The 57,671-nt window shown below is 42.0% G+C and carries 57 protein-coding genes, 1 other RNA gene, 2 pseudogenes and 2 riboswitches (2 of these 62 running past the window's edge); of the genes and pseudogenes, 10 read left to right on the forward strand and 50 right to left on the reverse strand.

What is annotated here, in order from left to right; genetic code table 11:
• The 5 genes from ACOAOT_RS09680 to ACOAOT_RS09700 form a co-directional block, all read right to left on the reverse strand.
• On the reverse strand, window positions 1-410 hold the 5' end (the start) of the coding sequence (locus tag ACOAOT_RS09680) for an ABC transporter substrate-binding protein (protein WP_420216803.1). The gene continues 634 nt to the left of window position 1, outside the view; the window shows 410 of its 1,044 coding nt (coding positions 1-410); its start codon is at window positions 408-410; the stop codon falls past the left edge of the window.
• 215 nt (window positions 411-625) lie between these two features.
• Window positions 626-1,489, reverse strand: coding sequence for a YitT family protein (locus tag ACOAOT_RS09685; RefSeq protein WP_420216804.1), 864 nt, complete (start codon window positions 1,487-1,489; stop codon window positions 626-628).
• A gap of 141 nt (window positions 1,490-1,630) precedes the next feature.
• Window positions 1,631-3,148, reverse strand: a complete 1,518-nt coding sequence (gene galT / locus ACOAOT_RS09690) for a UDP-glucose--hexose-1-phosphate uridylyltransferase (protein WP_420216805.1) — start codon at window positions 3,146-3,148, stop codon at window positions 1,631-1,633.
• 89 nt (window positions 3,149-3,237) lie between these two features.
• Window positions 3,238-3,753: a Gx transporter family protein gene (locus ACOAOT_RS09695; protein WP_420216806.1), complete on the reverse strand. Its 516-nt coding sequence runs from the start codon at window positions 3,751-3,753 to the stop codon at window positions 3,238-3,240.
• Between the two features lie 114 nt (window positions 3,754-3,867).
• Window positions 3,868-5,799, reverse strand: a complete 1,932-nt coding sequence (locus tag ACOAOT_RS09700) for an FMN-binding protein (protein ID WP_420216807.1) — start codon at window positions 5,797-5,799, stop codon at window positions 3,868-3,870.
• A 184-nt stretch (window positions 5,800-5,983) separates the two neighbouring features.
• Here ACOAOT_RS09700 and ACOAOT_RS09705 point away from each other — a divergent pair, with 184 nt between their 5' ends.
• Entirely contained in the window at window positions 5,984-6,334 is a 351-nt protein-coding gene (locus ACOAOT_RS09705) for a NusG domain II-containing protein (RefSeq protein WP_420216808.1), read from the forward strand.
• A gap of 4 nt (window positions 6,335-6,338) precedes the next feature.
• Here ACOAOT_RS09705 and ACOAOT_RS09710 read toward each other — a convergent pair whose 3' ends face one another.
• From ACOAOT_RS09710 to ACOAOT_RS09750, 9 genes are all read right to left on the reverse strand, one after another.
• Window positions 6,339-7,226, reverse strand: a complete 888-nt coding sequence (locus ACOAOT_RS09710) for a DegV family protein (RefSeq protein WP_420216809.1) — start codon at window positions 7,224-7,226, stop codon at window positions 6,339-6,341.
• A 32-nt stretch (window positions 7,227-7,258) separates the two neighbouring features.
• A complete protein-coding gene (locus ACOAOT_RS09715; protein ID WP_420216810.1) occupies window positions 7,259-8,662 on the reverse strand; it encodes a sensor histidine kinase in 1,404 nt (467 codons plus the stop codon).
• A 41-nt stretch (window positions 8,663-8,703) separates the two neighbouring features.
• Window positions 8,704-9,393: a response regulator transcription factor gene (locus ACOAOT_RS09720; RefSeq protein WP_420216811.1), complete on the reverse strand. Its 690-nt coding sequence runs from the start codon at window positions 9,391-9,393 to the stop codon at window positions 8,704-8,706.
• Window positions 9,394-9,432: 39 nt separating this feature from the next.
• A complete protein-coding gene (locus ACOAOT_RS09725) occupies window positions 9,433-11,088 on the reverse strand; it encodes a Na/Pi cotransporter family protein (RefSeq protein ID WP_420216812.1) in 1,656 nt (551 codons plus the stop codon).
• A 103-nt stretch (window positions 11,089-11,191) separates the two neighbouring features.
• Window positions 11,192-12,184, reverse strand: a complete 993-nt coding sequence (locus ACOAOT_RS09730) for a dipeptidase (protein ID WP_420216813.1) — start codon at window positions 12,182-12,184, stop codon at window positions 11,192-11,194.
• A gap of 131 nt (window positions 12,185-12,315) precedes the next feature.
• Window positions 12,316-13,494 (reverse strand): ABC transporter permease, encoded by a 1,179-nt coding sequence (locus ACOAOT_RS09735; protein ID WP_420219407.1) that lies wholly within the window; start codon window positions 13,492-13,494, stop codon window positions 12,316-12,318.
• Window positions 13,478-14,137 (reverse strand): ABC transporter ATP-binding protein, encoded by a 660-nt coding sequence (locus ACOAOT_RS09740; protein ID WP_277409767.1) that lies wholly within the window; start codon window positions 14,135-14,137, stop codon window positions 13,478-13,480. Before ACOAOT_RS09740 ends, ACOAOT_RS09735 begins: the two co-directional genes overlap by 17 nt.
• A 64-nt stretch (window positions 14,138-14,201) precedes the next feature.
• Window positions 14,202-15,968 carry an efflux RND transporter periplasmic adaptor subunit gene (locus tag ACOAOT_RS09745; RefSeq protein ID WP_420216814.1) on the reverse strand — a complete coding sequence of 589 codons (1,767 nt, stop codon included), beginning with the start codon at window positions 15,966-15,968 and terminating at the stop codon, window positions 14,202-14,204.
• Between the two features lie 14 nt (window positions 15,969-15,982).
• Window positions 15,983-17,074 (reverse strand): S-layer homology domain-containing protein, encoded by a 1,092-nt coding sequence (locus ACOAOT_RS09750; RefSeq protein WP_420216815.1) that lies wholly within the window; start codon window positions 17,072-17,074, stop codon window positions 15,983-15,985.
• Between the two features lie 219 nt (window positions 17,075-17,293).
• On the opposite strand from ACOAOT_RS09750, the gene ACOAOT_RS09755 reads away from it, so the two are divergent.
• Both ACOAOT_RS09755 and ACOAOT_RS09760 read left to right on the forward strand, forming a co-directional pair.
• Window positions 17,294-17,968, forward strand: a complete 675-nt coding sequence (locus ACOAOT_RS09755; protein ID WP_420216816.1) for a response regulator transcription factor — start codon at window positions 17,294-17,296, stop codon at window positions 17,966-17,968.
• Window positions 17,965-19,221 carry a sensor histidine kinase gene (locus ACOAOT_RS09760; RefSeq protein WP_420216817.1) on the forward strand — a complete coding sequence of 419 codons (1,257 nt, stop codon included), beginning with the start codon at window positions 17,965-17,967 and terminating at the stop codon, window positions 19,219-19,221. The genes ACOAOT_RS09755 and ACOAOT_RS09760 overlap by 4 nt, the downstream gene beginning before the upstream one ends.
• A gap of 67 nt (window positions 19,222-19,288) precedes the next feature.
• Here the strand turns inward: ACOAOT_RS09760 and ACOAOT_RS09765 are convergent, their stop codons facing one another.
• From ACOAOT_RS09765 to ACOAOT_RS09780, 4 genes are all read right to left on the reverse strand, one after another.
• Window positions 19,289-19,999, reverse strand: coding sequence for a GTP pyrophosphokinase (locus ACOAOT_RS09765; protein ID WP_349669668.1), 711 nt, complete (start codon window positions 19,997-19,999; stop codon window positions 19,289-19,291).
• A gap of 26 nt (window positions 20,000-20,025) precedes the next feature.
• Window positions 20,026-20,862, reverse strand: a complete 837-nt coding sequence (locus tag ACOAOT_RS09770; protein WP_420216818.1) for a P-loop NTPase — start codon at window positions 20,860-20,862, stop codon at window positions 20,026-20,028.
• Window positions 20,863-21,048: 186 nt separating this feature from the next.
• Window positions 21,049-21,621, reverse strand: a complete 573-nt coding sequence (locus ACOAOT_RS09775; protein ID WP_420216819.1) for a folate family ECF transporter S component — start codon at window positions 21,619-21,621, stop codon at window positions 21,049-21,051.
• Window positions 21,622-21,682: 61 nt separating this feature from the next.
• A riboswitch (THF riboswitch) is annotated at window positions 21,683-21,780 on the reverse strand.
• 51 nt (window positions 21,781-21,831) lie between these two features.
• Complete coding sequence (locus ACOAOT_RS09780) at window positions 21,832-22,365, reverse strand: phosphatase PAP2 family protein (RefSeq protein WP_420216820.1); 534 nt, start codon at window positions 22,363-22,365, stop codon at window positions 21,832-21,834.
• Between the two features lie 139 nt (window positions 22,366-22,504).
• On the opposite strand from ACOAOT_RS09780, the gene ACOAOT_RS09785 reads away from it, so the two are divergent.
• Both ACOAOT_RS09785 and ACOAOT_RS09790 read left to right on the forward strand, forming a co-directional pair.
• Window positions 22,505-22,888, forward strand: a complete 384-nt coding sequence (locus tag ACOAOT_RS09785; protein WP_349669664.1) for a CidA/LrgA family protein — start codon at window positions 22,505-22,507, stop codon at window positions 22,886-22,888.
• Entirely contained in the window at window positions 22,869-23,561 is a 693-nt protein-coding gene (locus ACOAOT_RS09790) for an LrgB family protein (RefSeq protein WP_420216821.1), read from the forward strand. The genes ACOAOT_RS09785 and ACOAOT_RS09790 overlap by 20 nt, the downstream gene beginning before the upstream one ends.
• 75 nt (window positions 23,562-23,636) lie before the next feature.
• Here the strand turns inward: ACOAOT_RS09790 and fliB are convergent, their stop codons facing one another.
• Both fliB and ACOAOT_RS09800 read right to left on the reverse strand, forming a co-directional pair.
• Window positions 23,637-24,794, reverse strand: coding sequence for a flagellin lysine-N-methylase (fliB, locus tag ACOAOT_RS09795; RefSeq protein ID WP_420216822.1), 1,158 nt, complete (start codon window positions 24,792-24,794; stop codon window positions 23,637-23,639).
• 3 nt (window positions 24,795-24,797) lie between these two features.
• Window positions 24,798-25,139, reverse strand: a complete 342-nt coding sequence (locus tag ACOAOT_RS09800; RefSeq protein WP_420216823.1) for a winged helix-turn-helix transcriptional regulator — start codon at window positions 25,137-25,139, stop codon at window positions 24,798-24,800.
• A gap of 122 nt (window positions 25,140-25,261) precedes the next feature.
• Here ACOAOT_RS09800 and ACOAOT_RS09805 point away from each other — a divergent pair, with 122 nt between their 5' ends.
• Window positions 25,262-25,807 carry a nitroreductase family protein gene (locus ACOAOT_RS09805; protein WP_420216824.1) on the forward strand — a complete coding sequence of 182 codons (546 nt, stop codon included), beginning with the start codon at window positions 25,262-25,264 and terminating at the stop codon, window positions 25,805-25,807.
• A 56-nt stretch (window positions 25,808-25,863) separates the two neighbouring features.
• Here ACOAOT_RS09805 and nagE read toward each other — a convergent pair whose 3' ends face one another.
• The 14 genes and pseudogenes from nagE to ACOAOT_RS09875 form a co-directional block, all read right to left on the reverse strand.
• Window positions 25,864-27,300, reverse strand: a complete 1,437-nt coding sequence (gene nagE / locus ACOAOT_RS09810) for an N-acetylglucosamine-specific PTS transporter subunit IIBC (RefSeq protein ID WP_420216825.1) — start codon at window positions 27,298-27,300, stop codon at window positions 25,864-25,866.
• 72 nt (window positions 27,301-27,372) lie between these two features.
• Window positions 27,373-27,627: an HPr family phosphocarrier protein gene (locus ACOAOT_RS09815; protein WP_420216826.1), complete on the reverse strand. Its 255-nt coding sequence runs from the start codon at window positions 27,625-27,627 to the stop codon at window positions 27,373-27,375.
• Window positions 27,628-27,635: 8 nt separating this feature from the next.
• Window positions 27,636-28,127, reverse strand: a complete 492-nt coding sequence (locus ACOAOT_RS09820) for a PTS sugar transporter subunit IIA (protein ID WP_420216827.1) — start codon at window positions 28,125-28,127, stop codon at window positions 27,636-27,638.
• A 21-nt stretch (window positions 28,128-28,148) separates the two neighbouring features.
• On the reverse strand, window positions 28,149-28,976 hold the full coding sequence (gene licT / locus ACOAOT_RS09825) for a BglG family transcription antiterminator LicT (protein WP_420216828.1): 828 nt from the start codon (window positions 28,974-28,976) through the stop codon (window positions 28,149-28,151).
• Between the two features lie 154 nt (window positions 28,977-29,130).
• Window positions 29,131-29,751 (reverse strand): manganese efflux pump, encoded by a 621-nt coding sequence (locus ACOAOT_RS09830; RefSeq protein ID WP_420216829.1) that lies wholly within the window; start codon window positions 29,749-29,751, stop codon window positions 29,131-29,133.
• A gap of 66 nt (window positions 29,752-29,817) precedes the next feature.
• Entirely contained in the window at window positions 29,818-30,384 is a 567-nt protein-coding gene (lepB, locus tag ACOAOT_RS09835; protein WP_420216830.1) for a signal peptidase I, read from the reverse strand.
• A gap of 151 nt (window positions 30,385-30,535) precedes the next feature.
• Window positions 30,536-31,819, reverse strand: a complete 1,284-nt coding sequence (locus tag ACOAOT_RS09840) for a recombinase family protein (RefSeq protein WP_420216831.1) — start codon at window positions 31,817-31,819, stop codon at window positions 30,536-30,538.
• Entirely contained in the window at window positions 31,816-32,826 is a 1,011-nt protein-coding gene (locus ACOAOT_RS09845) for a recombinase family protein (RefSeq protein ID WP_420216832.1), read from the reverse strand. The genes ACOAOT_RS09840 and ACOAOT_RS09845 overlap by 4 nt, the downstream gene beginning before the upstream one ends.
• Window positions 32,771-34,432: a recombinase family protein gene (locus ACOAOT_RS09850; RefSeq protein ID WP_420216833.1), complete on the reverse strand. Its 1,662-nt coding sequence runs from the start codon at window positions 34,430-34,432 to the stop codon at window positions 32,771-32,773. The genes ACOAOT_RS09845 and ACOAOT_RS09850 overlap by 56 nt, the downstream gene beginning before the upstream one ends.
• A gap of 17 nt (window positions 34,433-34,449) precedes the next feature.
• Window positions 34,450-34,701 carry a DUF6870 family protein gene (locus tag ACOAOT_RS09855; protein ID WP_420216834.1) on the reverse strand — a complete coding sequence of 84 codons (252 nt, stop codon included), beginning with the start codon at window positions 34,699-34,701 and terminating at the stop codon, window positions 34,450-34,452.
• Window positions 34,702-34,847: 146 nt separating this feature from the next.
• Complete coding sequence (locus tag ACOAOT_RS09860) at window positions 34,848-36,635, reverse strand: WD40/YVTN/BNR-like repeat-containing protein (protein WP_420216835.1); 1,788 nt, start codon at window positions 36,633-36,635, stop codon at window positions 34,848-34,850.
• 80 nt (window positions 36,636-36,715) lie between these two features.
• On the reverse strand, window positions 36,716-37,387 hold the full coding sequence (locus tag ACOAOT_RS09865) for a polysaccharide deacetylase family protein (protein WP_420216836.1): 672 nt from the start codon (window positions 37,385-37,387) through the stop codon (window positions 36,716-36,718).
• A 99-nt stretch (window positions 37,388-37,486) separates the two neighbouring features.
• A pseudogene (locus ACOAOT_RS09870) lies at window positions 37,487-37,915 on the reverse strand (sigma factor-like helix-turn-helix DNA-binding protein); the annotation flags it as partial.
• Complete coding sequence (locus ACOAOT_RS09875) at window positions 37,890-39,560, reverse strand: recombinase family protein (RefSeq protein ID WP_420216837.1); 1,671 nt, start codon at window positions 39,558-39,560, stop codon at window positions 37,890-37,892. The gene ACOAOT_RS09875 and the pseudogene ACOAOT_RS09870, both read right to left, overlap by 26 nt.
• Window positions 39,561-39,664: 104 nt before the next feature.
• Here ACOAOT_RS09875 and ACOAOT_RS09880 point away from each other — a divergent pair, with 104 nt between their 5' ends.
• Entirely contained in the window at window positions 39,665-39,832 is a 168-nt protein-coding gene (locus ACOAOT_RS09880) for a hypothetical protein (protein ID WP_420216838.1), read from the forward strand.
• Between the two features lie 4 nt (window positions 39,833-39,836).
• Here the strand turns inward: ACOAOT_RS09880 and ACOAOT_RS09885 are convergent, their stop codons facing one another.
• The 5 genes from ACOAOT_RS09885 to ACOAOT_RS09905 form a co-directional block, all read right to left on the reverse strand.
• Window positions 39,837-41,213, reverse strand: coding sequence for a nickel-dependent hydrogenase large subunit (locus ACOAOT_RS09885; protein ID WP_420216839.1), 1,377 nt, complete (start codon window positions 41,211-41,213; stop codon window positions 39,837-39,839).
• A gap of 1 nt (window position 41,214) precedes the next feature.
• Window positions 41,215-42,111, reverse strand: coding sequence for a hydrogenase small subunit (locus tag ACOAOT_RS09890; RefSeq protein WP_420216840.1), 897 nt, complete (start codon window positions 42,109-42,111; stop codon window positions 41,215-41,217).
• Window positions 42,112-42,126: 15 nt separating this feature from the next.
• Window positions 42,127-42,783: a cytochrome b5 domain-containing protein gene (locus ACOAOT_RS09895; protein WP_420216841.1), complete on the reverse strand. Its 657-nt coding sequence runs from the start codon at window positions 42,781-42,783 to the stop codon at window positions 42,127-42,129.
• A 94-nt stretch (window positions 42,784-42,877) separates the two neighbouring features.
• On the reverse strand, window positions 42,878-43,330 hold the full coding sequence (locus tag ACOAOT_RS09900) for a hydrogenase maturation protease (protein WP_420219408.1): 453 nt from the start codon (window positions 43,328-43,330) through the stop codon (window positions 42,878-42,880).
• Window positions 43,331-43,414: 84 nt separating this feature from the next.
• Window positions 43,415-44,707, reverse strand: a complete 1,293-nt coding sequence (locus tag ACOAOT_RS09905; protein WP_420216842.1) for an alpha-galactosidase — start codon at window positions 44,705-44,707, stop codon at window positions 43,415-43,417.
• A gap of 101 nt (window positions 44,708-44,808) precedes the next feature.
• On the opposite strand from ACOAOT_RS09905, the gene ACOAOT_RS09910 reads away from it, so the two are divergent.
• Entirely contained in the window at window positions 44,809-45,669 is an 861-nt protein-coding gene (locus tag ACOAOT_RS09910; protein ID WP_420216843.1) for a helix-turn-helix domain-containing protein, read from the forward strand.
• On the opposite strand, the pseudogene ACOAOT_RS09915 reads toward ACOAOT_RS09910, so the two are convergent.
• The 6 genes and pseudogenes from ACOAOT_RS09915 to ACOAOT_RS09940 all read right to left on the reverse strand — a co-directional run.
• Window positions 45,670-45,945 (reverse strand): annotated as a pseudogene (locus ACOAOT_RS09915) (sigma-70 family RNA polymerase sigma factor); the annotation flags it as partial.
• A 190-nt stretch (window positions 45,946-46,135) separates the two neighbouring features.
• Entirely contained in the window at window positions 46,136-47,314 is a 1,179-nt protein-coding gene (locus ACOAOT_RS09920) for a phosphoribosylaminoimidazolecarboxamide formyltransferase (RefSeq protein WP_420216844.1), read from the reverse strand.
• 14 nt (window positions 47,315-47,328) lie between these two features.
• Window positions 47,329-48,042 carry an IMP cyclohydrolase gene (locus ACOAOT_RS09925; protein ID WP_420216845.1) on the reverse strand — a complete coding sequence of 238 codons (714 nt, stop codon included), beginning with the start codon at window positions 48,040-48,042 and terminating at the stop codon, window positions 47,329-47,331.
• A gap of 54 nt (window positions 48,043-48,096) precedes the next feature.
• Window positions 48,097-48,179: riboswitch (ZMP/ZTP riboswitch) on the reverse strand.
• Window positions 48,180-48,238: 59 nt separating this feature from the next.
• Window positions 48,239-49,600, reverse strand: coding sequence for an ABC transporter permease (locus ACOAOT_RS09930; protein WP_420216846.1), 1,362 nt, complete (start codon window positions 49,598-49,600; stop codon window positions 48,239-48,241).
• Window positions 49,590-51,425 carry a COG1361 S-layer family protein gene (locus ACOAOT_RS09935; RefSeq protein ID WP_420216847.1) on the reverse strand — a complete coding sequence of 612 codons (1,836 nt, stop codon included), beginning with the start codon at window positions 51,423-51,425 and terminating at the stop codon, window positions 49,590-49,592. Before ACOAOT_RS09935 ends, ACOAOT_RS09930 begins: the two co-directional genes overlap by 11 nt.
• Complete coding sequence (locus tag ACOAOT_RS09940; RefSeq protein WP_420219409.1) at window positions 51,412-52,131, reverse strand: ABC transporter ATP-binding protein; 720 nt, start codon at window positions 52,129-52,131, stop codon at window positions 51,412-51,414. The genes ACOAOT_RS09935 and ACOAOT_RS09940 overlap by 14 nt, the downstream gene beginning before the upstream one ends.
• Before the next feature lie 243 nt (window positions 52,132-52,374).
• Between ACOAOT_RS09940 and pyrB the strand changes: the two genes are divergently transcribed.
• Entirely contained in the window at window positions 52,375-53,298 is a 924-nt protein-coding gene (gene pyrB / locus ACOAOT_RS09945) for an aspartate carbamoyltransferase (protein WP_104437572.1), read from the forward strand.
• Window positions 53,292-53,717 carry an aspartate carbamoyltransferase regulatory subunit gene (locus ACOAOT_RS09950; protein WP_420216848.1) on the forward strand — a complete coding sequence of 142 codons (426 nt, stop codon included), beginning with the start codon at window positions 53,292-53,294 and terminating at the stop codon, window positions 53,715-53,717. Before pyrB ends, ACOAOT_RS09950 begins: the two co-directional genes overlap by 7 nt.
• Window positions 53,718-53,794: 77 nt before the next feature.
• Here ACOAOT_RS09950 and rnpB read toward each other — a convergent pair.
• The 5 genes from rnpB to rpoD all read right to left on the reverse strand — a co-directional run.
• An RNA gene (gene rnpB, locus ACOAOT_RS09955) (RNase P RNA component class A) lies at window positions 53,795-54,140 on the reverse strand.
• Window positions 54,141-54,201: 61 nt separating this feature from the next.
• Window positions 54,202-55,863, reverse strand: coding sequence for a nucleoside kinase (locus tag ACOAOT_RS09960; RefSeq protein ID WP_420216849.1), 1,662 nt, complete (start codon window positions 55,861-55,863; stop codon window positions 54,202-54,204).
• An 11-nt stretch (window positions 55,864-55,874) separates the two neighbouring features.
• Complete coding sequence (locus ACOAOT_RS09965; RefSeq protein ID WP_420216850.1) at window positions 55,875-56,696, reverse strand: Nif3-like dinuclear metal center hexameric protein; 822 nt, start codon at window positions 56,694-56,696, stop codon at window positions 55,875-55,877.
• Window positions 56,674-57,384: a tRNA (adenine(22)-N(1))-methyltransferase gene (locus ACOAOT_RS09970; RefSeq protein WP_420216851.1), complete on the reverse strand. Its 711-nt coding sequence runs from the start codon at window positions 57,382-57,384 to the stop codon at window positions 56,674-56,676. Before ACOAOT_RS09970 ends, ACOAOT_RS09965 begins: the two co-directional genes overlap by 23 nt.
• Window positions 57,385-57,404: 20 nt before the next feature.
• Window positions 57,405-57,671: the 3' portion of an RNA polymerase sigma factor RpoD gene (gene rpoD / locus ACOAOT_RS09975; RefSeq protein WP_349673552.1), read on the reverse strand. Its footprint extends 906 nt past the window's final position; only the last 267 of its 1,173 coding nucleotides appear in the window; its start codon lies beyond the right edge, outside the window — the gene reads right to left on this strand; its stop codon occupies window positions 57,405-57,407.

Raw genomic sequence — 57,671 nt, forward strand, 5'->3', positions numbered from 1 at the left:
GCACCTGCTACAGCCTGAGCTGCCGGAGTTGCTATGGCAAGAATTAAATCATCTCCATCATTCACCAGCTTGCTTGCTATGGTCTGGCAGGTTGGCTGGTCACCGGAAGCATTCTGCTGATCAACGGTATAGTTTAATCCAGCGTCATCAAGGGCTTTAATAAATCCTTTATTAGAAGCATCAAGAGCTGTATGCTGAACCAGCTGAAGAACTCCTATCTTATACTGTTTTCCATCTGCTGTTTTGGCAGCTGCAGTGGTTGTAGCCTCGCTTGCTTTTTCAGAACTCTGTGCTGCGGTTGTGCCAGCCGTTGTCTCCGTTTTTTCCGGCGCCTTACCGGAGCATGCAGCAAGAGATAACATCATAACACTTGCAAGAGCCAGGGATAATGCTTTCGCTTTCTTTTTCATAATTTCTCTCCTCTTCCTTCTAAAACTTGTCCTGTTAAGAACTTAATTTGTATCATACTACAAAAAATAACCTCCGTCAATTTTATTACTTTAAATTTATGTGTTTTTAAAGTGCTAAAGTGCATTTTCGTCATTTTAGACTTATTTTTACCAATATAAGCAGTATTTATTATACAAAAAACCGAAGAACATTGGTCCTTCGGTTTTTTTATCTTTTAACTGGCAAGAAAGCCCTTGCCTATAATTTCACTTGAATTAGAAATGAGCACAAATGCTGACGGTTCCACATTTCGAATATAATTCCTCAGCTTCAGCGCCTGAGAACGCTTCATCGTTGTAAGAATCACCGTCTTTTTATGATGACTGAAAGCACCCTGGGCTTCATATACCGTAGCGCTTCGATTGAGGCCATGAATAATATAATCACAAATGGGTGCAGGATCATCACAGATGATACTGAAGCATTTGCAAAGATTCATATTCTCAATGACATCGTCAATTACCAGTGATTTTGCCATCAGTCCCAGGGAAGAAAACAGTCCTGTCTCTGGTCCAAAAACAAAATAAGCCATAATCACTCCGGTAACATCCACTAATAATAACACTGTCCCGATGTTAAAGCTGGTATATCGTTTTAATATCATGGCAATAATATCGGTTCCTCCGCTGGATGCTCCGATATTAAACAGGATCGCCGTTCCAACGCTTGGCAAAAGTATGGCAAAAATCAGTTCCAGCAGCGGTTCTTTTGTCAGTGGTCCGGTAATCGGGCAAACCTTTTCCAGAATATATAAGAAAACCGACATCAGGACACTGGCATAAACAGTCTTAATACCAAAACCTCTTCCCAAAAACAGAAATCCAAGTACAAGCAGTACTGTGTTGACAATCGTCGTAAACTGACTTGCTGACCAATGGGTTAATGCGCTGATCACAGTCGCAAGCCCGGTCACACCTCCGAAAGCAAAATTATTGGGAAATTTAAAAAAGTAAATCCCCACCACCATAATCCAGATACTGAACGTAATCAGTCCATACTCCGTAAGCGTTCTCAGTGTTTTATTTTCTATCTGCTTCATGACTGTTAATATGTCCCCCTCCGGCTCATCAGTCCGGTTCCGTATTCAGTGAACGGAGATTTTCCATCCGTTCCCACTAGAATATAACTCAAAGGGAAGATAATTACAAACATGATTCTCTCTGATAGTCTCACAGTCTTTCTATTGTGACACGGATTCAAATCCCATACTGGTAAGAAAACGCTTAAATCCGGCTCTTCCTGCCTCATCGTATTTAAACACACCTGCATCTTCAAGCACCCGCTCAAAGACCAGACCAACCTCTTTTTCTAATATCTCGTCCACATTGTCTTTCGTAAAAGACTGGTAGTCTGCACGGAAGGAATCAACCCAGTCAGCATGTTTTTCAATCACTTCATTGCTTCTTATGTCTTTTCCTTCAAGCAGATATTCTGATATGAGATTTAACTCAGCCTTCAGTCTTGATGGAAGCACAGCAAGTCCCATTACTTCAATTAACCCGATGTTTTCTTTCTTAATGTGGTGCAGCTCCTGGTGAGGATGATAAACTCCGTAAGGGAATTCTTCCGTTGTAATATTATTCCTCAGTACCAGATCAAGTTCGTATTCATCTCCACGTTTTCTTGCAATAGGAGTAATGGTGTTATGAGGCTGTCCTTCCGTGTTTGCAAATACAAACAAAGATTCATCGGTATAGGCTCTCCATGCTTCCAGTACTTTTGTTCCAAGTTCTATTAAATCCTCCGGGTTGGTGCTTCTTGTACGTAAAACAGTCATAGGCCATTTCACAATGCCGGCTGTCACATGCTCAAACCCCTTGATGCAAAACAGTTCTTCCTCCTTCGCTTTCGCCATTGCAAAATCATAATTACCTCCCTGGAAATGGTCGTGGGATAAAATGGATCCTCCTACAATGGGAAGGTCTGCATTGGACCCCAGGAAATAATGAGGAAACTGTTTTACAAAATCAAATAATTTTACGAAGGTATCTCTTTCGATCTTCATCGGTGTATGTTTTCCATTGAAAACAATACAGTGTTCATTATAATAAACGTATGGAGAATATTGAAATCCCCACTGACTGTCATTGATCTTTAAACGAATGATTCTGTGATTGTTTCTGGCCGGATGATCTGTTCTCCCTGCATACCCCTCGTTTTCCATACAAAGCTGGCATTTGGGATAACCGCTTTGTTTTGCAAGCTTCGCAGCCGCAATTGCTTTGGGATCTTTTTCCGGCTTTGATAAATTGATGGTGATATCCAGATCGCCATATTTGGAAGCAGTCACCCATCTCATATCCTTCTTAATCCGATACCGCCTGATATAATCAGAATCCTGGCTCAGCTTATAATAATATTCAGTAGCTGCCTGAGGTGACTGATGATTGTATAATCCCCAGAATCTGGTTTCCACTTCACTTGGTCTTGGCATCAGACAGTTCATCAGCTTGGTATCAAACAAATCCCTGTATGTAATGCTGTTTTCAGGAATGATACCAGTTTCAAAGGCATAGTCCAGCAGTTCGGCTAACACCTCCTCCAAATCTATATCCCCTGTTTCTTCCTGGGGTTCTTCATACTCGTCCATCCACAATACGTCGAGAATCTGATTTACTGCATAATAACGGTCATCTTCACTGATCAGCCCTGTATCCAGCCCATAAGTTACCAGTTTCTTAATTGCCTTATCAATCATTCTGCTATTCCTCCTGGATTTCATTCCATCTTTTGTCTCTCCCATTATACCTTTGACAAAGCCTTAACACAATATAATATCTTTTCGATTTAATACAATTTTTTTATAACAATTTTAATTCTGCTGATAATCATAGCCCCCAGTATGCCAATGACAAGCCCTGCTGCCGTACCTGCTATTAACAGCATCGGAAGATAAAAGAATACCCCCGCCTGCTTTACCACAAATGCCGCGACCGTAATCTGTCCGATATTATGACCAATCCCGCCAAGGATACTGATTCCCGAAGTTCCAAACCATTTCTTTTTTTTACAAAGAATCATAATGACAATGCTAAACCCCCAGCCAGCCAGGCTGTAGAGCATGGCAAATAAGTTACCAAATGTAAATCCTGTCAGCACAATTCTAAGAAGAGAAACGACTACGGTCCCTGTGGTTCCCACCGTATAAAGACCCACAACAGTTACCAGATTTGCCAGTCCCAGTTTTACTCCTGGAATGCCCAGGGAAATAGGAATGAGACTTTCAACAAAACTGAGAACAAAGGCAAGGGCAATCAGCATTCCGTAAAGTGCGGCCATGTGTGCCGATTTCTTTTTATTCATTTCAAATCTCCTTTTTTTTACCTGCAGATTTTATCTTATCACACTTGCCCACCTGTGTAAAAAGAAAAATCCCGGAAAAGGGCATTTCCTGCCGGTTTCCGGGATTATACACTTCTACTGTTTTGACGCCTGGGTTAAGCAGTCTTTCACTCCGTTTACAAATCCCATCAAATTGATGCTGACAGATGATACGGAATCGGTATAACCTTTTTCATTCACCAATCCGTCCAGCGACTGGTGCTCTAAAACATAACCCACCACTGCTTCTGCCTGTTCATGCCACTTGGGACCTTTCTCGGTCATTACATACTTTCCGTCCATGGAAAGCTGGCTCTTTTTGGATCCGTCTTCCTTTATGCAGTCCCAGGTAAGTGCTGTAATCGCATTTCCCTTAACGGTCATACTCACCTGATCTTTAAATCCGTTCTTATCAAATTCCGGTGATTCGTATGTATAGGTTCCTTCTTTTAACTCTGATGCCTGGCTCTTTCCTTCACTGGAGGCCTGAGTTAAACAATCCTTTACGCCGTTTACAAAGCCCATTAAGTTAATGCTGACAGAGGATACGGAATCGGTATAACCTTTATCATTCACAAGGCCTTCTAAAGACTGGTGTTCCAGCACATAGCCGACAACCGCCTCTGCCTGTTCATGCCACTTGGGACCTTTCTCTGTCATTACGTACTTTCCGTCCATGGAAAGCTGGCTCTTTTTGGTTCCATCTTCTTTTATGCAGTCCCAGGTAAGGGCTGTAATTGCATTCCCCTTAACGGTCATACTTACCTGATCTTTGAATCCGTTCTCATCAAACTTGGGGGATTCATAAGTATAGGTTCCTTCTTTTAACGCTGATGCCTGGCTCTCACCTGCACCGGCTGCCTGAGATAAGCAGTCTTTTACTCCGTTTACAAATCCCATTAAGTTGATGCTGACAGAGGATACGGAATCGGTATAGCCTTTTTCATTCACCAATCCGTCCAGGGACTGGTGCTCTAAAACATAACCCACCACTGCTTCTGCCTGTTCATGCCACTTGGGACCTTTTTCAGTCATTACATACTTTCCATCCATGGAAAGCTGGCTCTTTTTGGTTCCATCTTCCTTAATGCAGTCCCAGGTAAGGGCTGTAATTTCGTTCCCCTTAACAGTCATACTCACCTGATCTTTGAATCCGTTCTCATCAAACTTGGGTGATTCGTAAGTATAGGTTCCTTCTTTTAACGCCGTTGCCTGGCTCTCACCTTCACCGGCGGCCTGGGTTAAGCAGTCTTTTACTCCGTTTACAAATCCCATTAAGTTAATGCTGACAGAAGATACGGAATCGGTATAGCCTTTTTCATTCACTAATCCATCCAGGGACTGGTGCTCTAAAACATAACCCACCACTGATTCTGCCTGTTCATGCCACTTGGGACCTTTCTCGGTCATCACATACTTTCCATCCATGGAAAGCTGGCTCTTTTTGGTTCCGTCTTCCTTTATGCAGTCCCAGGTAAGGGCTGTAATTGCATTCCCCTTAACGGTCATACTGACCTGATCTTTAAATCCGTTCTCATCAAATTCCGGTGATTCATAAGTATAGGTTCCATCCTTTAAAGAAGCGGAAGTCTCAGATGCCTCTTTCGTTGTCTCCGGCACATCTTCCGGCTTTTCTCCTCTTGCCTTGGCAAGAGCCTGATCCACTGCTTCCTTTATGGCATTGCTGCTAAGCGTTGCTCCTGATACTGCATCCACCTCTGTGGACTGCTTTCCAAGAATGGAATCCGTTAACCCTGGCAATACCATATTGAGCAGAGTTTCCTTCTCTCCATTTACAACAATGGAGTCAATGGTCTTTCCTGATACTGTTACATCTGCGGTGACAATCCCGCCGTAGCCTCTCGCAGTACCTGTATAGGTACCCGGAACATAGATTTCGGGTCTAACACTGTTGTCAATCGCCTTATAAAGTGGATCTGTTCCAAAAACAGTAGCGCCAGCCAGTAAAATCATGGCTCCTAACCCAATATATCCATTTCGTTTAGCATTTGCGTTACTTTTATTCATATCTCCTCCTGCTTTTATAAAGTTTGACTTTATTTTAACACATTCTTAACGATTCCGGCAACGACTTTATGAAATTTTAATTATATTTGGAATGAGTGGGGATTCTGTGTTATAATAAAACAGGGCCTACTATTAAGCCATTCTGTTTATGTATTATAGAAAATAAGTAAGAGGATCTGTTAGAATGGAAATTAAAAAACATAAGAAAGAAGTCATATTAATTGTTATTATTGTAGCAATATCCTGCATTCTCCTCCTTGTAAACAAGATCATTTTTTCAAAGCCTGCCAGATATCTTGAGATCACGGTAGATGGGAATGTTGTTGATAAGCTGGATTTAAACCATGATACAGAGATTTTAGTAAACGGATATCAGAGCGGAACCAACCGCATAGTAATTAAAGGCGGAAAGGTGCACGTCTCCGATGCAACCTGTCCCGACAAAATCTGTATCCATCAGGGCACAATTGAACAGACAGGGGAAAGCATTGTCTGCCTGCCCAATCGTATGATTGCCCAGATTATGGGTAATTAAACAACTAATCAGTTCTTTTATCTCCGAAAAAGAATAGCGCCACCGTTCCAGGACCTGTGTGGGAACCGATTACGCAGCCAATGCTGTTAATAATCACTTTTTCTGACAGCATGGGGAAGCGGCTCTCAATGAGTGCTGCCACTTCTTTTGCATCGGTCTCACAGGCGGAGTGGGCAATCACGCATTTTCCGTTATAGCGGGAACCATTTTGGGCATGGAGTTCCATCATTTTTACCATTTCCTGAATGGCTCTTTTTTTTGTCCTTATTTTCTGTCTCGGAATTAAATGTCCGGTATCATCTATATTCATAAGAGGGCAGATATTCAGAACAGTTCCAAGCATGGCAGAGGTTGCAGATATTCTTCCTCCCCGTTTAAAGCTGGTAAGATCCGTAGAGAAAAACCAATGGTGTACAGAAAGCCGGTTATTCATAACCCATTGTGCCGCTGCCTCTAATGTGGCTCCATTATCCCGTAAATCTGCTGCTGCATCGGTTAAAAGTCCATAACCAGAAGACGCCCCAAGTGTATCCAGTATAATTATAGTCCTTTCCGGATATTTCTGACGCATCTCGCTTCCCGCCACACAGGCGGAATTATAGGTACCGGAAATTCCGGAAGACAGAGTCAGATGCAAAATATCTTTTCCTTCTTTTAAGATCGGTTCAAAAAAATTGCAGTATTCCTCAACATTTACCTGAGAGGTATAAGGTGCTGCCCCTTTGGCAATCCGCTCATAAAATTTTTCAAACGGGATACTCTCCCCCAAATCATCCGGATAAGTTACCCCATCTATTGTGTAATGAAAACAGACATATGGAATATTGCGGCTTTCAAAAAATTCCTTTTTCATGTCTGCCGTAGAACAACAGGTTAAAACAAAATTTCCCATACCCGTACACCTCCTGCCTGAAACGGCTTCTTTTATAGTGTTTTTCCCTGGATCGGAATCTTAACCATAAATTCCGTTCCAACATCAATGGTTGATTCCACCGTAATGGTGCCATGATAAAAGTTTACAATATGTTTTACAATGGAAAGACCAAGACCGGTTCCGCCCTGTTTTTTACTTCTCCCCTTATCAACCCGGTAGAACCGTTCAAATATACGCCCTAACGATTCTTTTGGAATCCCCATCCCATTATCTTTTACCCGGATTATCACATTGCGGTCTTCCTCACGAACTGTGATCCATACCTCTCCGCCTGGTTTATTATATTTTACCGCATTGCTGACCAGATTGCCAATTAATTCCTTCATCTGCTGGCCGTTGGCATAGATACAGACCGGCTTACAGTCCATATGAAGAAGAACTTCGTGAGAAGCTGCAAGGGGTTCTAAGGATTCGATGATATCCTCTACCAGTATGGAAAGGCGTACATCACTTTTTAAAACCTCTGCCTCTTTTGTCTCCAGACGGGATATCATAAGAATATCATTAATCAGGTTATTCATATTTCCCGCTTCTTTTTTAATGCGCTTTATAAAATCTGACTTTTGAGCTTCATCCTGTATAATCCCGCTTTCCAAAAGTTCCGCATAGCCCTGTACCGATGTGATGGGAGTTTTTAATTCATGAGAAGCATTGCTGAAAAATTCCTGGCGGATCTGCTTTTCCCGTTCAATCTGAGTCAGATAATCTTTTACATTCTTTGACATTCTGGTAGTGGTTTCTGCAATGATATTAATTTCCGGATACTGATATCGTTCAAAAGAAAGATCTGTATAATCGCCGTTTACCTTTAACATCTCCTGGGAAATTTCTTTCAGAGGCCGGGTGATTGACTCAGCGAAACTGTCTGCAGAAAAAGCTGAATACATGATAGCAGCAAGAAAGCTAAGCCATACCGCAGGGAGAAGAAGTATTAAATTTTCTTTCATACCGGTATAGGGAATTGCCATTCGCAGAATGTAATCGGATTTGGAAGAGCGTATGGCAACATAAAGCATACTCTCCTTAAGGGTCTTTGAATAGCGTCTGGCAGTTCCTATCCCACCTGCCAGTGCTTCCTTCACCTCTTCCCTGTCTCCGTGATTATCCAAAGAAGCGACCGGTACTTCTCCAGTATCGGCCGCTACGGTTCCATCAAGGCTAATGACGGTGAAACGGCTACGGTTTTCACTTAATGTTGGCTTTAGGTCTCCGATTTCCTTTTCTAAATCTCCGTTGTAATCAAGAACCTCATCCATAGCCTTTAATGTATATTTCATGTCTTTTCTGGAATTTTTAAGCAGAGCACTGCTGGAGGCAATATAAAAGATAGAACTGCTTAACACCAGTACTACAAGAATAATCTGAATAAATTTTAAAAAGATCGCCTGTTTCATAGTGCCTCCCTCTGTCAATTTATACCGCCTGTTCTTTTCCATCATTCTTCGGTTTTAATTAAGCGGTAGCCCACTCCACGAACCGTCTTAATGCAGGAACCGCCGTTTTCTCCCAGCTTCTGCCGCAGCGTACGGATGTGCATGTCAAGAGTCCGGGTTTCTCCATCATAATCATATCCCCAGATGTGATTAAGCAGTTCGTCCCTGGTTACTACTTTATTGTGATTTTCCATAAGATATTGCAGCAATTCAAACTCTTTTAATGTAAGTTCAACCTTTACTCCGTCACAATAAACTTCTCTGGTCTTCTTGTTTAAGTTCAGACAATACTGATCCAGTTCATCCTCAGATCCCTGATTTTTCGTACTCCGGCGCAAAAGACTGCGGATGCGTGCCGCAAGCTCCATGACACCAAAAGGCTTTGTCATATAGTCATCTGCACCGCCATCCAGACCGGCCACTTTGTCAAACTCCCGGTCTTTGGCAGTGAGGACAAGAATGGGAATGTCTTTTAATGAATCATTTTTCCGGATTTTGCGTATAGCCGACAATCCGTCCATACCAGGAAGCATAAGATCAAAGACAGCCAGGGCGGGTTTATCCGTTTCCATACACTTTAAGGCTTCCTCTGCCAGTTCATGTGCAGACACCTCATATCCAAAGCCTTCCAGGGCAATTTTTATTAAGTCCCTGATATTGTCATCATCCTCTACTACATAGATTCGTTCCATACATTCTCCTTTCTGTCTAAAAAAGTTTAAGTATGTTTCTTATATTTCTTCCTTTACGTAACCTGCAATGTTATGGGCGTGGTCAGATATTCTTTCCAGGTTACTTAATGCATCCAAAAAGATAACTCCGTTTTCTGGTTTACAGGCCTGTGCAGATAAACGTTCAATATGACGTTCTCTTAATTCTTCCTCCAGGCTGTCTACATTTTCCTCACTCTGAACGACAGCACGTACTTCTGACATATCAGAAGTTTCTCTTGCTTTCACAGCATGTTCCAGAGAAGACCGGACAGCGTTCAGCATTTCTCTCATTTCGCTTTCTGCTTCCTTGGAAAAGATAATCTTACGATTGGCTTTTTCCGCTGCAAGTTCCGATAAGTTTTCACAGTGATCGCTGACCCGTTCAAAATCACTGACTGTATAGAAGAGATTTTTAACCAGCATATGCTGTTCTTCATTTAATGATTGATTATTGATTTTTATTAAATAATCTGTCAGCAGCTTCTCATAATGATCAATCTTTTGTTCCAGCTTCTCCACCTGCCGGATTTCGGATAAATCGCTGCTCAGCAGCGCGTCTGCTGCCACATCAAAATTTTCAAGTGCAGCATATCCCATATTCACCACTTGTTGATTTACATTTTCAATGGCGAAGGAGGGCGTTTCCAGAATTCTCTCATCTAAGTGACGCTTCATCTCGCTTTCAGGATCAGGCGCTTCTTCTTTTTCTTTACTCCGTATAAAAAATCCAGAGGCTTTAACAAGCAGTCCGGCAAAAGGAAATAAGATAATGGTATTCGATACGTTAAATATGGTATGAAATATGGATATCTCTACGCTGCTAATGGAAGAAGATGCAAGTACCGGATTCAGTTTAAATAAAACGAACATGATAATTCCAAAAATAAAGGCACCCGTTACATTAAAGAGAAGATGGATCACAGCAGCACGTTTGGCTGTCCGGTTTGCTCCCAGGCTGGAAAGCAATGCAGTTACACAGGTACCGATATTCTGCCCCAATGTGATAAAAATAGCTGATTGCCAGTTTACAATCCCATTCAGTGCAAGGGTCTGTAAGATACCGACAGAAGCGGAAGAACTTTGTATAATGCCGGTTACCACAAGACCGGCCAGTATTCCCAGAATGGGATTTTTGCCTAGTACAGAAAATGCCTGTCCGAATATGGGAGCTTCCTTGTAAGGGGTAATGGATAAAGACATAAAACTAAGGCCAATAAACAAAACACCAAAACCAACTAAAATCTGACCGATTTGTTTTTTCTTTTCACTCTTTGAAAATAAACTAAAAAGTGCGCCAACGCCCACAAGTGCAGGCGCAAAAAATTCCGGCTTTAACATTTCTCCCCATTCACTCATGGAGACGATCCAGCTGGTAACAGTAGTTCCAATGTTTGCACCCATAATAATGCCCACTGCCTGCTGAAGATTAATGATACCCGCGTTGACAAATCCAACCACCATTACTGTAGTGGCGGAACTGCTCTGTATGATAGCGGTAATTCCCGTTCCAAGCAAAACACCCATCAGCCGGTTGCTAGTTAATGCTCCAAGCAATTGCTGCATCTTATGTCCTGCAGATTTCTGTAGTCCATCAGCCATGGCATCCATTCCGTAAAGGAACATTCCCAGCCCCCCGATAAACTGAAACAGCATTTGTATATCTGTAATTGACATATCATCCTCCTGTATTTCATGACAAGTCATGTTATGTAAGTATCATATCAAATCTATGTAAAGTATTATGCATGCAATTGTAAAATTTATGTAAAATTTTGTCTTAATGTAAAATTTCTTTATACACACGGAGTACATTGCCATAGAAAACAGCTTCAATTTCAGAATCGCTAAAGCCTTCTTTTTTCATGCATGCTTCTAAAAGGGGCAGATCTTCCGGAGATTTCATCTCCAGTTCTCCTCCGATACCATCAAAATCCGATCCCAGGCCAATGCAGCCAATTCCGCCAATCTTCTTTAAATGCTTTATGTGTGAGACCATATCCTGAATGCGGCTTAACGACTTCTCCCCTTTGTTCCAGTCATGAAGGAAATCTCCGCAAAAATTGATTCCTGTTACTCCGCCCCGCTCTGCAAGCATTTTTATCATCTCATCGGTTAAATTCCTGGGATTGGTTGCTATGGTTCTTGCATTGGAGTGACTTGCCACAAAAGGTTTTTTCGTGTAACGGAACACATCATAAATACCTGCATCAGATAAATGGGATACATCAATAATCATACCCAGCCGCTCCATCTCCTCCACAAAAACAATACCCGTTTCGGTAAGCCCGTGTTCGGTTTCCGGTTCAAAAAATGCTTCCTCTTTCTCAATGCGGATTCGGTTTGGATAAGCCAGTTCATTGATGTGATTCCATGTCAGAGTCATCATACGGACGCCCAGGCGGTAAAAATTACGCAAAAATGCCGTTTCCCCCTGACAGACGCCGCCCTCCTCAATGGTAAGCATGGCAGACATCCGCCCCTCCTTCCGGTTTTTCTCAATATCTTCATATGTCCTGACAATCCCAATCAAATCTCCATACAGTTCCAGTTCGGTATAAAATAAGTCCAGCAGCTGCATGCAGTATTCAAAGGGTCTTTCATGCTTAGTCAGTTCTGTAAACAGGGCAAAATTCTGCAGACAGTAATTCCCTTTTTTCATTCTCTCCAGATCAATATGGCAGTCATTCTTTAAAATAGAGCTTTCTTTTCCCGCCTGTCTTCTGTAATAAAGCTCTGCTATGGTATCACAATGCATATCTGCAACATTCATTTTCTATATCCTTTCCTATCACAAAGATTCTCTTACGCCCGAAAAGGAGTAGCCGTAAAAGAGCTACTCCTTTGGTACCTATGCAAATAGTATCACTCCTATGACACATTTGCAAGAAATTATTCCTTTTATTATTCACTTCGAAGTGCATCAATGGGGCTTAAGTTGGCAGCACGGCTGGCCGGCATGTATCCAAACAAAAGACCGATTCCAACCGATACGCTAAAGGACACAATTACTGCGCCCGGCGTAGGTGTTGCATTGATTCCAATGGCAGCCCCAACCAGGGTGGTTGCTACAGAACCTACTACAATCCCAACCACTCCTCCAAGAGAACTGGTGACAGCCGCTTCAATTACAAACTGCTGCATGATATGTTTCTTTTTTGCTCCCAGAGCCTTCCTGATTCCGATTTCCCTGGTTCGTTCCGATACTGACACCAGCATAATATTCATGACTCCCACACCTGCCACCAGAAGTGAAATTCCGGCAATGCCGCCAAGAACCATGGACATCATGGCAATCATGGAATCCAAAGATTCCAGCATCTCGCTCATGGCAGTAACCCGGTACAGACTGTCATCTTTATAGATTCCCAGTAAAAATGTTTCCAGAGACTCTTTGGCTTTTGCCGTATAGTCTGTATCAGATGTGGAAAACACGTAGTTGCTGATTTTTGCCGTATTGTTCATTTTTGCAGCACTGCTGTATGGAAGATACAAAATATCATCCGTTCCTCCGGCTTCCAGCTCATCGTCATCCTGTCTGGATATGACACCTACAATCCGGTAAGCGCTGCCATTCATTTTAATTGTTTTGTCTATGGCATTATCCACGCTTCCATATAATTTCCAGGCAACGTAATACCCTGCCACACACACCTTCTGTCTGGAAGCAATATCAGAATAGGAAATAAAACGTCCTGCATCAAGAGTCTGATCTTTCATACCCAGATAATCTTCACTGACTCCTGTTACTGTGGTATCTTCCAGAGATTCTGTCCCATATTTTAACTTGGCACTTACCGATACGCTTGGTGTCATATGAGAAAATAAATCCCTGTTGTCGTTATAAAACTGGTACATTTCATCTACATCTGCATATCTGGTTGTTAAGTTGGTTAAACGGACCGTCATCTGATTGGTACCCATACTGGTAAAGCTGTCCTTCATATAAGACATCTGACCGTTTACAATACTGACCAGAATGATTACCGATGCCACGCCTATAATAATACCCAGCATGGTGAGAAAAGAACGCATCTTATTCCCCCAGATACTTTTCAGAGCCATTTTAAAGGATTGCAGAATATTCATTTACGTCTCCATCGAAATTAATCTTACCATCGTGTACCCTTATGACCCGCCGCGCTTCTAAAGCAATGCTGCTGTCATGAGTAATCATTACAATGGTATTGCCCTCATCATTTAGTTCCTTTAAGAAATCCAGTACATCCCGGCTGGTTTTGGAATCCAGGGCACCCGTCGGTTCATCTGCCAGAATCAGAGAGGGATTTCCGGCAAGAGCTCTGGCTATGGATACTCTTTGCTGCTGTCCGCCAGATAGCTGATTTGGGAGATTTCTCCACTTGTCTGCCAGTCCCACCCGTTCCAAAGACGCCATGGCACGTTCTTTTCGTTCCTCATTTCCGGCTCCGGCATAGAGTAGGGGCAGCTCCACATTTTCCAGAAGGTTTAATTTGGGAAGCAGATTGTACTGCTGAAAAATAAAGCCGATCATTTTATTTCGGATCTGTGCCAGCTGATTGTCAGTCATACTTCCCACATCCTCTCCACCCAGGAGATAGGTACCATCGCTTGGAACATCAAGAGCGCCTATAATATTCATAAGAGTGGATTTCCCGCTTCCTGACTTTCCCACAATGGCAACAAATTCTCCCCGATATATGGTCATGGTCACTCCGTCATTTGCGCGTACCTCTTCCTCTCCCATCTGATATACCTTGTAGATCTCCTTTAATTCAATCAAGGGCTCTGCCACATTCCATTCCTCCTCATTATTTTGAACGGGACTGACCGCCGCCGCTGCTGCTTCTGCTATTATTATTTCCTCCCCCGCTTCGTCCACCTTCCATGCCACCGCCCATTCCTCCTGGCGGGCCTCCCATTTCTCCTGGCATGCCGGTAGTTTTGCTGGTACTGCTCACTGTAGTCTGAGCCACATAAACCTCCTGGTTCTCTTCAAGACCTGAAGTTATTTCCACATAATCATCATTAATTAATCCGGTTTTTACTTCAACCTCTTTAAATCCTGCGGGGACAGCTCCATTGGCCTCTTTTACGGTATCATCCTTTATATAAACATTATTACCCCGTATCAGTGCATCGGCCGGAATGGTAAGCACGTCAGAAGCCTCATTTAATACAATGACTCCATCCACATTCATGCCGGGAAGCAGTTCATCCATGCCATCATCTAACGTAATGGTAACCGGATAATTGGTTACTCCATCGGTTGTGGTGCTTTTCAGACTTACATTGGTAACTGTACCGGAAAATGTCTTTCCGCTTACAGCATCAGCGGTAATTTCCACCTTCTGCCCCACTGCCACTGATTTGACATCCAGCTCATCCACACTCATTTCAAAGGTATAATTGGACATGTCATAGATTGTTGCAAGTGTAGTGCTGCCGCTGGAGCTCTTTGTAATCTTATCTCCCACCTTAATGCTTTTTGTGATTACTTTACCTGATATAGGAGCAGTAATCGTATAATTATCGTAGGTTTCCTGGGTGTTATCCAGAGAATTTTTTGCAGATTCCAGAGAGGATTGTGCTTTATCCAGGGCATCCTTATAAGTACGAATGAGGGCTGCCGCACTTTTGCTTTCTATGGTAAAAACGGGAGTCCCTTTGGTTACGTAGTCACCCTCATGTACAAGCAATGCACTTACCTCAACTCCTGACGGAAGATCCGCTTTCATTGTGGTCTCAAGTTTTGCTTCAAATGTCCCCTCCATACTGCATACAAAGCCTCCTGCTGTTGCCGTAGCAGAAATATCCTTTGTCAGACCACCGGGATTTGGAACTTCAATCGTAACATATCGGACAATCCTTCCTCCTGTCAGCGTAACATCCATATTTCCTACAGAAACAACCGTTCCATTTACCTGTTCCCCCGTATCCGAAAGGGTTAAAACAGCTGCGCTTCCAGCCGGTATCTGGGCTGCCTCTCCAGAAAGAAACGGAAGCTTGATTTTCATAATACTGTCATCTACAATAGAGGCTATTTCCGTTTTATCACTGATTTTATCTCCTTCTTTTATGGATAAAGAGCTGATATATCCGGTTTCCGTAGATTTATATGTATTTTGGCTGTAATCTTTTAAGGCATCATTATAATTATCCAATGCCACCTGATAACTTTCCTGTGCCCGTTCAAGAGAATTGTTGGCTGAGGTCAGCTGGGTTTCCGCAGAAGAGCTGTCAATCCGGTATAAAACCTGACCTTTTTGCACTTCATCGCCCTCTTCAAAATTGGCTTCTATCACCTCTCCTTCCGCCAGCGAGGTGATATCATAGGTATCCTTCGGAGAAATGGTTCCGGAAGAAGACAGTTTTGATGAGATGTCTCTTTTTGTAACAACTGCAGTTTTGATCTTTTTTGCCTGGGCATTTGCTTCCTTACTCTTTTTGTATGAAAAAGCAAAAAATATCCCTGCCAATGCAGTAACGATCAGGAGCAGAATAATAAAAATCTTTTTCCGCTTTCCATTTCTTTTTTTCTGATCACTTTTTAAAAACTTCTGGATGATTTTTTTCATTCCGGCCTCTCCCGCTAATCTTCTATATAATCAATGACAGTCCTTGTTTCATCTCCATTACTGTTGGTAGAAAGGGTATAAACAAGATTTACGGTATCTCCGACTCTCAAATCCCCATAAGAAGAAAATGCGAACTGCATCTCGGTGCTGGTAAGAGTATAGGTATTTCCATCATCCAGAATGATGGCACTGGGATTCATTAAATCTGTGGAATTATAAACGATGTTTGTAATTTCACCAAATGCCGCGGACCGCCCGCTTTCATTTTCCGTTCCAACCGTATAAAGCCATACCGTTTTGGACAATGAATGATAATATACCAGTACTCCATCCGAGCTTTCCAGAGCCACAGAAATCGCATCACTGGAATTGGACACTGCCTCCCCATCCAGATACACATTGGCATCTTTGAGTTTAAAGGGCAGATAATTGTTCAGACTGCTCTTGCTTCTAACGACTTTTGGTCCCTTTAAGCTGTTATCCACCATGGTAAACGGATTGATTTCACCATCCTCGGTCAGTTCACAATCTAATATCTTTCCATACATGCTGCCGGAAGTATTATTTGTTTTCAGCAGATTATAAAAAAGGTTGATGCAGTCATCCTTTTTCATTACTTCCAGGGCTTCCTTGTTAATATTTTCATCCAGTTCTAGAAAATGGTATTTGGAAAGTCTGGATCCCGTCTGGTCACCTGTGAAATCAGAATTCTTATATCCCAATAATGCCAGAACCCCTTTTACTGCATCCTGAAGTGTTATGTAATCATCTGGTTTAAATACACCTCCCAGATATCCATTCATCCACCCCTGTTCTGCCGCAATCCGGATCTGAGCCGAATATTCATTATCTCTTGGCACATCCGCAAATACAGAAGTATTGCTTAAACTGCTTACTGTGCTTCGGTAAGAAGAAGCATTTACCAGCATGGCGGCAAATTCTCCGCGTGTGACAGACATCGCTGTATTGGTCGTATTCATAATACCCGATATACCGATGACTTTTTTTCTTAAATCAAAATTGGCTGATGCCTCTGCTCTCATCGGTGTAATCGCCGTCGCAGCCAAAACAACTGCAAGTGAAGCCGCCGCTCTTCGTGCATTCATTTAAGTTTCTCCTCTCCTTTATAAGATTTCTTAATATCTTAACAAATCGTTGTGATGGCTTTGTGATGGTAAACTGAAATTAACCTGAAATTAAAAACTGTCTGTTTTTTAGTATTTCAGCTTATTTTAAGGCAGTACCCTTATAATGAAAAAACAGGCATTTGATTGCTTAAATGAATTTTTAAGGCTATAATAAATAAAGCAAAGGAGAACTTAACAATGAAGCTGTTAATTGTGGAAGATGAAGTCAGACTGGCCGAAGCCATAGGACAGATTATGAAGGAACAGCATTATCAGACTGATCTGGTTTTTAACGGAAAAGATGGTTTATACTGCGGTCTGTCAGGAGAATATGATGTAATAATTCTGGATGTGATGCTCCCTGGTGAGAATGGGTTTCAGATTGTTGAGAAACTTCGGGAAGCCAAAATACAGACTCCCATCCTAATGCTTACAGCCCGTGATAACGTAAGTGATAAAGTAACCGGACTGGATAAAGGTGCCGATGATTATATGACAAAACCATTTATTCCGGAAGAACTTCTGGCACGTATCCGGGCGCTTTCCCGCAGACAGGGGGAAGTGATTGTAGAAGAAATGGAGTTTGGAGATCTAAGATTAAATCTGTCAACCAATGATTTGTGGTGTAAAACCAAATCCATTCATCTGGGCTATAAAGAATTCGAAGTGTTGAGAATCCTTATGAGCAATATCGGAAAAATTATATCAAAGGATACTTTAATCAACCGGGTATGGGGATCTGATTCTGATGCGGAGGATAATAACGTAGAAGCTTATATTTCATTTCTACGTAAAAAGTTTCATTTTCTTGGTTCAAAAGCAGAGATTACCACTGTACGAAAAGTAGGATACCGCCTGGAGGAATCCAAATGATTAAGAAGTTAAGAATCAAGTTTATACTCACTAATATGTGCTTTGTTATCAGTATACTGGCCGTAGTGATGGGTACATTTTACGTCTCAAACCGGAAACGGATCATGAGGGATACCTCTATGACTCTCATCCAGTCCCTGAGTCATGAACGTTTTAAAATGCCGCCAGACAAGGTGGAATTTGGCCGGCGGCCCAAAAAAAATCCGATTCCTCTCATTCCCTCATTTGTAATCACACTGAAATCCGATAATACCATTGAAAAAATTGAGGAAAATAATATTACAGTATCGGATGAATTAGCTTCTTCCTTAATAAAGCTGGTCAATGAAACAGACAGTACGGAAGGAGTTTTAAAAGATTACTCCCTCCGATATATGAAAATGCCTGCAAGGGACGGAATGGAAATCGGATTTGCAGATTTAAGCTATGAACGGGACGCCTTAGAGGTTTTACTGGTCAACTGCATTCTGGTCTTCCTTACAGCTATCATATTATTTTTTATTTTAAGCCTGTTTCTTTCTCATCTGGCTTTAAAACCTGTAAAAAAAGCCTGGGATCAGCAAAATCAGTTTATAGCAGATGCATCTCACGAATTAAAAACTCCTCTTACTGTGATACTGGCAAATTTACAGATTCTCTCTACCCATAAAGAACGCACCATCAAAGAGCAGGAAAAATGGCTGATGAATACGAAGGAGGAAGCGGATCGGATGAAACAGCTGGTGGAAGAACTTCTTTTCCTTGCCCGCTCGGATACGGAATCCGTAGAGGCAGTTCGGATCTCAAAGCTCCCTCTTGATTTCAGTGAACTGGTTTTAAATGGTGTGTTACTCTTTGAATCGGTAGCTTTTGAAAGCAAGGTTACTCTAAATAATGACATTCAGACTGATATTTTTATAGAAGGTATGGAAGCCCAGTTAAAACAGTTAATAACCATTCTTCTGGATAATGCATGCAAGTATGCTGGTACCAATGGCTCTGTATCCGTTTTTCTTAAAAAACAGGCCGGTCACGGAGTACTTACAATTGTCAATACGGGAGAACTCATATCACCAACCGAGCAAGAGCACATATTTGAACGGTTTTACAGAACTGATAAATCCAGAGTCCACAAAGAAGGCGGCTACGGTCTGGGACTCTCTATCGCAAAAACAATTGTGGACCAGCACAAAGGAAAAATAAGTGTTGCCAGCAGTGCGGAAACCGGAACCAGATTTACTGTTACATTACCAGTCATTTCCCATATTCAATGAATTAAGGGTCAGGCTGTTACGGAGATGATAAACCGTAACAGCCTGACCCTTATTATGTTTATTCCATTTATTTCGTCACAGTAATCCCCTGTTCCTCAATCCGCTTTCTGATATTAAGCATCTTCTCATCGGTCTGGGCGATTACATCTGCACATTCCCGCAACTCATCACTGATCTCCTGGGAATATTCCTGCATTTCCTTTTTGTATTTAAGCTGATGATCCAGACTGGCCCAAAAATCCATGGCCATGGTACGAATCTGAACCTCCACCCGCATCCATTTTTTCTGATCTGAGAAAAAAACAGGAATTTCAATGATCATATGGTAACTGCGGTATCCATTGACTTTAGGCTGACTGATATAATCTTTTATGGCTATGATATGGACATCATCCTGCCTTGCAAGCATATCGGCTACTGCATAAATGTCATCTAAAAAGGAACAGATGACTCGAATACCAGCAACATCATCTAAGTTTTCCATCATGGATTCTAAAGAGACAGGAAGGTCTCTGCGCTTTAATTTTTCAACAATGCTAACCGGCTTCTTTACTCTGGATTTTACCAGTTCAATGGGATTTCTGGAGTTACGAACCGACAGTTCATCGTTTAATACTTCCAGCTTTGTCTTAACCTCACGAATGGCACAGGTATACATCATCATAGCTTCCTGAAACTGATACGCCTGCTTCATCAGGGGGTCCGGAACCGAAACCAGATTGGGAACTTTTACAATCGACTGGTTCAGTTCACTGTTAGGGTTCATATTAATATTCATTCTTATACCTCAAAAAGCAGTTCCGGTTAAACCGCCTCTACTGCGTCAACTGCTTCTTTCAGCCATGGCGCCTCTAAATACTCTACGGTTCCTGCATCGACTGAAGCAGCAATCTTGGGATCAATGGGGATTCTGGCAAGCACTTTCACACCGTAATTTTCAGCCACCTCATCGATATGGCTTTCACCAAATACAGCAATCTGCTTTCCGCAGTCGGGACAGCTTAAGTAACTCATATTTTCCACAAGCCCAAGAATGGGGATATTCATCTTCTTCGCCATGTTCACTGCTTTTCCAACAATCATGGAAACCAGCTCCTGGGGAGAGGTTACAATAATAATGCCATCAAGAGGCAGTGACTGAAATACGGTCAGTGGCACATCGCCGGTTCCCGGAGGCATATCCACAAACATATAATCCACATTTTCCCAAAGAGTTTCCTGCCAGAACTGTTTTACAGCACCTGCTATGACCGGTCCTCTCCAGATAACCGGATCCGTCTCCTGGTCCAGAATTAAATTTGCTGACATGACTTCGATTCCTGTTGCGCTGACTGCAGGGATCATCAGTCCGTTTGGTGTCATTCCTACACCGTTATCTGATAAACCGAATGCCTTCGGTATGGAAGGTCCTGTAATATCCGCATCCAGGATCGCCGTTTTATAACCCTTTCCACTCATGCTGACTGCCATCATGGAAGTTACCAGCGATTTTCCCACGCCGCCCTTTCCGCTTACAACTCCAATTACCTTTTTTACTATGCTGGACGGATTAAGCGGCTCTAAGAAACTGGTCTGAGCCTCTTCCCTGCTCCCGCAGCTTTCACCGCAAGTATTGCAATTATGAGTACAACTCTCACTCATGATTCATTCCTCCTGTTAAAACTGTTATTTACAGACATATACCTAAGATTATATTACGAAATTGGTCTTATGTCTATGTATTTTACCAATGCCTGTGTCCATTTATCTGATTCAGGTTACAAATTACGACATTTTTCCCCTGTAAAAAACCCCGGAGCATCACATTGACACTCCGGGGTTTTGTGGTTATTTTGTATGAAGCAGATGTACACTCCGAATAGTTCGGAAAATACCGATGGAATCCATGGTTTTCAGTAAGGTATAAAAAATCATGGAATCGATAGGCCACATAACCAGATTCTTCAGCGCTCTTGCCGGCAGCAACACCATAAACCCTTTTCCATACAGCATGGAGAGGCAGAGGGTGTTTAATATCACGTTGCAGATCAGCATGACCACCAGTTTGGATATGAGAATTCTTCTTAAGGTAATCGGCTTCTTATAATACAGAATGCCGTACAGGACTCCTGCCAGGGCCGTAACCATGGTAAGTCCGGGAAAAAAGGCGCCGGTGGGCTTTAATAAATACTTTAGCACATCAAGGCTTCCGGAAAACAGTCCACCCACTACCGGACCGAATAAGTAGGAAATGATTCCATTGGGAATAGATGAAAACGTAATCTTGATGTAGCTTCCCAGCTGAATGGAGAACATGTCCAAAATAATGGCAACTGCGGCAAACATGGCTGCGGCAGTGATTGTTCTTACAGATTTCAGCTCTCTGTAAGAATCGGTGAACAAAGTAACGAATTTTTTCATAAAAAAATACCTCCTTTGCAGACCTCAGACTACGACCGGAGATAAGACACCTATCTTCTGGTGCAGCGGGATGCGACTCGTGTACCGCAAGAAAATCTTTTCGTCCTGCTGACAACTCCCTGTTCAGCTGGCACTTAACGCACACAAGTCTACTCTGCGACTTTTATTTAGTTTTGTATCGCCATCAGTATAACATACATTCTTAAGAAATCAAGTGTTTTTTTCAACACAGGTATTTCTTTCCATTAAGTGGTGTACCAATAAAGCTATACAAATCCCAAGAACAGCGCCTCCAAGCACATCAGTTGGAAAGTGAACAAATAAATACATTCTGGAAAATGCAATGAGTACAGCCAGGATGAGAAAAGGAATTCCAAGCCTTTTATCATAGAGCCAGATGCTGATCGCTCCTTCAAAGGAAGCCAGCGTATGGCCGGAAGGAAAGGAAAAGTCTCTGGGATTTTGAATTAATAGAGGAATGGAGGTATCAATCCAGCAGGGTCTTGGCCTTTCTACAAGGTTTTTCAGTATCATATTTCCAAGAAGAAGTCCTACCCCCAGGCTTAGCAATACGCCAATCCCAATTTTTCTGGTTTTGGGAATACAAAACAGTACCACACCAATTAAAATCCAGATAAATCCATGGTCTCCCAGACTTGTAATACGGACCATGACCTGATCAAGCCATGGATTATGCAGAGACTGCAGTGCATATAAAACATCAAATTCTATTTGATATAACATCGATTCATACTCCTTTGTTATGGAAAAACCCACATATATTTACAATCTTAATTTTTATTAAATCATTTGACAACGGAAAGATTTGCGTATAGGATTAAGCATAGTTGAATTTTCGACAGGAAATACAGGAGGCTTTGTCATGAAACACATAAGACAATTCGGCATTATATTATTTATCTCACTTGCAGGAGAAGTGATCCATCTGTTTGTACCACTTCCCGTACCTGCCAGTATCTATGGTCTTATTCTTATGCTTTTAGGCTTAAAAACCGGGCTGATTCCCCTTGAAGCAGTTGAGGATGTCAGTGATTTTTTACTGGAAATTATGCCCATGCTATTTATCCCTGCGGCAGTCGGACTTTTGGATTCGTGGGGCTCCCTACGACCAATTCTCATACCTTTTCTGGTTATAACACTTTTCTCCACAGTTATTGTTATGATAATGACAGGAAAAGTAACTCAGTTTTTTATTGAAACCGATAAAAAGAAGAAAGGAACGGATCATGAATCAGACAATCGGTGATTTTTTATTTTTCGGCTCGGTTTTAAGCCTGGTCAGCTATGAAATGGGGGTTCAGCTTAAGAAACGTTTTAAACTGGCCATCTTTAATCCCCTGTTAATCTCAATTCTAATTGTAATGGCATTCCTGTCCGTCTTTAAGATTGATTATACGGTCTATAATGAGAGTGCAAAATACATCAGTTATCTGTTAACTCCCGCAACCGTGTGCCTGGCTGTGCCATTATACCGTCAGTTAAATCTGTTAAAAAAGCATTCTAAAGCAATTATTGCAGGAACGCTGACAGGCGTACTCACCACTATGTGTACCGTATTACTTCTTGCATTCGTGTTTGGTTTAAACCATCAGGAATATGTGACCTTTTTACCAAAATCCATAACTACTGCCATTGCAATGGGAATCTCAGAGGAGATGAAAGGGTTTGTGACAATCACGGTTGCCAGTATTATTGTGACCGGTATATTAGGCAGCATTATCGCAGAATCGGTATGCCGGAAGTTTAAAATTACAGATCCGGTTGCAGTAGGCATTGCCATCGGATCTGCATCACATGCGGTAGGCACTACAAAAGCAATGGAAATTGGTGAAATTGAAGGTGCCATGAGCAGTCTTGCCATCGCCACTTCCGGGCTTTGTACGGTAGTATTCGCTTCTATTTTTGCAAATTTTATCTAGCTATGCAATTCCAGGTAATCGCCCGCTGCAAGAAGATGCATTGTCCATGTACTTTTCGCAGACAGGGCGTTATTCTTATAATACCTTGAGTATTTCTTTCAGCCCAAACGTTTTTTCTGTTCGAAATGCATTCTCCAGTGTATTAAGATTTTGATCTGAATGCTCTATCTCTCTGGAAAATCTATGAACCAGCCGTACAAACTCGTTAAAAGTAAGACCTCCATTGCGGATATAAACTGCCTGAGCCAGTTCTGCTATGAATAAGGTACAGATGACAGCCATCTTCGCTTTCACATAGGGCTGCTCATCGTAAACAGCTCCGCAGAAATACGTATAAATAAAGTAAACCAAAAGCTGCTCCAGCCACTGATTCCACTCTCTCTTTCTTTCTGGCTCAGTATCCAGATATTCATAAAAATTTTCTCTTATTTTTCCATAATGTTCTGGCCCCTTTTCAAAAAGTAAGGCTTTTAACTCCCCAAGGGTAACCGGCCATTCCTGTTTTAAAACCTCCAGTTTGTCTAACAGAAGAAACCAGCTTCCCATTATTTCATAGCGTTCCCTGTCAGATACCTTATATTCCCGCTTTTTTGAGCGAAAAAATTGTTCACACTGTGTATTCCTGTATCTGACAATCAGTTCCTCCGTCTGATACAGCGTCCCTTCCCTGATCCTTCTCTGTAAATCATGGACCAGTCCCAAAACCATGGACGCCCTTAACTGGATGTCCCTGCTTTGATTCTGTAAAAGAGAAAAGACCTCCTCTCTCACATCCATAAGCTTTGAAAAAAGGAAGAAATCAAACTCAGGATACGTCTCTTCTCTTTCATCTTCCTTTGTAAGAAAACGGACTGGCTCTTTCAGCCCCAGTATCATCTTTGCGGCTTCTTCACAGGACATTGATAAAGAAAGTTCCCGCACCCCTTCGTATTCTTCTGTATGCCTGGGATATTCCCTGCAGGTCTTGCATAGCATGGAAGGTCCTGCATCTGTGTAAATATCACAAAGATTTGCTTCGTTTAAAAAAGCACATCTGCCTAGTTTCTGTTTAAAACAGCCCTTCTTCCAATCAACTCCATTTAAAAGCTTTTCGCCCAGAGCCTCGGATTGAGCCCTGTATTTTTTCATAGATTGATCATCTATCATAATTGCCCATCCTGCACAGCAGGTGTCACTGCATTCGGATGCGATACACCGGAAACCGGGATAATAGTGTGGTATTGTAAACTGCATGATCTACTCCAATCCTGTAATTTCCTGATTGATGCGCTGCGCTCCCCATTCTGACATCATATTAAGAATGGGTGCAAGGGTTTTTCCATCTTTTGTAAGGGAATATTCTACTCTGGGGGGAACTTCATTATATTGCTCCCGATGGACTAATCCATCTGCTTCTAATTCCTTAAGCTGCTTGCTTAATGTTCTATGGGCGATGGGTTGTAATTCTTCCCATAAACGGTTGTATCTTAGTACGTTGAATTTACAAAGTTTATATAAGATAACCCACTTCCATTTTCCTTCAATTTTTGAAATTGTATAATAAATCGGACAATTTCCAAACTTATTATTAAAATCCATGTCTTCTCCTCAATACTAACCTTTCGTTTAGTATATAACAAAAATGTTCATACTTGAAGTATGTAACATAATCATATATACTTTCCATGTAAATGTCAAATACCAGTCAACGGAGGTTTAAAATGAAATTTTTAGAATTGGCAAAGGATCGCTACTCTGTCAGAAAGTTCAGCGATAAGAAAGTAGAGAAAGAGACGCTGGATCTCATCCTGGAGGCAGGTCGTACGGCACCCACCGCCTGCAATTACCAGCCACAGAGAATTCTTGTGCTTGATAATGAAACTGATTTGGCCGGGCTCAGTCTTTGTATGCCTTTTAAATTCAACCATCAGTTGGCACTTCTCACCTGTTACGATAAAAATGTAAGCTGGAAACGAAAATTTGATGGGAAAGATGAGGGGGAAATTGATGCTGCCATTGTCACAACCCATATGATGCTGCAGGCATCTGAATTGGGAATTGGCTCTACATGGGTTGGACATTTTGATCCGGAAAAAGTAAAAAAAACATATCACATACCAGAACACATTGTGCCTGTTTCAATCCTGCTGATGGGACATCCGGCAGATGATGCAGAACCTAACAAATTACATGATGAGCGTCTGGATCTTTCACAGACTGTTTTCCATGGTTCTTTCCCTGATACAGAAGAAGATACCAATCAATAATTGCCATTACGATTAAACATAAAAAACGGGGATGCACTGCATCCCCGTTTTAATGTTTATTTACAAAGTTTCTCAAATTCTTCCGCAACAAACTGTACCTGAGTTCCAACCACAACCTGCACACTGGTTTTTCCAGGTCTGATTACTCCGGCTACACCTGCTGACTTTATCTTCTTTTCATTTACCAGGGTATAATCCTTTACTTCCAGTCTGAGTCTGGTGATACAGTTATCAATGCTTACAACGTTTTCTTTACCGCCGATTCCTTCTAAAATAACAGAAGCAACATATGTAAAATCGTTGTTCTTTAATACAGCTACGGATTCATCAATATCATCATCTTCCCGTCCTGGTGTTTTAAAATTAAATTTTACAATAGCAAATCTAAACACTGCATAGTAAATACCACCGTAGATAAGACCAATCGGAATAATAAACAGAGGATTAACAGCCATAGGTGCCTTAAAGCTAAGAAACCAGTCAACAAATCCGGCGCTGAAATTGAATCCGGCACGTACCGGAAGCATTGCACAGATGGTTAAGGAGATTCCAGTCAGGATAGCGTGGATTAAATATAATCCGGGTGCAAGAAACATGAATGCAAATTCAAGCGGCTCTGTAACTCCTGTAAAAAATGAACAGACTGCTGCTGCCAGCAAAAGACCATAAGCCTGTTTTTTCCTTCCCGGTTTCGCCGTATGATACATGGCAAGGGCTGCAGCCGGAAGACCAAACATCATAACCGGGAAGAAGCCTGTCATATACTGACCAGTCTGACCCAGCACACCTTTTCCGGTCCAGAAGTTTCCAAGGTCATTTACTCCGGCAACGTCAAACCAGAAAACAGAGTTTAAGGCATGGTGAAGACCAAATGGTATAAGAAGACGGTTAAAGAAGCCATAGATACCTGCTCCTACTGCACCAAGACCCAGAATTCCTTTACCAAATATTACCAATGCGGTATAAATTACCGGCCATACGAAAAACAGTACCAGGCAGGCAATAAGGGAAAACAACGCCGTAACTATGGCAACAGAACGTTTCCCGCTGAAAAAAGCCAGTGCATCAGGGAGCTTTGTGCTCTTAAACCGGTTATAGCAGCTGGAGCCAATTAAACCAGAAACAATACCAACAAACTGGTTATTGATTTTTCCAAATGCCGGATTCACAGCACTGACATCAATGCCTTTTAACATTGCAACTACTGCTGGGGAAAGAATTGTCTGAATCATCAGCCATGATACCAGGGCTGCCAGAGCGGAAGTACCTTCATGATCGTCTGACATTCCTACGCCAACACCGATGGCAAATAGAATCGCCATATTATCAATAATGGCTCCGCCTGCCTTAATCAGAAAGGCAGCAATGGCGCTGTTTGCCCCCCATCCCGTTGGGTCAATCCAGTAACCAATTCCCATCAGGATCCCTGCTGCCGGCAGACACGCTACCGGAAGCATCAACGACTTACCTAGTTTTTGCAAATACTTCATCATAAAAAGAAACCCCTTTCTTTTTTTGTCCTGCCGGACATTTTTTATCCTCACCTGCCTGTAAGCAGGTTACGATCACTTTTTATCTAAAACAGACCGTATTGCGTAGTATGCAGCATCTTCATCCTCTCCCTCAAAGCGGAAGATGACTTCATCCCCTTTTTTTGCTCCAAGTCCCATGATAGCCAGAAGACTTTTGCAATCGGCTTTTTGTAAATTCCAATCAGCTTCTATGGAACACGTGTATTTCCCTGCTTCTATAAAAATTACGGAAGCGGGTCTGGCGTGAAGTCCCATTGGATCTTCCACTACATATCGATACTCTTTCATTTTGCCACCTACAATTCAATGATTGGTTCCAGCTCCATAATCTGCTTTCCAACATGACATTTCATATCGGGATACTCCATGGTATTTAAAATAATGACCGGTGTAATCAGGTCATACCCCTTTGCCTGAATCCCTTCCAAATCAAATTCCAGCAGCAGTTCCCCTTCCTTTACCCGTTCCCCCTGTTTTTTAAAGGATTGAAACCCTTCTCCTTTTAATTGAACCGTATCAAGGCCAACATGGATCATTACTTCTGCCCCGTTATCTGCCGTAATACTGACTGCATGCATTGTCTCAAACATCACTGACAGCACTCCGCTTACCGGTGCCACAATTCTGCCTTTTGAAGGAATGATAGCCATCCCTTTACCCAGGATCTCCTGACTAAACGCAGGGTCTTTCACTTCACTTAACGGTACCGCCAATCCTTCCACAGGCGCCAGAATTTCCTCCTTTTTACCGCCCCCTTTTTTTAAATACTTCTTCCACGCTTCAAACATGCCGACTGGTACCCCTTTCTTCTAAAGCCTCATTCTTTTGATATGGACTGCCAGATATGCAGTCTCTTCTTCTGTTACATCATGATGATATGATTCTAAAATAAATTCCTTGATTTTTAAACTGCACTCATACTCTTCCGGATACATTCCTGCTATGATATTGCTGAATTCTGTATTTCCGCTGTTTAACAGCTCTCCGGTCAGAATGCGCTGGGCAAGAAATCGCAGGTGGGTGATAAACCTCTGATAACTTAAAGATCCCTCGTCCGGTTCCATAGAAAAGAATTCTTTTACTATTTTGACTCCATTCTGAATCAGCTTTGTCATATCCATGGTTTTATTCATAGCCGTATTAAGTTCTGCATTTACAATATGCATTGCTATAAATCCAGCCTCGTCTACGGGAAGCCGTACTCCCACACTTCTCTCAATCAGTGCAACTGCATATTCGCCCACTAAGTACTCTTCTTTATAAAATGTCTTAATCTCACTAAGAATGGGATTTGAAAAAACCATATTTTCCTTAAAGCGGCGAATGGCGAAATTAATGTGATCCGTCAGTGTGATATAGATATTCTGATTCAAAGTCCTGTTAAGTACACTTTTTGCATAGGCGATGATTTCTGCCGATGCCTTTAAGTGTTCAAGTGGCAGCTTCACAAGCAGTTCCTTAAACTGATCCAGACTGTTCTGGCTGTCTAACCGGAAGGTTTTCTCAATTTTGTTCTCTGCAATGGGGCGTCCCGCCTTTGTGCCAAAACCAATTCCTCTGCCCATGATAACGACTTCCTTACCATCGGGCTCTATTGCAGTTACAATATTGTTATTAATGATTTTATCAATATTCATAAATTACCTCTTATCAATAAAAAAACCAACTTTGACTATGAAAATAACATGTTATTTTCTTAATCAAAATTGGTTTTGCCTGCTTTCCAGTAACAATCCGAATTAATATTCATTTACCTAACTATAGCAAATTTTTTTTATGCTGTCAATATGTTTAAAGCTTACTAAAAGCAAGAAATAAAAACAGAACGCCACTGAGCCAGGATAAATCCCAGCCTTTTAATGCAGCAAGCCGTTTTCCCAGAAAAAGTCCGGCATACATCACGGCAATCCCCACTAAAAGAGCTGCCAGGGCTGCATACCCCGGATTAATCATAAGAAAACCGGACAGGGCGCCAGCCACCAGACTGTCAATGGACATGGCAAATGCAAACATAATCATTTCTTTCCATGACAGGGTTTTTGAATCATCCCAGTCAGCTGCCATAGGATTGCCGTATATGTTAATAATAATGCTAAGTCCCGAAATAGAAAAAGTCAGGTCTTTGTGAACATGAACATGATTGTTGATGTATTTTTTTATGGTATAGTCCAGCAGCTTCATCACTCCCAAAAAGAATAAACAGGAAAACCCTACTCCTTTTGCGAACACTTCCGGCACAAAATTATCGATCACGTTGCCGAATAACAGGGCTGACCCCAGACAGCCGCTGCAGATTGCATTAGCTGCAATTACCTTTATCCATGAAATGCCTACCCTGTTTGCTCCATAGGCAATGCTGGCAACAAATGTATCTGTACTCAACGCCAGAACCAAAATGAAAATATTACGCATATTTGATCGAACTACCCTTTTTATTTTAATATATTCAAAGGCTTTTGGTTTGGCACCTTATAATTACTAACTGATTTTTTTTATTCCTGGATAATAGCGGAACAAAACTTTTGCAAGTATCTTATCTTCCGGTACATAGGGATCACTCCAGTATCTGGCATCGGCAGAATTATTCCGGTTATCACCCAGCATCAGATAACATCCTGCTGGCACGGTGAAGTGATAATCATCTGACTCCATAGGTTCCCTTAAGTATGGTTCTTCAAGAGGGGTCTGGGACTGATTGATATAAACATGGTTATTTTTAATGTCTACAGTCTCTCCCGGCAGCCCGATAATCCGCTTTACCAGATGAATCTCTTCATTTCCAGGCCCGGTCATGTGATCAAATATAATGATATCACCCCTTTGGGGTTCTCCGCCAAACCGGTAAGCCAGCCTCGATCCAATTAACCGGTCACCGGTCATAATTGTGGTCTCCATGGATCCGCTTGGTACCCTGCTGTTGGCGATAAGAAACGTATTAATAAAAAATGCAATCACTGCTGCAATGACAATAATCTTCAGCCATTCAAACAGTTCCCTCTTTAAGTTAAGAGGCTCTTCCACTTTACTGTCCTTTTTTACGCTCATATTTTTTCCTTTGACTGTTTTTTATTATTGTATCAAATGGACAGGGCAGAATCAATGTTTATATCCCATTTCTTTTTAATTCTGTCCTCAGCCTTTCCAATGCCTTTTTTTCCAGTCTTGATACATATTCGGCTGTCTGAATAGGGGCAAATTACAGCCCATAAAGATCGCTAAAATTCCATGTTACGACAACTCTCCCATCTGCTGTTTCATGGAAAGAGCTTATAAATCCTTCTGTTATTTCCCGAGATAAAGCAGTCAATTGCAAGCTGGAATGCCCTGTGTCCATAACTGCAATTTTTCTTACAAAAACATCTTCAGTAATGATCCCTGCTTTAAACTGTCTATACAGTTTAAATTTTTCATTCTCTTTTGTATCTGAATCTTTTTCCACTAATGATGCCAGGAATTTTAAGCAGGCCAAAATACCTTTTTCCACTTGTGGTTCTGGGAAAGAGCCTGGAGTATCACTGGTTTTATTTCTGATTTGGTGGAGGATGTACTTCTTTTTACCTGACCTTACAGCTTCAAATATCTCCCGTTTCACAATCAACGGATGTGCATCTGGTACAATTATCCAGTCTTCTTCCGGAACTGAAATGTCTTTTTTACTTCCAATGGTTACCGGCCTGACCTTTCCATAGATTGCATCGCCAGTATATCTCTGGTCAGATAATATTCTGGAAACCGTTCCTGCAGTCCAGTAAGTTTCTTTCTTCCCCACAATGGAATGAAATCTTTCATTTCTCTGTCTGCGCACCATATACGGAGATGAGATTCCTTCCTTGTTCAATAAACAGGCAATGGCAGTTTTTCCCATTCCGCCTAAGAATAAACTAAATATACGTCTGACAATAACGGCACATTCCTCATCAATAATCAGCTGGTTTTTGCTTGTTTCTGCCTTTTTATATCCATAGGGTGCAAAAGCTGTTACAAACTTCCCCTGTTCTGCTTTCATCCGGCGAACACTTTTTATCTTTTCCGAAAGATCCTTACTATATGCCTCGTGAATGATATTCTTAAATCCTACTTCGATGGCACCGGCTGCTCCAATATTCTCAAAGCTGTCAAAATGATCATTAACTGATAAAAAACGGATACCAAGAAAGGGAAAGATCTGTTCTAAGTAATTTCCTACTTCAAGATAATTCCGACCGAATCTGGAAAAGTCCTTAACCACGATACAATCGATCTGGTGTACCTTTGCCATATCCAGTAATTTTTTCACTCCGGGCCGTTCAAAATTCGTACCACTGAAACCATCATCCATAAATTCTATGGTTTTGCCACAGGAAAGCTCCTCATGTCCATTAACAAAATCATGAAGCAGAAGACGCTGGCTTGAAATGCTTTCACTCTCCAACCCATGATCTGGATTTTCATCCTCATCTGATACCCGCAGATATAGCGCTATTGTGTATTGCCCGCTCATTGCACGAACCCCTTGTTTACCTGATCAAAGGTTTTCTTATCTATAATTGCTTCATGTGTGTGTTCAATGTACCTCCATTCAGACCTTGGAATTTCAGCCTTTTGTCCTCCTTTATAATAAGCAGAATCGCTTTTTCGCTCCACAATACAACCGCAGTATACAGGATTTTTTAAAATACCAAGCACGGAACCGCTGGACCAGTTTGAAGTGGCTTCTCCCTTTGTGCCCTTAATCATACCTTTTTCAAACAACCGTTTACTCTGGGAAGGAATCCCCTGGGTATTTAAGAATCGGGCAATCCCAAAGGCACTCATCCCATTCAGACGAAGTTTGAAAATATTTTGTACAACTACGGCTGTCTCTTCTTCAATCTCCAGTTTGTATTTGTTGTTCTCACATTTTTTATATCCGTAAGGCGCAAATCTGCCCAGAAATAATCCCTGTTTCTTTTTTGCATCAAATACAGTACATATTTTACGGGAAATATCCTTTGCATAAATATGGTGACAGACATTTTTCAGGGAGAGTGCCAGTTCTTCATTGGATGTAACAGAGATACTGTCATAATTATCATTGACAGAGATAAAGCGCACCCCCAGAAATGGAAATATCCTTTCTAAATAATAGCCCGCTTCCACATAGTTTCTTCCAAAACGGGAAAGGTCTTTGACTGCAATGCAATTAATATTCCCCTTTTTCATTTCTTCAACCATGGCCATAAATCCCGGTCTGTCAAAATTAGTGCCTGTCATGCCGTTATCAAAGAAGACAAGCTTTAGGGCCAGATCCTCTTTCTCCTCTATGTACTTTTTCAACAGTTCAATCTGGCTTTCAATCGAATCACTGCCGCAGCCATTGTCTTCAATGGAAAGCCTGGCATAAATGGCAGTCTGATACGTTGATAGTGAGGTTGTGCCCAAAGATTTGATATCCAGTAAATCACGGTTATTTCTATTTGGTCTTGCCAGTGAAATCACCCCCCGTAAGGCTTTCTCCCATGTTTTCACTAAACCCACTCTCATATCCCGGTTGAAACGTAAAATATACTTTCATGGTATTTCTGTCAATCACATCAATTTTTTCTATTAGTGAAGCTAAAATCGGCCGTGACAGCTCATGGATATTTTGGTTTTTTTTGAATTCTTCAATCCACCTGTTTTGCAATTCATAATTATTTATCAGATCCCATCTTTCCTGATTTAATATCTGAACAGCTTCCTCTATCTGATGGCAGTTTTCTTCATAATTTGATTTCCAGGCAACGTAATTTTCCCTGTTTACAATTCCCTTTTTATAATCCTCATAAAGTTCAATCATAAGTTTTTGACAGCGGGAGTACTCCTCCTGTTTTTTTTCAATTCGTAAATCTGCCTTTTTCACATCCACCTGTTTTAAAGGTAATGAATTAATATAATCCATGATCTCATTCATTTCACAGGAAGTTTGTATCTGCTTTTGCAGGATCTTAAGGACGCAGGCGGTCAGTCGGATTTCATCAATTCTGCATTTCCCGCTGCATTTGTTTTTATTCTCTTTTTGCGTTCTGCACATGTAATAAACATAGGTCTTTCCGCCTGATTTAACAGGTCTTCTTACCATTCCATGATTGCAGCCTGCGCACTTTAACAGTCCGGAAAACAGATGGAGATCATCGTTGTCCGGTGATGTTCTGGTATCTGCAGCCAGCAGTCGTTTTACCAGAAAAAAATCATCTTTTGAAATAATTGCCTCGTGGGTATCAACCACTTTAATCCACTCTGTCTGGGGTTTCTTAAATCTTTTTTTCACTTTATAATTAGGGCTGCTTTCCTTCCCCTGTATCATAGTGCCTGTATAAATTTCATTCTTTAAAATACGCATAACAGAAGCAGCTGACCATTTTGCTACTGGCTGAAGCTGGAAAGAGGTGCTGTAAGCCCAGCCCAGCATCCGTTTGTATTCCAACGGGGATAAAATTCCCATTGTATTGAGACGCTTCGCAATTCCCTGATTGCTCATCCCCTGGATTTTCCACCTAAAGATGTCTCTGATTGTCATTGCTGCATAATGATCAATTTCCAGCTTATATTTGTTTTCCTCTGAACGGAAATAGCCATACAGCGGAAATGCGCCAATATAATCCCCCCGTAAGCGGCGTATATTCTGTCCGCTTCGTACCTTTACAGAAATATCCCTGCTATATGCATCATTGATCAGATTCTTAAATGGAATAATCATATCATCCGCCTGACTTTGTTTGCAGGCGCTGTCAAAGCCATCGTTAATCGCGATAAACCGCACACCCATAAATGGAAAAAGCTGTTCGATATATCGTCCGGTTTCTATATAATTTCTACCAAAACGAGACAAATCCTTAACAATAACACAATTGACAGATCCATTTCTTATATCACTCAGCATTGCTTTGACAGCAGGTCTGTCAAAGGATACTCCGCTGTATCCATCATCAACTCGTTCGGAGCAAATCTCTATATCAGGTTTGTTTTCTAAGTAAGACCGGATTAAAGTTCTTTGGTTGGAAATACTGTTGCTCTCCATCTTATCCCCGTCATCTTTTGATACCCGAATATAAATCGCAGCTTTATATTTTTTAATGTCATCTGATAAACCCATAAAGACCTCATTTCGCATTATACATTTTTTAAGTATTGCTTTAGACGGTCATTTAAAGTAACGTCCGTATCTGGAAATACAGATTGGATCACCAGATCCCCGCATTTAAACAGATATGGGTTTTTAATCTGTCTAATAAAGTCATCGATCCGTTCTTCTTTTGGCAGTGCTGTATTTATTTTTACGGAACAAATGTCCACTAATGTGTCCGGATCCGTACCAACAGGATCTATTTTTTGTAATTGTCGTAATTCATCTGCAGTCAACATTCGCTCACCTCTTTGCAGCTCTTTCCTATAACTTTATGAAAATCGCTGATTGTCCTATTACCAAAAGGAACGATTCAAAACTGCTGACCATGATTCAAATAAGAAAGCGGTTAAAGTAATTACTGACACTTTAACCGCTTTCAATATTATTTACTATGATTCTTCCAGACTCCTCTTCCACTTGTCCCAGCCAAAACCTGTGTATCACCAATTAAGATTGAATAAACATCCATCGTTTCCAGTCCTGAATTAAATTCATTCCAGCTTTGTGCCTGATTGGAAGATTGATACATACCACCTCCATATGTACCGGCAAATACTGCCGATTTTCTTATAGCAAGAGAATTAACCATTCCACTGGTCAAACCGGTATTGACTGGGCTCCAGCTGTCCCCTCTGTCCGTGGACATAAAAACCCCATCTCCGGGTGTGGCTGCTAACAGATAGGAATTAGTGCCAGTTAAAGAAAATATCTGCCCATTGGTTAAGCCACTGTTTACTTCTTCCCAGTTTTCCCCCTGATTGGATGACCGGAACACACCTCCTCCAAATGTTCCCGCAAATATATCTGTGCCGCTTACAGTGATGGAACTGATGTAGAGATTTTTCAAATCCTTATTAATGCTTTTCCAACTGTTACCGTTGTCAGCAGAACAAAATATCCCCCCTCCGAAGGTTCCGGCATACAGATTATTTCCACTTACTGCAAGACAATAGACAAACGGATTGGTGAGCCCGGAATTAACTGCCTGCCAGGTACTGCCATCATTCCCAGATTTATAAATCCCTCCGCCGTTGGTTCCCGCATAAATACCAGATTCATTTACGGTCAGGGCAAATACAAAGGGATTTGTTAATCCTGCCCCGGCTTCCCTCCAGTTTAATCCGCCGTCTCTGGAAATAAATATTCCGGCTCCGCTGGTTCCGGCAAAAACACCCCTTCCTTTCACTGCAAACGAACTGATATGGGTATTAATTAATCCCTGGTTTATTTTATTCCAGCTCCCACCATGATCAGTAGAAATAAACACACCTCCCCCATCAGTCCCTGCATAAAAACAGGAATCATCTGCAGTCAGGTAATATACATAAGGATTGGACAGCCCGTTGTTTACTGCTTTCCAGCCTGTTCCTTCTAAGAGAAATATTCCAACTTCCGTACCGGCAAGGACACCGTCTTTACTCACCGTAATGGTATTGACATTTTTACTGCCAAGACCGCTGTTTAAAGGCTTCCAGCTATCCCCCCTGTCTGTGGATACAAATACACCGCCGCCTGCTGTGCCTGCATAAATGGCAGATTCACTTTCTGCAAGCGCATTGACCTGCAAGGTTGTAAGGCCGGTATTAACTCCAAACCAGCTGGCGCCATGATCCTGGGAACGATAGATTCCTCCCTCCTCTGTTCCTGCAAATATCTCCCCACCATTTACCACAATTGCTTTTACATCCCCTGAAGTCAGCCCCTGGCTGGCTTTGATCCATTTTAAGCCGTTATCTTCCGAGTAAAGCACGCCTCTGCTGGTGCCTGCATACAGATACCTCTCATCTGCAACAAGGGAATATACCATAAGATCCTCCCACTGGGAATCTATGGATCTCCAATCCATTTTTTCTACAGGTGATACAAAGATGCCACTGCTTGTCCCAGCAAATAGATTGGGGCCACTGATTACCAGAGAATGAATATAGCTGTTAGTTAAACCGGAATTAACCGCCTTCCAGCTATTCCCCTGATCAGATGAATAAAACACGCCATTTCCCTGGGTTCCTGCAAAAATCTTCTGATCTTCCACTGCCAGACAATGAATATATCCTCCGTAAGGCCCGTTGGCCTGTTCCCAGGATTTGGGACTTTCTTCCCTGAAAAATATAAAAAACGCAATAATAAGAGACAATACAAACAGGAACGGCAACCAAAGCTTTTTTATCATATTTCTCCCCTTTTTTCATTTTGTGAGCAAAAACGCTGCCCAAATCAGGGCAGCGCATATCAGTTATGTAATAGTCCGTTTTAATACTGCGCAAAACCAAAACCACGGTTCTTTAAATTATTAACTATGGTTGGTAACGCATTAAGAGTATTCTGGTAAGAGTCATGCATGAGAGGATTTCCTCCCGCTCTTAAGTTATTACAGGAATTGATAATCGTTTCTGTACTGGCACCTTCCCAGTCACTGGTGTAAACTGTCGGGGTGACAATGGCAAGATTTAATGCAGAACATGCCTGGGTAATTGTATTATTGCTGTAAAGATAAGGCAGTCTCACCTTGGTGGGTCTGGGCTTTCCGGCATTTTGAATCGCCGTGTTGCATTGCTGGAAATCGTTATAAACCTGCTGGTAGCTCCAGTTACTCATATAGGAATGGGTCCAGCTATGATTCTGGAGACTGAAGCCTGAATTTTTATAGGCATTCCATGCTGACTGGTTCCCTGCAATCCGATTGCCCCATACAAATAAAGTTGCACGGTAACATCCTGCATTCTTAAGATTGTTGATCAGCGTTTGTGACGTTGCATTATTAGGGCCGTCATCAAAGGTAAGATAAACATCTCCGGCATAGGCAGCTGCTTTCACACCAGTCAGATCTGCTGTTTTATCCTGGGCGTATACATTTGTAATCTTTAGTGCTCCAATTGTCAGGATCATCACGGAAGTAAGTAAAAATCTTGCTTTTCGCTTCATACAAAATCCCCCTTATACTAGATAGCGATAAATTGGTTAACATTTACAGGGTAATCGTACCATGTACAAAGTTAATATGCAAGTTAATTCTATAATTAATTAATAATAAAATATATTATGCGTAATTTTACAATTATTTACAAAGAATTGTCTATTATTCGACAAATCCCTGTCTGGAATTTTTATCCCTATTATGACAGCAGAGTAGGATCTCGAAATTCCCATGAGATCTGCAATCTCCCTCTGGGTGTACTCCCTGCCGCCATGAAGTCCATAACGCATCCCTATAATTGTTTTTTCATTGTCTTTCAGGCAGGAATCAAAAACTTCATAAAGTTCCTTGATGTCCTGTTTTAGTATGATGGTCTCTAACGTCTCTTTATTCTCCATTTCGATCACATCCAGAAGGCTTACTGTTTCTCCATCCTTGTCTACACCGATGGGTTCATATAAAGACACCTCTTTTGAATATTTTTTATTAGCACGAAGGAGCATTAGGATCTCATTTGCTAGAGTCACAAGGCGGCTTCTTAGAGCCATACAGATAGAGATGGACAGTATCCCCGTCCCAGACAACCTGTTTTACCAGAATCCGGATTGCAGCCCGTTTCTGTTCCACATCCATAAAATCCACAGTCTTTTCAAAATTGGACAGGGTCTCTTTTAACAGATCAAATTCCAGAACAGTCAATTCTTTTCCCATTGCAGTTTCCTTACAGACTTCAATCTGGGACTGGATCTGTTCTTTCTTTTTATGCAGTTCATCAATCTGTCTCACTATATAGTCGTATGCCGCCGTTCCTCCGGCAACCTTGATTGACGTCACAAGACCATCAATCTCTTTTTCAGTCTGAGACAACTCCTCTTCCAGACGGCTGACATCCTGCTCATAATCCTGCTTTTCTTCCTTAAGTTGCTTTCTGCCTTCCTCCAGCTGCCTGGTGAATTCTCTTTTGTCTTCAGAAACTTTTTTAAGTTCCTCAATCACCAGTCTGTCTAACAGATTCCCATCGGCATTTTTTATTGCACAGCACTTCATACGGCTTTTTTCTTTCATGGAACAGAGGTAGGAATAGATCTGCTCTCCCCGGTCATTATATCTGCCGGAAAGCTTGGGCCGCATATAGTGATTGCAATTTCCGCATACAAGAATGCCGGAAAGAAGCGCCACATTACTTCTGGGTCTGCGGTAATTTTTTGATTTATTCCGTTCCAGCTGACGCTGGACACTGACCCACTCCGCTCCAGGAATCAGCCCCTCATGTTTACCGATTGCCACAATCCATTCTTCCATCTCTTTCATTTCATGGGCCTTTCCCTGCTTTTGTAAAGTCCTGTTATATGCAATAATACCATGGGTTCCTTTAAAATCAGCGGGGTCTGCAAAAAGTTCTACTTTTTTTTCTTTCAGATACTGATAGGCTTCCTGATCTGCAATCATATACACCGGGTTTGAAAGTATGGCTTTAATTGCAAAACGGCTGAATAAACGTCCCTGCTTTGTTTTGTATCCATTCTGTATGAGATAAGTCTCTGTCTGTGTCAGGGAACCGGTTTCCAAAAATTTTTCATAAATCCGCTTTATAAGCTTTGCCTCCTGGGGAATTCGTTTTAGTTTATATGCCTTTTTCTGCTTCCCGTCAATGGTTATAGAAGTTACCCGTTCAGACTGATACCCGGTTGGGGTATTTCCTCCAAGCCATCTTCCGCTTTTGGAAAGTTCATGCATATTGTCCCGGATCCGTTCTGCAATGGTTTCTCTTTCCAGTTGGGAAAATACAGAAGCAATATACATCATAGCCCTTCCCATGGGAGAGGATGTATCAAACTGCTCTTTAATTGAAATAAAAGATATTTCCAGATGGTTCAATTCTCCGATCAGATTGGCAAAATCTCCAATATTACGGCTGATCCGGTCAAGGCGATAGCATACAATCGCTGAAATCTTCTTTTTCTTTGCTTCCTTCATCATCTGCTGAAACTGAGGCCGCTCTAAATTCCCACCGGAAAAACCCTCATCTTCAAAAATCAGGGCGCTGTCTGCAAAGGATTCTCCGTAATGGGTTAAGATATATTGTCTGCAAAGCTCGATCTGATTGCCGATGCTTTCCCCTTTCCCGGTAAATTTGGACTTTCTTGAATATATGGCAAACGGCTGATTTCTGTCTTCCATCACACAAATCCTCCTTGTTTTCACATGGAAAGCGCGTCCTCAAACATACCGGACACGCAGAATAACATACAAATATAGTAACCCTGAATTTTAAGGTATTCTCTATGAACATGATCGTATATAATCCTCAAACGGAAGAAGATAAAAAAGAGCTGGGCAGAAGGGCGGCCGTCATTCACAATCAGGTGTTAATGCAGTCAGTCCGCCTGCTTCACTGCCCCAATGACCAAAAGAAATCGCTTTTAGATGCAATAAAATCAGAAAGCACTTAAGCAGTCAGACAACCGGAATAATTTTAGTGGTTTTTCCGGGGATGATTACATGAGTGGCACAGGAAACGCAAGGATCAAAGGATCTGATAATTCTTCCTATTTCAACTGGCATCGATTCATCTTTCACCGGTGCGCCCATAAGCGCCTGTTCTGCTGTTCCCTTTTTCTCTCCTGTCTGAGTGGATAAGTTCCATGCAGATGGAGTGATAATCTGGTAGAACAGGATTTTTCCATCCTCAATTGTCAGCCAGTGTCCAAGTGCTCCTCTGGTTGTATCGACGAGCCCCCTTCCATTCGCCTGAGCCGGTATCACATATTCCTGCTGCATGGGCACATCTGGAATCAGATTCTCCAAAAGAGTATTCATAATCTGGGTTATTTTTTTCGCTTCCAGAACCCGTGCAATGGTTCTGTCCATGACAGATATTCCATGTCTGTACTCTCCTGACAACCATTGCCTTGCCAATGGGCCCACTTCAAAAGGGACCCCGTTGTATCTGGGAGCCCTGATCCAGGAATAAGCTTCTGGCTTCTCCCTGTCCGGCTCATTGGCTTCATTAAACCAGGCATATTCGTCTGACTGGGTAATGAGGTTCGGATCAAAATGGGAATACTGCTCATTTGTATAAATATATGGATCTACATATAAAGTCCCAAGCTCCTTATAATGCTGAAAGCAGCCATAAGTTAAAAGATTACGATAGCCTCCGCCAAAATGATAATACTCCGAATAATAGGCCGCTATTTCGTATACATCCGGCAGCATTTTTTCAGTAATAAATTTTTCAATCCCAAATAGTATGGATTTAATGGCTATAATCATATCAGCGGTTACGGGAGATGTGATTCCTCCTATAAAAACGCCATGATTGTGAGGTGCCTTTCCTCCCAGAATTGCCAGCATTTTATGTGCATTCCTGCTATATTCCATTGATTCAAAATAATCATTTACCATGCGTTCATTCACATTGTCAGGCAATCGGTAATCGTTGTGATCCGTTTTAAAAAGAGGGTAGCCCTCCGGCAGTTTTATATAGTCTGGAAGTGTATACTGATAGAGATGCCTTAAATGATTCTGAAGAAATTCACATGCATGAAGCAGATCTCTTAAATATCTTCCCTGCTCTGAGGGTACAATCCCCAGAGCTTCTTCAAGGGCCAGGGAGGAGGCCATGGAATGGGCAGTTGAACAGATTCCGCAGATCCGCTGTGTAAAATAAACCGCATCCAAAGGTGCTCTGCCTGTCAGCATTTTTTCAAAGCCCCGGAACATAAGGCCTTTGGTACGTGCATCAGTAATAACATTATTTCCTACTTCTGCTGCTATCTCCATGAATCCGTTAATTCTTGTAACTGGATTGATGATAATTGTATCCGCCATATTACTCCTTCCTCATGGTATCATAAGTGATGAATGGTTCCATGGCATCTGGAAATCCAAACTGGGCGCAGCCAATGCAGGGCGTATCATCACCAATCGGCCAGTTTACGTGCCCATTCCATTTGCGGATCGGGCAGTCTGTCTGTGTCACAGGCCCCCGGCATCCCAGCATGTACATACAGGTTTCTTCTCCCAGCTTTGTTGCAAATATTCCAGAATCATAATAGGATCTTCTTGGACAACGGTCATGAATCGTTATACCATAAAACATCAGCGGCCGGTCCACTTCGTCCAGGGGAGGTTCCCCATACAGAATTAAATAAGCCACGGTTCCCATGAGCCAGTCCGGATGACAGGGACATCCGGTAAGCTTGATTACTTTCCGGTTGACAACATCTGAAATCCCGGTACAGTCTGACGGATTGGGTCTTGCCGCCGATACTCCACCGTAGGAGGCGCAGTCACCAACTGATATTACGTGGGTAGCACGTTCTCCCAGCCGTTTTGCTGCTTCAAGACCTGTTATCTGTCTTCCCTCATGACGTCCGATGATATGATAGAGTCCGTTGTCCCTTCTGGAAACAGCACCTTCCACTGCTAATATGTATTCATCCCCAATAATATCAAACAGCTGATCCATCGCCTCATTCCCTTCGGACGCGATCAGGCTGTTACTGTAGATAAAGTTGGTCATCTGCGTCATAAGGTACTGGAAATCCGGATCCTGACCATCCAGCATGGAAATGGTATTTCCTGTACACCCGTTTAATTCCAGCCAGACCAGATTGGGTTTGGTTCGTTTCTGACTTCCGATTTCTTCCATTGCTCTGGTTACCAGCTGTCTGGTTTCCTTCCATTTCATTTCTTGAAACGGACAAAATGCACGCTTTTTCTCCAACGGTAATCGCTCCCCCTATTCCTGAACCATATATCCTACAACAGGCAATACACTCAGTACCATTGCGCCAGGGTGACAGGAAGCAAACTCTGCACTTAAATCTCTGCCTGCTGAAAGCCCCCAGAAATGATTGCCTCCTGCCCATAACCGGTTATTGCTAACATTATAAACCACACCATTCACTGCAACATAAGCCGGGGCACCATTTTTCCCATCATATTGTGCCAGTTGTTCCAGAGTAAAATAGGTCAGAGGCTCTGGCTGTGGCGCGCCGGTTGAGCCGCCCGTTGCCCCCCCTGTGGAACCCCCCGTTGGACCTCCGGTCGGGCCAGTTACTTCTCCGGTCGGACCAGTTACTCCTCCGGTCGGGCCAGTAATTCCTCCAGTCGGACCAGTAATTCCTCCGGTCGGACCAGTAATTCCTCCGGTCGGGTTCCCCACACCGCCGCCTGTCTGGCCATTCATCTGACTGGCAGCCAGCCCATGCCCGTTCTCCTGCATCTGGCTCAATTGCCCGAAATAATAAACATGATTCTCAAGCATAATTAATTCACTGCTTAAATGATCCAGCACATCATTGCTGTTGTATAGATTGGAGCGCAGCTTTTCCACATCAGCATTTAATCTTTTTAAACTGCTGCCAAGATACGTCATGAGTAAATCCAAATCCATAATGTAACCTCCTTAGCTAATCTGTTAGAATATATGTGCAAGCCTGGTTTTTAAGCCCATTTTCCAAAGCATTTATAAAAGTAGCCCGATATAATTATCTTTTTTTTCCTTCTTTTGACAAGATTTCTCTTATCATATCTTCTGTCTTTCTGCAAATATGGGGAAACTGCCTTTTTAACACAGTACTTAACTCACAGCCTGGTGCAATTATGGCAGCCTCAATTCCAATTAAGTATCCTCTAACTGGAAAACGGTACAGTCTTATCATGTCAAGAAAACTCATATCATGCTGCATAGTGGGATTGGATACCTGCTCCATAATCTCCTCTAATGAAAAAATTTTAACAGATCCTGGCCGGTTCCCAGATGACATGGCATCTAAAATCAGTATAAAATCATCGGGGTTCAGAGAATAAAAGCACGCCTCACTATCCGTTTCTCCATAGATTATTTCAAGTTCCCTGCGAAGGAACCGTTTTTCAAGTTCTTCTGCGACTAAAATTCCAATCCCGTCATCCTTCATCAGCCGGCTGCCAACAGCGATCAGTTTCGTTCCTCATCCCTCCCTGTCCTATTTTTTTAAATATATGAAAAAGACATGGGAATATTCACACTCCCATGTCTTTTAAAATCAGGTTTGCTCATAACGACTGATCCTTGCCCCATGTCCTGGCACCTTTAATACCAGATCTTTTGATGTATTGGTAAACGTTTCACCTGTCCAGAGTTCTGTGAAACAAATACCATTCCAGTTTTCTTTTTCCAGCAAACCGGCTGAAATAACAATAATTCTTTCTTCTTCTAATAAATTGAACACGGCCAGATAATGAGAACCGCTCTTTTGGTTACTGCTGTACCAGATACAATGCTTCCCATCCCGGGCAAGCTGAATTGCTTTGCAATCATCACTAAGGAGTTCTAATACATCCGGGTTTGTAAGCAGAGTTTTTGTCCATTCATCCAACCGGGTAAGCTCCGCACCAATCATCAAAGGGGACCGGAATATGCACCAGAGTGACATCATTGTAATCTGTTCATCTTTGGTAAAACGGGTCAGACGTTCCTCTCCAAAGCCTTTCCCCAACATACCCACAGGAAGCATATCACAGTCCGGATAATTCCCCTGCCCCACATGATTCTGCCAATGCTCACACCGTTCAAACATCTGCTTTAACAAAGTCCAGTCGTCCCAAAAGTCATCGGTAATCCGCCACATATTAGCGTAAGCCTCATAATGCCATGCCTCTTTCAGCCGGGCGGGTCCCGGTGAAAGGCTAAGTACCATCTGCCTTCCGCTTTTATTCATTGCCTCATGAAGCATACGGATCTCTTCTTTTGCAGACGCTGCATCCATGCGGCAGATATCATCACATTTAATAAAATCCACCCCCCACTGGGCATACAGCTGAAAAATAGAATCATAATACGCCTGAGATCCCTCTGCCTCAGGGTTCACCCCATACATATCCGGATTCCATGAGCAGATGGAATAAGGATTTGATATCCAATCGGCTGTACGATCTGTCCCCCATATCTTCATCTTATTATGGGCTGCGATACGTGGAACCCCTCTCATGATGTGAATCCCAAATTTTAGACCCAGCCCATGGATATAATCAGCCAGCGGTTTAAAACCATGACCATATATAGAAGATGGAAAGCGATCCGGACACGGCCAAAGTCTGGAATATTCGTCTATTTCAACCTGACCGAAGGGAATATACTGGCACTCCTGCCGCCTGGTTCCGGCATTATGAGCATACCACTGAATATCAACCACAATATATTCCCAGCCATATTCTTTTAAATTCCGCGCCATATATTCCGCATTGGCCCGAACCTCCTGTTCTGTTACTGCTGTATCATAATAGTCATAGCTGTTCCACCCCATAGGGGGTTTTCCTGATGATAAATATCTGCTCATCTCATATCCTTTCCTGGTAATTTATTGATAAATCTGATATCATTATAACAACTGAACAGTCTATTACAAGAGTAAGAACACGATACAGGGAGGGTAATTTTTTGATCAACCAAGCTTGTCAGACATTTGGTTTTCTGGACCTTGACAGACAATGGAATGCACCACTGTTTCTCCTGGATTTTGGGTTGGAGCAGAGAAAAAATGAAACCTATGATTTTCAAAATAATAATCGGGGCAGTTATTCTGGTTATCTGCTTCAGTACACATTAGATGGTATGGGAATATTTGAATCAGAGGGGCAGAGAACCATTCTTTCTCCTGGAGATGCTTTTTTTATCACATTCCCAGATAGAAGCAGATACTATCTGGCTGAAAATAATTCATGGAAATACTTTTATATCCATTTTGACGGCGAAATGGGACAATATTTTTTTCAGCGGATACAGGCACTGACAGGAAAAACCTTCTCCATCCCCAATACAAGTCAGGCCATCTTACTGTTTTTAGAGGAATTCCAGGCAGTGAAATCAGGAAAAAAATACGGACGCTATGACAGCGGAATCTTTTTATACCAATTCCTGATCCTGCTTATGAGAGAACTGGAAACCCCCATAAAATCAGTTAAAAATGCCTGTGTGGAAGATGCAACAAAGTGGATGCAGAAAAACTATAAATATCAGATGGGGCTCTCTCAGATGTGCCGGGAGCTTGACGTGAGCCTTCCCCATTTAACAAGGCAGTTTCATTTGCAGACAGGTCTCTCTCCCATAAAGTATTTAACCAGTCTGCGCCTGGAACATGCATTATCCCTTCTTCTAAATACCTCAATGGGTCTTGAAGCCATAGCGACGGAATGCGGATACTCGGGCAGCAATTATTTCTCAAAGGTTTTCAGGAAAAACATGGGGATTTCTCCTGCTCAATACAGAGACCGGCATAATGGGCTGCAAAAGCCGTTATGATAGTATATCATTCTCCACACATTTCGCCGCATAAGTGGCCAGCCTTGATCCTCTGTCTGGATGAAAGGTATTAACAGCCTTGATTAAACCGATAGTCCCTACTGACAGGAGATCTTCCATATCATAGTCTGTATTCTGATACTTTTTTGCCACATGGGCTACAAGACGCATATTACGCTCGATGAGTGTGGCTCTCGCCTCCTGATCCCCTTCCTGGTATCGTTCCAGACACTCTCGTTCCTCTCGCGCAGTTAAAGGTTTGGGAAAAGTTTTCAAAGAAAGCCACCTTAAACTTACTTACTCCTATTTTATGCCGCCCTTATCTTTATAGTGCTTTTACAAAAAATATTAGCTGGTACTTATTTATTTACAAAATTCTCTCCGTTACTTTACATAATATTTTTATGTAAAGTAACTCCATTAAAAAAGGACCGGACAACAGTCCGATCCTTTACATCTCATATTATTAATGGTGGAACAGGCGGATTCCATTAAATGCCATTACCATACCATATTTGTTACAAGTCTCAATCACCTGATCGTCTCTGACAGAACCTCCTGGCTGAACAACGTATTTCACTCCGCTTTTATATGCCCGGTCGATGTTATCTCCAAATGGGAAAAACGCATCAGAACCAAGAGATACATCTGAAAGCTGATCAAGCCACTGCCTTTTTTCTTCTCTTGAAAATACAGGAGGCTTCTCCTTAAATACCTGCTCCCATCTTCCATCTGCCAAAACATCCATATCATCTTCACCGATATATACATCAATGGCATTATCCCTGTCCGCCCTACGGATGTCATCAAGGAATGGAAGTTCCAGCACCTTTTGTGCCTGTCTTAAATACCAGTTGTCCGCCTTGCTTCCTGCCAGTCTGGTACAATGAACACGGGATTGCTGTCCGGCTCCGATTCCAATCGCCTGTCCATTCTTTGTATAGCAGACGGAATTAGACTGGGTATATTTTAAGGTAATCAAAGAAATGATTAAATCAATTGCAGCAGCTTCAGGAATCTCCTTGTTCTCAGTTACTCTGTTTTCCAGCACTTCTCGGCCAATTTTAATTTCATTTCTTCCCTGTTCAAACGTAACTCCATAAACCTGTTTTTTCTCAATGGGCTCTGGATTATATTCCGGATCAATTGAAATCACATTGTAATTACCATTTTTCTTAGACTTTAATATGTTCAAAGCTTCCGGGGTATAGCCAGGTGCAATCACACCATCCGAAACCTCTCTCTTAATGATTTTCGCTGTATCTTCATCACAAATATCCGATAAGGAAATATAATCACCAAAGGAAGACATACGGTCTGCGCCTCTGGCTCTGGCATAAGCGCAGGCAAGAGGGGAAAGTTCTCCCATATCTTCAACCCAGTATATCTTTTTCAAAACCGGACTTAAGGGAAGTCCAACTGCTACTCCAGCTGGAGAAACGTGTTTGAAGGAAGCTGCCGCAGGTAATCCGGTGGCCTCCTTTAATTCTTTTACCAGCTGCCAGCCGTTTAATGCGTCCAGAAAATTAATATAACCAGGTTTTCCGCTCAAAACAGTTATTGGAAGATCCGATCCGTCTGCCATATAGATTTTAGATGGTTTTTGATTGGGATTACACCCATATTTCAGCTCTAATTCATTCATCTTTTGTACTCCTGCTATTCATTCTTATTTATTATACGGGTCTCAAAGGCACCTGTTTCAAGATCAATATAACGTACAAACAGCGATACCTTGTTCTCTTCATTCAGGCTTTCCCAGATCAGGGAAGTAAATTCATCCGGATCGGCTAAGACTTCCACCAGTTTTGGTTCCCCTTCAAAGCTTGGCAGGGGATTGCCGTCATGCATGTAAGTATGGATAAAATGACCTTCTCCAGGTACAGGATTCTCATAGGCGAAGGTAAAGCGGTTGCAGGAGGACGGATCCCCGTTATTACTCTTTAATATAGACATGGCATAGTTAAATCTTCCATCTTCCACATGCATAATGCCGGAGATACGGGGTGTATAATTGGGGCTGTCCGGCTCAAATTCCCTGCTGCGAAGAGCCTGTTCAAATGTGAGCTGAATATCCATGCCCTGATAGATGGTATCCGTCTGGTCTCCGTTTGTTACAATGGTTTTGTTGCCCAGCACACGCACCGGAGCGTAAATAATCAGACTGGGATCTGATAATTTTGAAGGATCGTAAGCCTGGGTACGGATTCCATCCCCATCTTCCACAAATACGCGGTTACGGCTGTTCACACTTCTTCCCATGATAAAATAAGCAGTTACTGCCTTCCTTCCATCTGGGGTTTTGCCAATAATTATCCCCCTTCCAGGATAGGAATTGTTTGTTAATTCATCCTTCAAAGAAACCAAATTCATGACTTTCAGTCCTCCATTTTCTATAAAGACGCAAAAAACCGCCTGGGCATCCCATAGCGGTGCCCAGGCGGTCGGCTTCAAAACGTAACGTGCTCCCCGTGGTTTTCTCCACTTATCCGCCAGTTGCACGTACCATGTCTAACATAATATATGATTATCGAAAAAATTGCAAGGTCTTTTTTAATTATTCCCGTTTTTATTCGTTGCGAATGGCAGCCAGAGGACTGAGTTTCATGGCTCTCAGGGAAGGGAAAAATCCGGCGGCCATACCTACAAAAACAGAAAATCCTACAGCAGCCAAAGACAGCCACAAAGGTATTCTGGATAAATCTCCTGGCATATCAGGCATAAAACGTCCTGCCAGAAACCGGTTTATAAGAAAAGAAACCCCGTAGCTGAAGGTAATACCCGTAATACCGCCAAGGAAGCCAATAAATCCGGATTCAATAAGAAACATATCTCTGATATGATTCATATCAAGCCCCAGTACCTTTAAAATTCCGATCTCCTTGGTTCTTTCATAGATGGACATCATCATCGTGTTGGCTATTCCGATGGCTGCGACAAATAAGGATACTGTTCCGATTCCTCCAAGCAAAGCCTGAACCATCTTTGCCTGCTTCTGGGATTGCTCCAGCCATTCCATATTGCTGTTTGCCTGATATCCCATATCTGTAATCGCCTTCTGTACCGCGGTTACATTCGCCATATCGTCCACCTCTACCACTGCCTGCTCATAGATAAAGTAGTTAAAAGGCTTCCCTTTTTTATTGGTAGGCTGGTTGGGAATTGGTTTTTTCTTATAGATCTGTTTTAACTGGGACTTGAGTGCATCCAAATCAACATAGACATTGTAGCTGTAATTGCTCCAGTCCTCTACACCTCCTGCTACCAGCCCTGCTGTCTTCAGCAGATATTTTTTAGGCGGCTTGACAGGAGTTTTTCCATCTTCTCCTGTCCCACCGTTCTGAGACTGATAATAGGCATCGGTGTCAAATACCACAAATACAGGTCTGTTCATAAAATCAATATCTGGAATCTTGGTTGGGTCATCGAAATAATCCTGATTTCTGCTTTTGGGATTACTAAATTGCCTGGGCACCATATTTCCAACCACCATCTGAAGTTCTTTCGTCCCCTTATCGGGAAGATGCCCCTGTTTTAGTGATATATTATCCATGTATTCAGGGGTTACTCCAATTACGGTGATATTGCCCTGATATGCACCCTGGCTCATGATTGTGTCTGTCTGCAAAAGCGGAGAGGCCGACTTAACATGATCCAGACCGGCAAACTGGGCAACCACACTATCTGTCATATAATTAGGTTCTTTTTTCCCTTCTCCCCCGTAGGATTGATTGGAATACACAGTGATCTCAGTCAGACTTCCATAAGAAGCATACTGTTCCATGGTAAGTTCATTAAAACCGATTCCCAGAGATACCATAACAACAATGGAAGCGGTACCAATTAAAACTCCAAGAACAGTTAAAAATGTTCTCATCTTTCTCCGTCTTAAATTGTTCACACTCATGGAGAGCAAATCACTAAATTTCATCGTTAATATCCTCTATGGCAGCCAGCTTCTTCTGCTTTCTTTTTTTCCAGATAAAAAAGGCTGCACCTGCGCCTGCCGCAAGCAGGACAACAACAGAAGGGATCAGGATCTTACCATACTTTGCAAACCCTGTAGGCTGGACATCTACAGGCTCCTCGCCCATATTCCCGTTATCTGCTCCTGTTTCTTCCGGCTCCGTTACCATCAATGTAACTTCTTTTTCTATGGGATCAGAAACGACTCCGTTTTCATCCTCATAGGTAATTAAAATCTTTATTTTTCCGTCATCTGCGGTTGGTGTGGTTCCGGTAATCATGGCATCCACATTACCTGTTTCACCAGGCTTAATATTTCCTATGTAGGTACTGGACTGCTGTATGGAATCTCCCACAAATGCCACCATGACATTATAGAGAAGAACCTTTCCTGTATTATTAACCGGGAACATAATATTGGTTTCTGAACCTGCTGCAATTGATTCCGGCATGATGTCGATGGTACCTGTATTTAAACGGGCCACCTGTTTTACCGGGATATTCACAGATATTTTTTCTTCCGCATTTTTAAATTCCGGGCTGTCGAATTTCTCATTAATTGTCAGTCCATAGGTTCTTTGATCCACCCATGCACCGGCACGAAGCTTCACCTTGACATCTGTGGTCTGACCCGCACCAAGGGAATTCACAACAACGGAGGAACTGCCTTCATCCGTTGTAAACACAGCACTATCCGTTACCTTCTCAGACTCCAGATTAAATAATATATTGCTTGCAGGAACGCTTTCTGATGCATTCTTCATGTGCAGGATAAGTTCAAATTCCTCTCCGGCAAAAACCTTCTCCGGAATGGTTTCAAATCCATCAACAACGATCCTGGCTTTGGTTCTGTCATTGATATTAAACTCTTTGGTTGCTTCTTCCTTCTCTTTGTTTTGTACCTTTACAAAAAACGTCTCTTCGGATTTCTGAATATCTCCATCGCTGCTGTCCCGGTATTCGATGTTAAATGTAATGGGATAATAACCGCTGTACACATCCTTTCGGATCATCATGCTGTAAGGAATGGAAATCGTCTCCCCGCCTCCGATCCGGTCGAAATGTTTGGTATAATTTCCATCGTTAATATCAAAAGGGAACTTTGTGCTGTCCTGGTTTACTCCCATTCGGACATTGACGTCAAAGGCAGTTAAATTAGAAGAATTGCGGACATTCATGCTATAATTCATCACTTCCGGGTAAGTTCCGAAAGGAGTGTTCTGACCCTCACCAAGTTCGAAACTGATGGTTCCTTCATTGGCTCCGGAAGAGGTTGTTGCGGATGATTTTGTAATCCAGATATTCACCTTTTCAGGTTTTCCAGAAGCACCATCATCTTTTGTTTTCGCATCTGTAACAACTTCTAAAGGCACTAGATAATACCCCTCAGCTATATCTCTACGGACTCTTGCAGTTAAACTAAATGTTTTAGAGCTACCGCTCTTTATATTTCCAAGTTTTTTATTATCAAATGTGTTTGAAGATATTTCAAAAGGAAATATGGATCCTGAGTATGTTGTAGTTTCATCCGCATCTTCTGTCGCTGAATATTCCTGTTCTGCTATATCTCTGTCAAATCTCACTGCTACGTTATCTAAATCATGATCTGTATTATTTGTAAAAACCATATTAATGGTAATATTCTCCCCAGTCTTTCCAGATGGAGTTTTTTTCACATCAATATATGTGTTTTTACTTAAATCATATTGTGCAAACGCTGATGCCGGAATGGCAGTAACCGCCATAATTAGAGCCAGCAGCCCTACAATCTTTTTCTTAACTCTGTACATCTTCTATATCCCCCTTAGTATCCTCGTGGTGCTGTTCTTCAATTTTAAATATCTTTCCATCTACTATGTGGAACTGTCTGTCTGCAAACCTGGCAATATAATTGTCGTGGGTTACCATGACAAGAGTCTGGTTCTGCTCTTTTACAATCTTCTGCATCAATGAAAGAACCTCTTTTGTGGTTTTGGAATCCAGATTTCCGGTTGGTTCATCGGCAAAAATAATTTTGGGATCAACAGCAAGTGCTCTGGCAATTCCCACCCGCTGCTGCTGGCCGCCTGACATCTCATTGGCCATATGGTTCATCTGTTTTTCCAAACCTACCAGTTTTATGTATTTTTTTGCTTTTTCATTCCGGATCTTTCTTGGTACACCACGAAATGACAGGGGAAGTGCAACATTTTCTACTGCATTCAATGTCTTAATCAAATTATAGGACTGGAAAATAAAACCCACATGCTTTCTTCTAAATGCAACCAGCTGATTCTCCGATAGTTTTTCGATGTGATTGTCTGCAATGACAATCTCCCCTTTTGACGGTTTTTCCAACCCCGCCATCATGTTTAAAAGTGTGGATTTTCCCGAGCCGGACGGGCCCACTATGGCACAAAATTCGCCTTTATATATCGTAAAGTCTACTCCGTTCAGTGCATAGACTTTGGTATCTCCCACCTTATACACCTTATAAAGATCCTTAACCTGAATCATGGGTGTTTTGTTTTCCACCACTGCAGCTTCCTCCTTGAAATATTCACGCAATCACATTATACAACAGGATTGGCAAATCCGATATTCTTTATTTTCTTAATCTTCCTTACATATTCCTTACACGTCCAGAAGTCTTTTTAAATCCCGTAAAAAATATTTAAAAAAAGAGTGGAAATATTTTAAACTATGCTTTATAATGGGATAGAATTTTAAACCATAACTCAGTGGATAAAGGAGATTCTTATGAGACATTTACTTAACCCGTTAGATTTCAGTCTGGAAGAAACCGGACAGCTGCTTGATCTGGCAAAAGATATTGAAGATAATCTTCCGGAATATTCTCATGTATGCAATGGAAAAAAACTAGCGACACTTTTTTATGAGCCAAGTACAAGAACCCGTTTGAGTTTCGAGGCTGCCATGCTTAATTTAGGAGGCAGCGTACTTGGCTTTTCCTCTGCCGATTCAAGTTCTGCTTCTAAAGGAGAAAGCGTCGCTGATACCATTCGGGTCATCTCCTGTTACGCAGATATCTGTGCAATGAGACACCCCAAGGAAGGCGCACCATTAGTTGCTGCAAACTACTCCGGTATTCCAGTCATTAACGCAGGAGACGGCGGACACCAGCATCCAACACAGACACTTACCGATCTACTCTCTATTCGTTCCTTAAAAGGCCGTCTGAACGATTTAACTATTGGTCTTTGCGGTGATTTAAAATTTGGCCGTACTGTTCATTCTCTTATCAATGCTCTTGTAAGATACGAAAACATCAAATTCATCTTAATTTCCCCCCCTGAACTGAGGGTACCTGAATACATCCGGGAAGATGTCCTAAGGGCCAACAACATTGAATTTATTGAAATGGACAGTCTTGACGATGCCATGCCGGATCTTGATATCCTGTATATGACACGTGTACAGAAAGAACGTTTCTTCAACGAAGAAGACTACATCCGTTTAAAGGACTGCTACATTCTGGATAAGAAGAAAATGAAGCTGGCAAAGGAAGATATGTATGTTCTTCACCCCCTTCCCAGAGTCAACGAGATCTCTGTAGAAGTTGATGATGATAAACGGGCTGCCTACTTTAAGCAGGCACAGTATGGTGTTTATGTACGTATGGCTCTTATCATGACATTACTGGAGGTAAATAAACCATGTTAAATATCGGCGGATTAAAAGAAGGTATCGTATTAGACCATATTGAGGCAGGAAAGAGTCTGGAAATCTACTATAATCTTGGACTGGACAAGTTAGACTGCCAGGTAGCTATTATTAAAAATGCAAAAAGCAATAAAATGGGAAAGAAAGATATTATAAAAATAGAAGGCGGTATGGATCATATTAACCTGGAGATCCTGGGATATATTGATCACAACATCACAGTAAACATTATCCGGGATAACGAAATTGTAGAAAAGAAGGCTCTCAGCCTTCCAAAAAAGATCACCAATATTATACAGTGCAAAAATCCACGTTGCATCACTTCCATCGAGCAGGGGCTTCCCCATGTTTTTTATCTCTCAGATGCCGAAAAGGAAACATACCGTTGCATGTATTGTGAAGAAAAATATAGCAGATAACAGAAAAGAGGGTAACGCCAAAATCACTGAACATGTGATAAAGCGTTACCCTCTATTTAATTGTCTAAATATTAAATGCTTTGAGTAAGACGATAAGCCGGGTTATGTCATTGAATGGCCATCTATCTAGGCCTGCCGTCGCCAGCAGGCTCAAGCGACCTACCCGGAAGCAGACGGGCCGCCTTATGCTTCCTGTTCGGTCTTGCTTCGAATGGGGTTTACATGGACCCCTCCTGTTACCAGGAGAGCGGTGGTCTCTTACACCACCTTTCCACCCTTACCGCAGATGCGGCGGTTTATTTCTGTTGCACTTTCCCTGGAGTCACCTCCGCCAGACGTTATCTGGCATTCTGCCCTGTGAAGCCCGGACTTTCCTCACCTGCAGCCTTTCGGCTTTGCAGCTGCGACCATTTGTCTTACTCAAAACCATATAAGTTTATCATAGTTCCAGTCATTTGTAAAGCTGCCTTTTTAGATATTTCACTTACACCTTAAAACAGCTTCCTCCAATAAATTCCCGTACAATGGAATTACGCGGAATATCTTCACTATTTACTCCCAGAAAATAATCCAGGAACTTTAAAAGCCGTTTCGCTTCCATGTATTCAGGGGATTCTCTTGGTATTCCAAACAGAAGCGGTTCTGCATACTGCTTTAAAACGGATAATTCATATACTGTTGCAGAATTAAACATCATATCTGCGGATTCCTGGAATGGGAAAATAAAGGCTTCCTCGCCCTCTCTCACAGTGGGCCACATGCGTATGGTATCCTGGGCTGATGCACCTCTTGTTCTGGCATCCCGCACCATGCGCCTGATCAGGCGGCAGTCAGTGGTTGGTATCCGGTTGTGCTCATCAATATTTAACTGGGTCAGAGCACTGACATAAACACGGAATTTACTTTCTTTTGGAAGTGAATAGGATAACTTATCATTCAGACAGTGAATCCCTTCGATTACCAGAATATCGTCTTTGCCCAGCTTTAAGTAATCTCCCCGATATTCCCGTTCCCCTGTTTTAAACTGGTATCTTGGCATCTCTACCGTTTCGCCAGCTAATAGAGCCGTCATATCCTTATTAAACTGATCGATGTCCAGACATTCCAGCACTTCATAATTATAGCTTCCGTCAGGATTTTTCGGACTGTTAACCCTGTTTACAAAATAATCATCCACTGCTATGGGGTGAGGAATCATCCCCTGGGCTTTTAACTGTATTGATAATCTGTGAGAAAATGTAGTTTTTCCAGAGGAAGACGGACCTGCTATCATAACAAATTTTTTGCTTCTGTCAGAACCAATCCGTGCTGCAATTTCAGCTATCTTTTTCTCCTGAAGCGCTTCCTGAATCAGGAGAAGCTCATTGATATCACCTGCAGCTATGACTTCATTTAATGCTCCGACATGGGAAACATTTAAACGTTCTCCCCATTTAACACTTTCCTTTAACACGGTGAAAAGCTTCTGTTTTTTTTCTGCCTCAAAAACAGGTACTTCCTGTGGATTTTCCTTTTGAGGGAGCATGAGCATAAATCCTTCATCATAAGGAATAATATCAAAATATTTAATATATCCTGTATTCTGTACCATATAGCCGTAAAAATAATCTTCAAATCCTCCGATGCTGTATAAATTCACGCGGGATACTCTGCGGTAGCGGAAAAGCCGTTCTTTGTCATACATACGGTGCTTATGAAACAATTCAATGGCATCATCTGTATTAACGCTTCGCTTCATAATGGGAATCTTCTGATCCACGTATTCCCTCATGCGTACCAGTACCCGGTTTAACAGTTCTTCCGTCAGTTCTATAGTTCCATGGGGCTGAATGTAATAGCCCTTTCCCAGGGAAAAATCAACTGTCACTTTTTCAATGTTCTCGGAGCCAGCAACATCATAAAATGCTTTCATCATGAGGAAAATTGCACTACGGTGATAAGTCTGAATTCCCGGCTGATCTTTTCCGGTATAAAATTGGAGTGTACAGTCAAACTGAACGGTCTTATGAAGCTCTCTTAATTTACCGTTGATCCCAACCAGCAAAATCTCATTTTCATACTGGGTTTGATATTCCTTTGCTATATCCTGATAAGTCGTTCCAATTGGATATTGTTTCTTGGTTCCATCTATTGTTACAATCGCCATTCTTTTCCTCCTTATAAAAATGTCTCAGGAAATCTTACATGTGCCTTGTCAATCTCCAGTTCTTCCCCTGCATTCGCCTTTAGAAAATCTTCCATAAATTTCAGAAACAGATATTCCAGTCCATAATGGCCTGCATCAATTACTGCCATATGATTTGCTGCTGCGTCAGTTCCGCTGTGATGACCGATATCACCGGTAATCAGTACTTCTACTCCTGCTTTTAACGCAGGTTTTATCATGCTGGAACCAGCGCCGGGGCTGATTCCCACAAAGGTTACCGGCTCTTTTATATCCTGTTCTCCATATATGGTAACGAATGGAAGTTGAAACCGCTCCTTTACCAGACCTGCCAGTTCTCTCACTGTCATGGGATGTTCTAAATAACCGGTCTTTCCAATCCCATATGGAAGTTCTTTGATCCCTTCCGGTGTTTCAAACGGAATAATTCCTTCTTGTTCCAATACCTGGGTTCTTTCTAATCCTAACATTCCCGCAGCTGCATCCGCCATACATCCGGGTGCTGAATCAAAGTTGGTATGCATGGCATAACAGCAGATATCATGCTTCATCAGCTTCATCAGTCTTTCACCGATAAAATCACTGTCAGTAATTCTGCTTACAGGCTTAAAAATCAGGGGATGATGGGTCAAAAGAAGATCGGCTCCAAACTGCACTGCCTCTTCTATTGCTCTCTCATCCCCGTCCAGCGCGATAAATACTTTTTTTATCTCTTTTTTACTCCGTCCCACAAGAAGTCCTACATTATCCCAGTCACAGGCACATTTAACAGGCGCCAGGTGTTCCAGTATTTCAATCAGTTTGCTGCATTGCATCTTGTGCCTCCTTATTCCACTTCAGTTCCAGTTCCAGCTCTTCGATTCTGCTCTCTGCGTTTTTTGTTCCGCTTGACTGAAGTCCTTTTAGAATTTCACCAATCTGTATCTGTTCTTTCTGTAAAAATTCCTTTAAAATCGGATTTTTCGAATCTAACAGCTCTTTTCCGTACCGGTATCCCAGTTCCGGATCTCTATCTTCCGATACCATAGAATCTCTGGTAACACCCATGACAGAATAATATTTTCCGTCCTCTTTTATCATAGTCTCTCTTCCAATAGAAAATTCATGTTCTGCGAGAAACTTACGAACTTTATAAAGCTCCGAATGAGGTGACAGGACCCAGTATGAGATACTGTCCCATAAATGCCGTCCCTCCTCCAATATATGTATGATCAGCTCTCCGCCCATGCCAGCAATGACAACGCAGTCAGCCTGATTTTTCTCTAACTTTAAAAGCCCGTCGCTTAAACGGACTTCAACCAGATCGGTTAGACCTGCCTCTTTTATGTGAGTCTGGGCCCTCAAAAGAGGCCCTTCTCTCACATCCATAGCAATTGCAGATTTTGCAATCCCTTCCTGTACTAAATGAATCGGGATATAACCATGATCGGTACCGATGTCAGCCACACGGCTGCCATCAGGTACAAAGGAAGCGATCATTCCCAAACGTTTTGATAATTTCATAGTAAACTCCGTCTTATTTCTTAATCATCCAGATAATCTTTCAGCTTTTTGCTTCTGCTGGGATGGCGCAGTTTTCGCAAAGCTTTCGCTTCTATCTGTCTGATCCGTTCTCTTGTAACATTAAACTCTTTTCCAACCTCTTCCAAGGTTCTGGGACGCCCGTCATTTAAACCAAACCGAAGTTTTAACACCTTTTGTTCCCGCTCTGTCAGGGTGTCAAGAACTTCCATCAGCTGTTCATGAAGCATGGTAAATGTTGCCGCATCTGCAGGAACCGCCACCTGATC

Source organism: Lacrimispora struthionigena (genome assembly GCF_048627165.1).
GTDB lineage: Bacteria > Bacillota > Clostridia > Lachnospirales > Lachnospiraceae > Lacrimispora.

What these genes read in the sequence shown, in the direction of transcription:
- ACOAOT_RS09685 (WP_420216804.1), bottom strand. Translation starts at nt 1,489, where the DNA reads ATGAAGCAGATAGAAAATAAAACACTGAGAACGCTTACGGAGTATGGA.
- galT (WP_420216805.1), bottom strand. Translation starts at nt 3,148, where the DNA reads ATGATTGATAAGGCAATTAAGAAACTGGTAACTTATGGGCTGGATACA.
- ACOAOT_RS09695 (WP_420216806.1), bottom strand. Translation starts at nt 3,753, where the DNA reads ATGAATAAAAAGAAATCGGCACACATGGCCGCACTTTACGGAATGCTG.
- ACOAOT_RS09700 (WP_420216807.1), bottom strand. Translation starts at nt 5,799, where the DNA reads ATGAATAAAAGTAACGCAAATGCTAAACGAAATGGATATATTGGGTTA.
- ACOAOT_RS09705 (WP_420216808.1), top strand. Translation starts at nt 5,984, where the DNA reads ATGGAAATTAAAAAACATAAGAAAGAAGTCATATTAATTGTTATTATT.
- ACOAOT_RS09710 (WP_420216809.1), bottom strand. Translation starts at nt 7,226, where the DNA reads ATGGGAAATTTTGTTTTAACCTGTTGTTCTACGGCAGACATGAAAAAG.
- ACOAOT_RS09715 (WP_420216810.1), bottom strand. Translation starts at nt 8,662, where the DNA reads ATGAAACAGGCGATCTTTTTAAAATTTATTCAGATTATTCTTGTAGTA.
- ACOAOT_RS09720 (WP_420216811.1), bottom strand. Translation starts at nt 9,393, where the DNA reads ATGGAACGAATCTATGTAGTAGAGGATGATGACAATATCAGGGACTTA.
- ACOAOT_RS09725 (WP_420216812.1), bottom strand. Translation starts at nt 11,088, where the DNA reads ATGTCAATTACAGATATACAAATGCTGTTTCAGTTTATCGGGGGGCTG.
- ACOAOT_RS09730 (WP_420216813.1), bottom strand. Translation starts at nt 12,184, where the DNA reads ATGAATGTTGCAGATATGCATTGTGATACCATAGCAGAGCTTTATTAC.
- ACOAOT_RS09740 (WP_277409767.1), bottom strand. Translation starts at nt 14,137, where the DNA reads ATGGGAGAGGAAGAGGTACGCGCAAATGACGGAGTGACCATGACCATA.
- ACOAOT_RS09745 (WP_420216814.1), bottom strand. Translation starts at nt 15,968, where the DNA reads ATGAAAAAAATCATCCAGAAGTTTTTAAAAAGTGATCAGAAAAAAAGA.
- ACOAOT_RS09750 (WP_420216815.1), bottom strand. Translation starts at nt 17,074, where the DNA reads ATGAATGCACGAAGAGCGGCGGCTTCACTTGCAGTTGTTTTGGCTGCG.
- ACOAOT_RS09755 (WP_420216816.1), top strand. Translation starts at nt 17,294, where the DNA reads ATGAAGCTGTTAATTGTGGAAGATGAAGTCAGACTGGCCGAAGCCATA.
- ACOAOT_RS09760 (WP_420216817.1), top strand. Translation starts at nt 17,965, where the DNA reads ATGATTAAGAAGTTAAGAATCAAGTTTATACTCACTAATATGTGCTTT.
- ACOAOT_RS09765 (WP_349669668.1), bottom strand. Translation starts at nt 19,999, where the DNA reads ATGAATATTAATATGAACCCTAACAGTGAACTGAACCAGTCGATTGTA.
- ACOAOT_RS09770 (WP_420216818.1), bottom strand. Translation starts at nt 20,862, where the DNA reads ATGAGTGAGAGTTGTACTCATAATTGCAATACTTGCGGTGAAAGCTGC.
- ACOAOT_RS09775 (WP_420216819.1), bottom strand. Translation starts at nt 21,621, where the DNA reads ATGAAAAAATTCGTTACTTTGTTCACCGATTCTTACAGAGAGCTGAAA.
- ACOAOT_RS09780 (WP_420216820.1), bottom strand. Translation starts at nt 22,365, where the DNA reads ATGTTATATCAAATAGAATTTGATGTTTTATATGCACTGCAGTCTCTG.
- ACOAOT_RS09785 (WP_349669664.1), top strand. Translation starts at nt 22,505, where the DNA reads ATGAAACACATAAGACAATTCGGCATTATATTATTTATCTCACTTGCA.
- ACOAOT_RS09790 (WP_420216821.1), top strand. Translation starts at nt 22,869, where the DNA reads ATGAATCAGACAATCGGTGATTTTTTATTTTTCGGCTCGGTTTTAAGC.
- fliB (WP_420216822.1), bottom strand. Translation starts at nt 24,794, where the DNA reads ATGCAGTTTACAATACCACACTATTATCCCGGTTTCCGGTGTATCGCA.
- ACOAOT_RS09800 (WP_420216823.1), bottom strand. Translation starts at nt 25,139, where the DNA reads ATGGATTTTAATAATAAGTTTGGAAATTGTCCGATTTATTATACAATT.
- ACOAOT_RS09805 (WP_420216824.1), top strand. Translation starts at nt 25,262, where the DNA reads ATGAAATTTTTAGAATTGGCAAAGGATCGCTACTCTGTCAGAAAGTTC.
- nagE (WP_420216825.1), bottom strand. Translation starts at nt 27,300, where the DNA reads ATGATGAAGTATTTGCAAAAACTAGGTAAGTCGTTGATGCTTCCGGTA.
- ACOAOT_RS09815 (WP_420216826.1), bottom strand. Translation starts at nt 27,627, where the DNA reads ATGAAAGAGTATCGATATGTAGTGGAAGATCCAATGGGACTTCACGCC.
- ACOAOT_RS09820 (WP_420216827.1), bottom strand. Translation starts at nt 28,127, where the DNA reads ATGTTTGAAGCGTGGAAGAAGTATTTAAAAAAAGGGGGCGGTAAAAAG.
- licT (WP_420216828.1), bottom strand. Translation starts at nt 28,976, where the DNA reads ATGAATATTGATAAAATCATTAATAACAATATTGTAACTGCAATAGAG.
- ACOAOT_RS09830 (WP_420216829.1), bottom strand. Translation starts at nt 29,751, where the DNA reads ATGCGTAATATTTTCATTTTGGTTCTGGCGTTGAGTACAGATACATTT.
- lepB (WP_420216830.1), bottom strand. Translation starts at nt 30,384, where the DNA reads ATGAGCGTAAAAAAGGACAGTAAAGTGGAAGAGCCTCTTAACTTAAAG.
- ACOAOT_RS09840 (WP_420216831.1), bottom strand. Translation starts at nt 31,819, where the DNA reads ATGAGCGGGCAATACACAATAGCGCTATATCTGCGGGTATCAGATGAG.
- ACOAOT_RS09850 (WP_420216833.1), bottom strand. Translation starts at nt 34,432, where the DNA reads ATGGGTTTATCAGATGACATTAAAAAATATAAAGCTGCGATTTATATT.
- ACOAOT_RS09855 (WP_420216834.1), bottom strand. Translation starts at nt 34,701, where the DNA reads ATGTTGACTGCAGATGAATTACGACAATTACAAAAAATAGATCCTGTT.
- ACOAOT_RS09860 (WP_420216835.1), bottom strand. Translation starts at nt 36,635, where the DNA reads ATGATAAAAAAGCTTTGGTTGCCGTTCCTGTTTGTATTGTCTCTTATT.
- ACOAOT_RS09865 (WP_420216836.1), bottom strand. Translation starts at nt 37,387, where the DNA reads ATGAAGCGAAAAGCAAGATTTTTACTTACTTCCGTGATGATCCTGACA.
- ACOAOT_RS09875 (WP_420216837.1), bottom strand. Translation starts at nt 39,560, where the DNA reads ATGGAAGACAGAAATCAGCCGTTTGCCATATATTCAAGAAAGTCCAAA.
- ACOAOT_RS09880 (WP_420216838.1), top strand. Translation starts at nt 39,665, where the DNA reads ATGAACATGATCGTATATAATCCTCAAACGGAAGAAGATAAAAAAGAG.
- ACOAOT_RS09885 (WP_420216839.1), bottom strand. Translation starts at nt 41,213, where the DNA reads ATGGCGGATACAATTATCATCAATCCAGTTACAAGAATTAACGGATTC.
- ACOAOT_RS09895 (WP_420216841.1), bottom strand. Translation starts at nt 42,783, where the DNA reads ATGGATTTGGATTTACTCATGACGTATCTTGGCAGCAGTTTAAAAAGA.
- ACOAOT_RS09905 (WP_420216842.1), bottom strand. Translation starts at nt 44,707, where the DNA reads ATGAGCAGATATTTATCATCAGGAAAACCCCCTATGGGGTGGAACAGC.
- ACOAOT_RS09920 (WP_420216844.1), bottom strand. Translation starts at nt 47,314, where the DNA reads ATGAATGAATTAGAGCTGAAATATGGGTGTAATCCCAATCAAAAACCA.
- ACOAOT_RS09925 (WP_420216845.1), bottom strand. Translation starts at nt 48,042, where the DNA reads ATGAATTTGGTTTCTTTGAAGGATGAATTAACAAACAATTCCTATCCT.
- ACOAOT_RS09930 (WP_420216846.1), bottom strand. Translation starts at nt 49,600, where the DNA reads ATGAAATTTAGTGATTTGCTCTCCATGAGTGTGAACAATTTAAGACGG.
- ACOAOT_RS09935 (WP_420216847.1), bottom strand. Translation starts at nt 51,425, where the DNA reads ATGTACAGAGTTAAGAAAAAGATTGTAGGGCTGCTGGCTCTAATTATG.
- ACOAOT_RS09940 (WP_420219409.1), bottom strand. Translation starts at nt 52,131, where the DNA reads ATGATTCAGGTTAAGGATCTTTATAAGGTGTATAAGGTGGGAGATACC.
- pyrB (WP_104437572.1), top strand. Translation starts at nt 52,375, where the DNA reads ATGAGACATTTACTTAACCCGTTAGATTTCAGTCTGGAAGAAACCGGA.
- ACOAOT_RS09950 (WP_420216848.1), top strand. Translation starts at nt 53,292, where the DNA reads ATGTTAAATATCGGCGGATTAAAAGAAGGTATCGTATTAGACCATATT.
- ACOAOT_RS09960 (WP_420216849.1), bottom strand. Translation starts at nt 55,863, where the DNA reads ATGGCGATTGTAACAATAGATGGAACCAAGAAACAATATCCAATTGGA.
- ACOAOT_RS09965 (WP_420216850.1), bottom strand. Translation starts at nt 56,696, where the DNA reads ATGCAATGCAGCAAACTGATTGAAATACTGGAACACCTGGCGCCTGTT.
- ACOAOT_RS09970 (WP_420216851.1), bottom strand. Translation starts at nt 57,384, where the DNA reads ATGAAATTATCAAAACGTTTGGGAATGATCGCTTCCTTTGTACCTGAT.